Genomic DNA, 40,795 nt, shown 5'->3' with positions numbered 1-40,795 from the left:
ATGCAAGAAATTTTCAATAGTTTAATAAATAAGTAAATAAGGAGTATTGAGTATGGAGAATAAGGCTACAGTTGGTATAGATTTTATAAATATAATACCAAAGCAAATATTAAATAGCTTAATAGAGCAAAATTCACCTAATAATGGAGAAATAGAATTAGTTGTTTTATATGGAATTAACTTTTTAAGATTTAAAAATTCAGTAGATAAGATAGGTGCAAAAGTTGAGGATTTAGGATATGGATTTGGAATACTTATAATAAAGGTTAATGATTTAAATAGAATAATTGAGCTTGAGGGCCTACAATATATAGAATTGCCTAAAATTCTATATACATCAGCATATGATAGCAATAGAGCATCATGCATTCCAATTGTTTGGAATAATTATAATCTAACTGGAGAGGGGATATTAGTTGGATTTTTAGATACTGGGATTGATTACACTCATAATGCTTTTAAAGATGCCGATGGAAATACTAGAATAGAGTATATATATGATCTTGAAAATGGAATTGTATATGATAAGAATAAAATAAATGAAGCCTTAAAATCTGAAGATCCGTTTAGTATTGTACCTGAAGTTGATTTATCAGGACATGGAACACATGTTGCAGGAATTGCATGTGCTGGAGGAAAGATAAGCTATGATAATTATGGAGTTGCTTATAAAAGTAGCATAGCAATGGTAAAGATAACTGGTGAAAATAGTTTAAGGGCGGCATTAAGTACTCAGCTTATGAGAGGTTTAAAATTTTTAATAGATAAAAGCAATGAAATCGATAAACCTTTAGTTGTAAATATAAGTTTGAGTACAAATGATGGTTCTCATAATGGAAATAGTTTATTAGAAAAATATATTCAAACACTTACTCAATTACAAAAGGCAGTTATTGTAGTAGCTGCTGGGAATGAGGGTGATAGTGCTCATCATGTAGGTGGTAAGATAAAAAAAGAAGAGGATTTAGATTTGAATATAGGAAATGCAGAAAAAAGTATTAAATTAGATTTTTATAAGCCTGTATTAGTTGATGTATCAGTTGAAGTGATATCACCAACTGGAATAAGTACTGGACCAATTGAATTATCTGAATCTTACAAAGAAAGATTTGTTGGAAGGGAGAAAATAATTGTATATAGCACTGGGCCTAAGCCTTTTGATATACAAGGACAAACTACAATAAGTATTTTACCTTTAGGAGATGTAATAACAGATGGTGTTTGGAGAATTATAGTTAGAAAATTAAATGATTATGAAGGATATTTTGATATTTGGTTACCTATATCAGAAGGATTAAATGAAAAAACAAGATTTTTGCAACCAGATGTTTATAATACATTAGGAATACCTGCTACTGTAGAAGGAGTTATATCAGTTGGAAGTTATAATTTTTTAAATAACAATTTATCAGTTTTTTCTGGAAGAGGAGTTATTAGACCTGAGTGGTTAATTAAACCAGATTTGGTTGCACCAGGTGAAAATATATTATCCACTGTTGAGGAGCAAGGATTTGATACTAAGAATGGTACATCAATGGCTGCACCACAAGTTGCTGGAATATGTGCATTACTTTTTGAATGGGGCATTATAAAAAATAATGATCCTTTTTTATACGGAGAAAGAATTAAATATTATTTGATTAAGGGAGCAAAGAGGAGATTATTTGGTGAGGCATATCCAAATCCAGATTTAGGATATGGATTTGTATGTTTGGATAGAACTATGGAATTATTAATTAATAGGAGATAGTTATGGAATTTTTATCTAAAAAGGTTCGTCTATTAGTTGATTCTGAAAGTATAAGTTTTCTTGTTGAATATAGAGGCGATTTGGCATAGACTATTTAAATCCTGAATTTACTGATAGTAATGGAAAACTAGAATATTAAAAGTATGGGATCAATCATTAAAAACAAATAAGTATCCTAAAGACATGTTTTGTGGAACTGAGTATAATCAAGAAGAGATTAATCTATCAATAGAACTGAATAATAATTGTGGATATCCATATACAATAGTCCAATCTAAAGATGAATTAGGGCATGGAACAAAGATGGATTTTATAATAGAAGGGAGTGACAAGGAAAAAGCTTAACTGGAGTAGTTCTAGAATTTTATATTGCAATAGTAAAATTAGATAGAACATTTAAAAAATACACAGATTATTTCTTTGCAAAGGGTGATGATGTTAAGTATAGAAATGTAGACATACTTTTAGCAATGTTTTTAATAGTTTAAGAACTAATAGACTTTCTGGTAAGATACAGTAAAAAATAATTTTGAATATATTTTAAGTATAAATATCTATTAGCAAAATAGATATGAATTTCATAAACTATATGGTATTAATTTATAATTAGGAGAAATTATATGGCAGTAGGTGGATTAAAAGTTCAATGTTTTAGTGAACAAAGGAGATATATACCTATTGATAAATGTAAGGTTAAAATAACACCAACAGGGCAAGATGGTATAGCTATAGGAAATACTTTAGAATTATATACAGATGCAACTGGAAGTACTAAAACTATAGATTTAGATGCACCACCAGTAGAAAATTCTAATCAACCAGGTACTACTCCTTATAGTTTTGCAGAGGTTATTGTTGAAAGAGAAGGTTTTTCACCTGTAGCAGTAAATGGAGTACAAATTTATCCTTCAAGAATAGCTCTTCAAAATATTAATTTACCTGAAACTAGAGGATATTACAGACAAGAGGAAGTTATTGATATACAGCCTAATAGGTTAGTTGGTAATTTTCCACCAAAGATACCTGAAGCAGAGGAAAAGGAACTCCCACCACCAAAGGGAACAGTAGTTTTACTAGAGCCTGTAGTTCCAGAATATATAGTTGTTCATAATGGTAGACCAAATGATAATTCAGTAGCAAATTATAAGGTTAATTACAAAGACTATATAAAAAATGTTGCATGTTGCGAAATTTTTTCAACATGGTCTGAGAATACTATACGAGCTAATGTTTATGCTATAATATCATTTACTTTAAATAGAATATATACTGAATGGTATAGAGGAAAAGGTAAGAATTTTGATATAACTAATTCAACAGCTTTTGATCATGCTTTTAGTTATGGAAGAAATTTTTATGATAACATAAGTAGAATTGTAGATGAAATATTTGCAACATATATGAAAAGATTCAATTCTAAACAACCTCTCTTAGCTCAATATTGTGATGGAATAAATGTACAATGTCCAGGTTGGATGACTCAATGGGGAAGTAAATACTTAGGTGATGAAGGAAAAGTGCCTTATGATATTCTAACATCTTTTTATGGTGATAATTTAGAATTAAAGTCTGCTAAAAAAGTTAAAGGAAGTCCAAAATCATATCCTGGTTATACACTAAACTCTGGGGCTTCAGGAGAACCTGTTAGGGTTATACAAGAACAATTGAATGCTATTTCAAAAGCTTATCCTCTAATACCTAAGGTTGCTGTAGACGGAAAATATGGTGAGAAAACTAGAGAGTCTGTTAGAACTTTTCAAAAAGTATTTAATCTTCCTCAAACAGGAGAAGTAAATTACGCAACATGGTATAAAATATCAGATGTTTATGTTGCAGTAACAAAAATAGCAGAGCTTAGATCAAGTGTTGAGAAGAAGGTGTTTTATCCACCAACAATAATGGATAGGAGTGGAAATATACCAAAGATAGTTTATTAAATATTAAAGGGCGTGTATCAAAATAGCTTTTTATAAAATTTATAAACAGTATGAAGAGAAGATCTAGTAATTCTCTGAATATATTTGTTAGTTTTGTTGTTATATTTTGATACAGCCCTCTTTACTTTTTATGCCTATCTTTGTTTTTTCAATTTAAAAAAGTAGAAGTAAATACATTGAACTATAAATACTAAGCTTAAAACTCCAAACATTGGGTATAATGTGGAGATTAAGTTTGAAAATCCTATTAATGAAACTGGAAGTGCTACTATTAAAACTACAAATATAGCATGTTTATATTTTACTTTAAAGCTTTTTGTAAGTGTTTTACTTATGGAATATACGTCAGAAACCTCTGTAGAAAACATTTCAGCTAATATTATTATTAAGAGCATTATTTGAATAGGTTTTCCAAATCTATCAGCTATATAAAGTAGAGGAATTTCGTATTGGAATATTTGTGGCTGATTAACCATAAGCATTGAATTTATAAAAATACATATTATTGTTAGAAGAACGGAACCTAATAAAATACCCCATGTCATTATTTTTTTACTCTTCATTTCATTACTTAAAGGAACAATAACCCCACAGCAACAAAGAATATTGTAGCCGCAATAAAGTATCCCAGAAGTAAAAACTCCCTTAGAAAGTTTTGGAGTAGAATAAACAAGGGAATTTATAGTAATTGGATCATTAGCAAATGCAACATAAAGAATCATAAGTGTAGTTGTTACTATTATTAAAGATGGAACTATAATGGAATTTATTTCCACTAAACCGTTAGTTTCTCTCATAAGAATTAGTGAAGAAATAATAGCCATAAATATTGAACCTATAATTTTAGGAATTCCAAAATATTGATTCAATAAAGCTCCACTACCTGCAAGTATTATTGACGCACTAGATATTAGATAAAAAGTTGTTATGATTCCAGTGAGTTTTCCTAAAATATTAGGACTAACCGTATTTATGACTTCGCTATAGGAATTTAAGCTATGTTTAATACTTATTCTTGAAATTATGTTGCAGAGAATAATATAAAATAAGCCAGTCATTATAATAGTAAAAAAGCTTTTATATCCATACACTGTAAAGAAATTTGTTATTTCCTTTCCAGAGGCAAGTCCAGCTCCTACTATAGTTCCTATAAAAACAAAAGCTACTTGAAAAACTTTTATAATACTTTTCATTAAATCACCTCCCTAACTAAATATATAAGTTGTAAAGGGAGTTTATTCTTAAAATAAAAAAGTAAAAATTAAGTTTAGGATATTTATTATTTTATTAATACTTTTAAGCTATTTGGAAAACCTAAAATAGGACTTATTCTAAGGAAGGAATGATTATAAATGATTAAAAAGATTATGGCATCCTTGATTATTGGATCGTTATTTCTTTTCATAGGCTGTAATAGAATAAGTAATACGGTCGATGATAATAAGGAGCTAAAGGAAAGTATTGAGAGCATATATTTTAATAATAAGATATCAATATCAGTAGCAGAAGAATATATGGAGGCTCTTAAGAGTAATGATTTGGAAAAAATTAAAAGGTTATCTGATAAAGAAGTTGATAAGAATATAATAATTATCCCAAGTAAAGAGCTTGAAATAACAGGGATAAAGCAGGTTGGAGCAGCTCAATTGGGAAATAGATCTATGTTTAGATTCTATGTTACTAGAACTAAAAAAGGAGAGCCTAAGGCCGATTTAGAGCAATATTATTTAGAGGTTAGAAAAACTGAAGAGGGAGAATATAAGGTATCAGAACTTAAATCAACTCAACTTTATAGTATTTTTTTAGATAATGAAAAATTAAAGATTAGAAAAGATGATGATGTTGAAATTAATACATTAATAGATTTAAAAAGCATACCTGATAAAATTTATCCAAAGGTTAATGCTATAGATATAGCTAAGGTTTATGTGCCTAAGGATAATTTTTCAGCTGTAGAAATTTCATTTTCAGGAGATAAAGTAGCAATTTCAACATATAAGGGTGAAGATTCTTATATAGGAGTAGTTGATGTTGAGGATGCACAAGAGACAGCTACTAAAGAAGGGGAAGATGAAGGCGGAAAAGAAGATGAAAAGAAGGAAGATAAAACTTTAGGAAAAAAAATAACTTCATTAGATGTATTAAGTGGATGTAAAATTTCTAGCTTAAATTTTTCAGATGATGATGGATATGTTGTTGTAAATTATATTAAAGGTAATGGCACAAGATTTAAGGTCTATCAAAGTAATGGAAGTATAGTTTCCTTAGAATTAGATGATATATTTGCAGAAGAGGAATATAATCTTATTTATGAAAAAATACAGGATAATAATATAATTATGAATGTTACTCCAATAATAAAATCAAATAATACTAAAAGTGGCTTAATTGGAAGATATAAAATATCTTTAAAAGATTTTAAACTTGAAAAACTATAGTATAATATAAAATAAGTTAATCATAACTTTTAAATTTATGATTAACTTTTTTATTTTAAGTAAATTTTGATTTTAATGAAAAGGTGATATAAATGGAAAAAAGAAAAACATGGGGAGATAAGAGATATAATAATTTAAATATGTTTTTAAGAGAAAAATTTGGAGAAAAAGTATTTAAAATAAGTTTAGATGGTGGATTTACATGTCCTAATAGAGACGGAAAGGTTGCTAAGGGAGGATGTACTTTTTGTAGTTCACAAGGGTCAGGAGACTATGCTGGACGAAGAAATTTAAGTATTGGGAATCAGTTTGATAATGTTAAAGAGATGATGAATAAGAAATGGAAAAAAGGAAAATATATAGCTTATTTTCAAGCGTATACTAATACATATGCTCCAGTTGAAGAACTAAGAAGAAAATATGAGGAAGCAATTAATAAAGAAGGAGTAGTTGCTCTTGCTATAGGTACAAGACCAGATTGTATAAATGAAGAAGTTTTAGATTTATTAGAGGAAATGAACAAAAAGGTATATACTTGGATTGAATTAGGACTTCAAACAATTCATGAAGATACTGCTAGAAGTTTTAATAGAGGATATGACTTAGAAGTATTTGATAAGGCTATGGAAGGATTAAAAAGTAGAGGAATAGATACTGTAGTTCACTGTATATTAGGACTTCCTGGAGAAAGTAAAGAGCAAATGTTAGAAACCGTTGATTATGTTTCTAGATGTGGAGCACAAGGAATAAAACTACACTTACTTCATCTAATGGAAGGAACAAGAATGGTTAAGGACTATGAAGAAGGTAGATTAAAATTCTTAACTCAAGAAGAGTATGTCGATTTAATTTGCAAAGCAATAAGTATAATACCTCAAAATATGGTTATACATAGGCTAACAGGAGATGCTCCTAGACAACTTCTTATAGGTCCTATGTGGAGTTTGAAAAAATGGGAAGTTTTAAATGCTATTGATAAGGCACTTGAAGATAATGATATTTATCAAGGAAAGAATTTTGAAGAATAATTTTTAAATAAGGCGAGGTAAATATGAAAATTGATATTATAATTTCTGCTGATTATATAGATAGTGAAGCACTTAAAGGAAAGGTAGCTGTGGTTATAGATATGCTAAGGGCTACATCTGTAATTACAACAGCACTTTATAATGGAGCTAAAAAGGTTATACCAGTAGTAAGTGTTGAAGAGGCTTTTGAAAAAGCAAAAGAATTAAAATCTTTAGGTGAAGAAATTTTACTTGGAGGAGAGAGAAATGCTCTAAAAATAGATGGATTTGATTTCTCTAATTCTCCATTAGAGTACAAAAGTGAAATAGTAGAAGGAAAAAATGTAATAATGTCTACTACAAATGGAACTAGAGCGCTAAATTTATGTAATAAAGCGGATAAAGTCATAGTTGCTTCTGTATTAAATGGACGAGCAGTAGCTAAATATTTAGAAAATGAGGACAAAGAAGTAGTGTTTGTTAATTCTGGAACAAAAGGTGAGTTTTCAAGTGATGACTTTATGTGTTCAGGTTATATAATAAGTGAGTTATGCAAAAATAAAGATGCTGAGCTTACTGATATAGCTAAAATAGCTAAATATGTTTATGAAAGTAGTGGAGTAATAGAAGAATTTATAAAAGATGCTAAACACTATAATATTCTTAAAAGTTTAGGGTTAGAAGAAGATTTAAAGTATTGTTCTACAAAGAATTTAATAGATTTAGTTTTTGAGTTTAAAAATGGTGAAATAAAGACTATACAATAGTAAGTTAAAGTGACAAGATAATAAGTTTTGTGAATTATTTTTATAAAAGTAAATAAAATAATATAAATAAAAACTACTTTTAATGTAATGTTTTTAAAACAAAAAGAAATATCTTGATAAAATATATTAAAAAAGTTATTAAACTTTTAATATTAATACTTTATGTTTAATTTGTTGGTAAATAGTTAAAAAATTTAATTTGTTAATATGTATTTAAAAATATATTATGTGTATATAATTAGATATTTTATAAGGGGATGTTTTTAATGAAGAAAAAGTTATTAGTAGTTCTTATTTCTTCCATAATGGGATTACAATTAGTTGGATGCGGAAGTTCTAATAATTCATCTGATAAAAGTACTTATGGGAATAAGGCTGTTTCAACTACACATAATAAACTTAAAGTTATAAATAATGATCGTTTAACTAATAATGTATCAGAAGTTTATCTTCAGGTTAAAGAGGAATTTGAAGAGGTATTCCAAAATAAAGAAATTAATCAGTGGAATGATTGTAAGACAAAAGCTTTAGAAAATTTAAAAGAAATTAAAAAAATCACTCCAAAAAGTGATAAAAATATAAATCAATCTATAGAAGATATAGAACAATTAATAGATAACTATCAAAATATTTTAGATGGTAATTGTGCAGATCCAATAGCGATACAAAATTTAGAATCACAAATAGAACAATTATTATTTGATAAATAATGCAAAAAAGAGGGGATTAAAGTTAACATCCTCTTTTTTTATTTTATGGAAAGATTGTTAAATTTTTAATTTATTGAAAACAGTTTCAAGAGGTGTTAAAATAAATATTGTAAAAAACAACAAAAAATATATACGTATATGTTCAACTTGTGTAGGAGTATTTAGAGTTAAACACGAGAAAAATTTGATTTTTTTTGTTTAGCTCTTTTTTATTTTAAGCTTTTTTAAAATTAAATATATTAATTACTAGGTGGTGGAGAGTCATGGTAAATCAATTCTTGGCTGAACTTTTTGGAACTGCACTTTTGATATTATTAGGGGATGGAGTAGTTGCAAATATAGTTCTTAAGAAAACGAAGGGAAATGGAGCAGATCTTATTGTAGTCACTGTAGGATGGGCAATAGCAGTTGCAATTCCTGTCTATATATTTTCTAGGGTGAGTGGAGCTGTATTTAATCCAGCAGTAACTATTGCATTAGGTATAACTGGAGGATTGACATGGAATCAAGTTATAATCTTCTGTATAGCACAATTTATAGGAGCTTTTATAGGAGCTGTACTTGTTTATTTAACTTATTATACTCATTTTGAATCTACTGAAGATCATGATGCAAAGCTTGGTACATTTTGTACTATACCAGCTATTAGAAATTTTAAATGGAATTTTTTTGCTGAATTTATAGGTACTTTCGTTTTAATGTTTGGAATTCTAGGACTTGGTGATGCGAAAATGGCAGAAGGAATTATGCCTATAGCTGTTGGATTATTAATTTTAGTTATAGGAGTATCTTTAGGAGGACCAACTGGATATGCAATCAATCCAGCTAGAGATTTTTCACCTAGACTTGCACATTTCTTGCTTCCTATGAAAAATAAAGGAGGCTCAGATTGGGCTTATGCTTGGATTCCAATTGTAGGACCAATACTTGGAGCTATAGCAGGAGCAATCGTATATACAAGTATATTTTAATTAGATATTAATTTTTGGACAATTTTAAGGAGGCTATTTATAATGATTAATTTTAGAAGAATACTTGAGGACAACCCTATTGTGGCAGCTGTAAAGGATATGAATCAATTAGATAAGGCATTAGAAGCAGATGTAGATGTAATTTTTGTTTTATTCGGTAATATTATGGATATTATAGAAATTTCAAATAAAATATCAGAAAAAAATAAGGTTGGAATATTACACATAGATTTAGTTGATGGACTTACAAATAGAGAAATAGTTTTAGAATATTTGAAAGAGAAAACTAAGTTTGATGGAATAATAAGTACTAAGGCTCAAATAGTAAAAAGTGCAAAAAAAATAGGGTTAGTAGCTATTCAGAGAGTTTTCATTTTAGATAGTCTTTCTTTTCAAAGTACAAAAAATCACTTAGTTGATGAATGTGATGCAGTAGAAATGTTACCAGGGTTATTATTTAAGATTATTAAACAGTTATCAACAACGATACAAAAACCATTAATAGTAGGTGGCTTAATTTCAGATAAAGAAGATGTTATGGAAGCTTTGAAATCAGGAGCAACATGTATATCTACAACAAGAGAGGATATTTGGAAGATATAAAATTAAGAGGTGAGTTTTTATGAAAAAATATATAGTAGCATTAGATCAAGGAACAACAAGTTCTAGAGCAATAATTTTTGATAAAGAACAAAACATTATTGGAGTAAGCCAAAAGGAATTCAATCAAATTTATCCTAAAGAAGGATGGGTTGAACACGATCCAATGGAAATATGGGCAACTCAATATAGTGTACTTCAAGAGGTTATGGCTAAGTGTAATATAACTCAAGAAAATATAGCAGCCATTGGAATAACTAATCAGAGAGAAACTACTATAGTTTGGGATAAAAATACAGGAGTTCCAATATACAATGCTATTGTTTGGCAATGTAGAAGAACTGCTGATATATGTGATGAGTTAAAAGAAAAAGATGGACTTGTAGAATATATTAGGGAAAATACAGGACTTGTGCTTGATGCGTATTTTTCAGGAACAAAAATAAAATGGATATTAGATAATGTTGAAGGTGCAAGAGAAAAAGCTGAAAAAGGTGAACTTTTATTTGGTACTGTAGATACTTGGCTTGTTTGGAAGCTTACAAATGGGAAGATACATGTAACTGATTATACTAATGCATCTAGAACTATGATATTTAACATAAAGAGCCTTGATTGGGATGAGAAAATGTTAAAGGAATTAGGTATTCCTAGAAGTATGCTACCAGAGGTAAAAAATTCATCTGAAATTTATGGATATGCAAACCTTGGAGCAAAAGGTGGAATAAGGGTTCCTATAGCTGGTATAGCTGGGGATCAACAAGCTGCTTTGTTTGGACAAGCTGCTTTTAATAAAGGGGATGTAAAAAATACTTATGGAACAGGATGCTTCTTATTAATGAATACAGGAGAAGAACTTGTTCAAAGTAAGTCAGGACTTTTAACAACAATAGCTATTGGATTAAACGGAAAAGTTCAATATGCTTTAGAAGGATCAGTATTTGTTGGAGGGGCTGTTATTCAATGGCTTAGAGATGAATTAAGAATCATAAGTGATTCTAGTGATACTGAATATTTTGCTAAAAAGGTAGAAGATAATGGTGGAGTATATGTTGTTCCTGCCTTCGTTGGATTAGGAGCTCCTTATTGGGATATGTATGCTCGTGGAACAATAGTAGGATTAACACGTGGAACTAATAGAAACCATATAATAAGAGCAGCTCTTGAATCAATTGCATATCAAACAAGAGATGTCCTTGAAGCTATGATAAATGATGTTGGATATGATATAAATTGTATAAAAGTAGATGGAGGAGCTAGTAGAAATAACTTCTTAATGCAATTCCAATCTGATTTAGTTGGTAAAAAGGTAATTAAACCTATAATTACAGAAACAACAGCTTTAGGGGCTGCTTATCTTGCAGGGCTAGCAGTTGGTTACTGGAATGATAAAGAAGAAATAGCTAAGTTATGGTTTGCAAGTGAAGAATTTGAGCCAACTATTTCTGAGGAAAGAAGAAATAAATATTATAAGAAGTGGAAAAAGGCTGTTCAAAGATCAATGGATTGGGAAGTTGAAAATTAAAAAAAGTCTGGAAACATTTACAGAAATGTGATATAATTAGATAAAAGCTAATAAATAATTTTAATTTTGTGTATAAGAGAGAATAGAGCTAAACACAAAAAGGATATCTTTATGTCTTTTTTGAGTTTGGTTCTTTTTTATTTTTAAAAAAGGAGCGATATTTAATGATTTATGATGTAGCAATTATAGGATCTGGAGTAATAGGTGGAGCAATATTTAGAGAATTAACAAAATATAATTTAAAAGTTGTAGAATTAGAAAAAGAAAATGACGTTGCTATGGGAGCATCTAAAGCAAATTCAGCAATTGTCCATTCAGGATATGATCCAGAACCAGGAACATTAATGGCAAAATATAATGTTGAAGGAAACAAGATGTTTGATGAGCTTTGTAAAGACTTATCAGTTCCTTTTAAGAGAAATGGATCATTAATTATAGGTTTTGATGAAGATGACCAAAAAGAATTAGAGGTTTTATATAATAGAGGAATTAAAAATGGAGTAGAAGGTTTAAGACTTTTATCAAAAGAAGAAGTTTTAGAAATGGAACCAAACTTAAATAAAGATGTAAAGAGTGCTTTGTTCTGCCCAACAGGAGGAATTGTTGGAGCATATGAATTTACTATAGCTCTTTCAGAAAATGCTATCGACAATGGAGGAGAATTAAGACTAAATTCTAAAGTTGTTGGTATTGAAAAAGATGAAAATTTCAAAATAAAACTTGAAGATGGAGACATAGTAGAGGCTAGATTCATAGTAAATGCAGCAGGTATTTATGCAGATGAAATTCACAATATGGTTTGTAAGGAAGAATTTAAGATAATTCCTAGAAAAGGTGAATATTATGTTTTAGATAAGAGTCAAGGAATATTATTTGAAAAGACAATATTCCAATGTCCAACTAAACTTGGAAAAGGGGTTTTAGTTACTCCAACAGTTCATGGGAACTTATTAGTTGGCCCAGATGCTATTGATACTTGTGATAAAGATTCAGTTTCTACAGAGTATGATGGATTAGCTAAGGTTAGAGAAGTTTCTTTAAAAACAACTGACAAAGTTAATTTTAGAGAAAATATTAGAAATTTTTCAGGACTTCGTGCTATAGCTGATAAGCCTGATTTCATAATCGGAGAAGCTAAAGATGTAAAAGGATTCTTTGATGTAGCAGGAATAAAATCACCAGGTTTAAGTTCAGCACCAGCTATTGCAGTAGATGTAGTTAAAATGCTTGGTGAAAGTGGATTAGCTTTAGAGAAAAAAGATAATTTCAATGAAAAAAGAGAACAAGTACACTTTATAGAACTTTCTCCTGAAGAAAAGGCAAATTTAATTAAAAAAGATAGTAGATATGGAAGAATAATTTGTAGATGTGAAAATATAACTGAGGGAGAGATTGTTGATAGTATAAATAGAACTTTAGGAGCTAGAACTATTGATGGAGTTAAGAGAAGATGTCGTCCAGGTTGTGGAAGATGTCAAGGTGGTTTCTGTGGACCTAGAGTTCAAGAAATAATATCTCGTGAAACTGGAATGAATATAGAAGAAGTGCTTTTAGATAAAAATGGTTCATACATAATAAGTGGAAAAACAAAGTAGGAGGATTTAGTTATGAAATATGATTTAGTAGTTGTAGGTGGAGGCCCAGCAGGATTAGCAGCAGCTTATGAAGCTCATGAAAACGGAGTAGAAAAAATATTAATTATAGAAAGAGATAAAGAACTAGGTGGAATATTAAATCAATGTATTCATAACGGATTTGGTCTTCATACCTTTAAAGAAGAACTTACAGGACCTGAATATGCTGGAAGATTTATTGATATGGTAGAAGGAACTAACATAGAAGTTATGTTAGATACAATGGTTTTAGAAATAGAAGGAAAAACAATACATGCTATAAATACTGAAAAAGGATATTTAACAATAGAAGCTGAAGCTATAGTACTTGCCATGGGATGTCGTGAAAGAACAAGAGGAGCTATAAGTATTCCAGGAGATAGACCATCAGGAATATTTACAGCTGGAGCTGCTCAAAGATTTATTAATATGGAAGGTTATATGGTAGGTAAAAAAGTAGTTATCTTAGGATCTGGGGATATTGGTCTTATAATGGCTAGGAGAATGACTCTTGAAGGAGCTAAGGTAGAGGCTGTTGTTGAACTTATGCCTTATTCAAATGGATTAACTAGAAATATTGTTCAATGTTTAGAGGATTATGGAATTCCACTATACTTATCTCATACAGTTATTGACGTTAAAGGTGATGGAAGATTAGAAAAGGTTATTATAGCTAAGGTTGATGAAAATAGACAACCTATAAAAGGTACTGAGATAGAATTTGATGCTGATACACTATTATTATCAGTTGGATTAATACCAGAAAATGAGCTTTCAAAAAATGCAGGAGTTGAATTAGACTTTAGAACTAATGGACTTGTAGTTTCTGAAAGTATGGAAACAAATAGAGAAGGTATATTTGCCTGTGGTAATGTTGTCCATGTTCATGACTTAGTTGACTTTGTAACTGAGGAAGCTAAGAATGCAGGAAGAAATGCTGCTAAATATATTAAAGGTAAAAAGAGATTAAATAATTTCACTGAAATAAAAAATGGAGAAAATATAAGTTATACAGTTCCTCAAAAATTTGAAATTGAATCTTTAGATGGAAATTTAAATGTATTTATGAGAGTTAGAAATGTATTTGAAAATAAAAAAATAGTAGTTAGAGATGAAGAAGGAAATGTTATTCAAAGCTTTAAGAAATCTCATGTTGTTCCTGCAGAAATGGAGAGAATTACAATACTTAAAGATAAGCTTAAAAATGCTAAAGGAGCAATAACAATTTCATTAGAGGATGGTGAATAATAATGATAAAAGAATTAATATGTATAGTATGTCCTAGAGGATGTCATTTAACAGTAGATACAGAGTTAGAAAAGGTTACAGGAAACACATGTAAAAGAGGAGAAATTTATGGATTAAACGAGGTTAAAAATCCAACTAGAATAGTAACTTCAACTGTTAAAATAGATGGTTGTGATAATATGGTTATACCAGTTAAAACAGAGGAACCTATTCCAAAGGGAATGATATTTGATGTAATGAAAGAAATTAACAAGGCTTCTGTTAAACTTCCAATTAAGGTTGGAGATGTAATTATAGAAGATGTTTTAGGAACAGGCGTTAGTATAGTTTCTGCAAAAACAGTTTCATAAATAAAGTAAGAAAGGTATCTGAGTTTTCAGATACCTTTCTCTTTTAATACATCTAATATTATATGTACATTAATTAGGATAGAATAAACAGTCCTAACTATTGAGTAGCTTAAAATAGATATTTTTAAATATTTAAATTTATTATGACTATTTAATGAGTGTATGCCATTTTTGTAAAGCACCTCATAGTAATAATATATTTAATATTTAATTTATTTATTAATACTTAAATACAAATTTTAGAGTGTATGCCTATTTTGTAAGACACCTCTTTATCTATAATTTAAGATATTAAAATTATATCTTTTCTTGCTACACTATTATATTAACCAATTTAATTTTTAATATACATAAACTTAAAAATTTTTTTTAGAATACTTGGAATATAAAGAATTTTAAATAATATGATTCATCAGAGTTCCAAAGTATAGGGTGATCTGCACTTTGAGTTCTAACTTCTACTTGTCTTAAAGTTCTTCTAGCGTCATGAGCAGCCTCAGCTACAGTTTTCTTTAATTGCTCTTCGTCCATATAATGTGAACAAGAACATGTAGCGAAGTAACCACCTTCTTTAACCATTTTAATTCCTCTAAGGTTTATTTCTTTATATCCTCTTATTGCTTGCTTAACAGTATTTCTTGATTTTGTGAAAGCTGGTGGATCTAAAATAACAACATCAAATTGTTTTCCTTCTCTTGACCAATCTCCTAATACATCAAAGGCGTTATGCTTTTCAAATTTAACTCTATCTTGAAGGTTGTTAAGTTCAGCATTTCTAGTAGCACAGTCTACTGCATGTTGAGATACATCTATTCCTAAAACTGATTTAGCTCCTGCTATACCTGCATTTAAAGCAAAAGAGCCAGTATGAGTAAAGCAATCTAAAACATCCATATCTTTGCATATTCTATGCATTGCAGCTCTATTTTCTTTTTGATCTAAGAAGAAGCCAGTTTTTTGACCATTTTCTAAATCAACTATGTATTTAACTCCGTTTTCAACTATTTGTATATCTGTATCAAAGGGTTCAGTTAAGAATCCTTTTCTTTGCTCTAGACCTTCTATTTCCCTAGTTTTTATATCGCTTCTTTCATAGACACCTTTAGCGCCATATTCTTCAACTAGAATTTTAACGATTAGGTCTCTATATTTATCCATTCCAAGAGTTGATATTTGAATTACATAATAATCTTCAAATTTATCAACTGTTAGACCAGGAAGGAAATCGGCCTCTCCAAAGATGAATCTGCATGAAGATGTATCTATAATCTTCTTTCTATATTCCCATGCAGTCTTAAATCTTCTCTTGAAGAAATCCTCATCTATTTCTTCATCTATATTTTTAGTCATTATTCTTATAGTTATCTTACTTCTGTCATTTATATATCCTTTTCCTAGGAAATAACCTTTGTGATTGTAAACCTCAACTATATCTCCGTTTTCATAATCTCCATCATATTCGTTTATTTCATCAATATATATCCAAGGTCTACCTTGTTCAGCTTTTTTATTTTTACCTTTGTGTAAATAAAACTTACTCGCCATTTAAATAGCTCCTTCCAAAATAATTCTTATAAAATTATAACATATTCTAGGCTTTCCAATATATTTAAAATGCATTTAAGAAAAATAAATTGGTACTTTAGAATAATAATATAATATTTAATATATATTTCTAATAAGAGTAATTTTAAGGATTGAAAAAAATGATAAAAGCTATAGTCATTCCTATACCTAAAAGATTAAAGAAATACATAAGAGATACTGATTTTAAAAATAAGGCGAAATCTTTTGTTACTAAAGAGAGAGCTATTATATATGGAACTATAGGCACAGGCGTAACAATAATGTCACTAAATGATGTACCAGCTAAGCCCTTTGTTATAGGAAGCTTATTATATCATGGTGTTGCCTATGAAATTTTAGAAAAATGGTATGATGAGTATGGTAATGACGAAGAATTTAGAAAGATGATGATGCAAAGTAGAGATTATTGGAATAATTTTTACATGAGAATTTAAAATATAAATTTATAATTATAAAATACCTAGAATTTTTTAGGGAAAATATATATAATAATTATAGACTTTATAGCTAGGGGTGCTTTTAGCTGAGAGATAACATTTTGTTATTAACCCTTAAACCTGATCTGGATAATGCCAGCGTAGGAAAGCCAGTAGAAAGTTTATAATAGTATTTTATATGTTTAGAGTATTATAATCTTTTATAAATTAAGCTACATCCTACATGGATGTAGCTTTTATTTTTTATTAGACATATTATAAAAACTATGATTATAAACTAAAATATTGTATTAAGTTTTTAGTTAGAGTTTTATAAAACTTTGAGGCGATTCTTATTTGGGCTATTTGGTTTAATCATAAGATTAAAGGAGATATAGAATATGAGATTTACAGAAAAATTATTAAAAGAAGCAATGCCTATATGGGAGAAGTATTTAGAGCACCCATTTATAAAAGAAATTGGAGAAGGAACTCTTGATAAGAATAAATTTAGAGAATATTTAGTTCAAGATTACCTTTATTTAAAAGAGTATGCTAAAGTTTTTTGTGCTGGAGTAGTTAAAGCTAAAACTATGGAAGAAATGAAATTCTTTTATAATTCAACAAAGGGCACTATGGAGGATGAAACAGCAGTACATATAGAATATTTAAAAGGATTTGGTATATCAGAATTAGAAGCAGAGAAAAGAGAATATAAGAGTACTACTATAAGTTATACAAGCTATATGCAAGCAATAGCATTAACAGGAGATTTAGATGAGATTGCTATTGCAACTTTACCATGTACATGGAGTTATAGCTACATAGGAAAATATATTTCCAAAAAATATTCTAATAAATTACAGGGGAATTTCTTTAAAGCTTGGATTGATGAGTATGCTTGTGATGAGTTTTTAAAATTTACAGATGAGTGGTTAGCTTACGTAGATAAAAAATGTTCAAACTTATCTGAAGAAAAACAAAGAAGATTAATAGAGATATTTAAAAGAGCTAGTTTGTATGAACTTGATTTTTGGAACATGGCATATGATGAAGGTGAAAAATAATGGGTGTTTATTCAGTAGCTTTAATTGGAATTTTAATATTAGGATTATATATATTAGATTTAAGAAAGCATAAAATTACAACAAGAGAAATTGTAATGATTGGACTAAGTGTAGCTATTTCTTATATGCTTTATATTATACCTATAGTTAGATATCCTCAAGGTGGTGAAATAACTTTATTTTCTATGCTTCCAATAATGCTTTTATCATTAGTATATGGAAGAACTGTTGGAGTTACAGGAGGATTGATATTTGGGTTTTTAAAAATATTAAATGGAGCTTTTATAGTACATCCAGTACAATTTATGCTTGATTATATGCTATCAAATATGGCTTTAGGGCTAGCTGGATCATTTGGAATAGATAAGAAATATAAGATATTCCTTGGTTCACTTATGGCTGGAGGATTAAGTACTTTTGTAAGTATAATATCAGGAGTAATTTTCTTTGGTCAATTTGCTCCTCCAGGAATGAATTTATGGATTTATTCAATAATTTATAATGTAAGTAGTGCAGGAGTTGAGAGTTTATTAACAGCTATAGTAATAACAATAATGCCAATAAAAATGTTAGCTAAAAGAATGAAAAATATAAATAGCATATAGAAATTTTTAATAGAGAGTTGCATAATAATTAAGTTAAATTATTTTATGCAACTCTTATTTTAGTTTTGGAAGAAACTTGAGTTTATATTATAATGAAAATAAGATTTATTTTGAAAAGGATGGATAATCGATGAATTTAATAACTCTTGAAAATATAAGTAAGAGCTATTCAGAAAAAATTTTAGCTAATAATGTATCTTTAGGAATAAATGAAGGAGAGAAGATTGGGCTTATAGGAGTTAATGGAACAGGAAAATCTTCTTTCTTAAAAATAGTTGCTGGAGTTGAAGAACCAGATGAAGGAACTGTAACTAAGGGAAATAGAGTAAGAGTAGAGTATCTTGCTCAAACACCCAATTATGATGATAATGCTACTGTTTTAGAGCAAGTTTTTAAGGGTAACTCAGAGGAAATGAGAATATTAAGAGAATACGAAGAGTTACTTGAAAAAATAGATAAGGGAGAAGTTAAAGAAGATGGTTCTGAAAGGTTAATAAATATTCAAGGAAAAATAGATGCTTTAAACCTTTGGGATATGGAAAGTGAAGCAAAGAATGTTTTAACTAAGCTTGGAATAACTAATTTTGAAGAAAAAGTAGGAAATCTTTCTGGAGGACAAAAGAAGAGAATAATGCTAGCAGCTGCATTAATAACTCCTTGTGAATTATTAATATTAGATGAGCCTACTAACCATTTAGATAATGAAACTATAAGTTGGTTAGAAGAATATTTAAATAGTAGAAAAGGCGCTCTTTTAATGATTACTCATGATAGATACTTCCTAGATAGAGTAACAAACAGAATATTAGAATTAGATAGAGGTAGATTATTTAGCTATGATGGAAACTATTCTGTTTTCTTAGAAAAGAAGATTGAGAGAATAGCCGTAGAAAAAGCTAACGAAGAAAAAAGACAAAATCTTATGAGAAAAGAACTAGCTTGGGTAAGAAGAGGTGCAAAAGCTAGAACTACTAAGCAAAAAGCTAGACTTCAAAGGTTTGATGAATTAGTAAATCAAGAAGGATTTATTGAAAATGAAAATATAGAAATCTCTGTTATGGGAACAAGACTAGGAAAGAAAATAATAGAGATAGAACATCTAAACAAAAGTTTTGGTGATAAAAAGATTGTTGATGATTTTAACTATATAGTACTAAGAAGTGACAGGATAGGTATTGTAGGACCTAATGGAATTGGTAAATCAACACTTATGGGAATGATTGAAGGAAAGATAATACCAGATAGTGGAGAAATAATAAAAGGTGAGACTGTAAAAATAGCTTGTTTCTCACAAGAAGATACACATATGCATCCAGAGATGAGAGCTATAGATTACATAAAAGAGGCAGGAGAGTATTTGCAAACTGCTACAGGTGAAAGAATAACTGCATCACAAATGTGTGAAAAGTTTTTATTTGATGGAACACTTCAATGGACAATGATAGGTATGTTATCTGGAGGAGAAAGAAGAAGGCTTCATCTTTTAAGAATTTTAATGGAAGCTCCTAATGTGCTTTTATTAGATGAGCCTACAAATGATTTAGATATTGAAACTTTAAATAGATTAGAAGATTATTTAGACGATTTTGGTGGAGTTGTCATAACTGTATCACATGATAGATATTTCCTAGACAGAATTTGTAATAAGATATTTTCTTATGAAGGAAATGGGGAAATAGATATTTATACTGGAAACTATGGGGATTATCTTCTAAGCAAAGAAGAAGAGAATGTTAAAAATAAAGAAAAAGAAGTAGCTGTGGATAAAAATAAAAAAGATTCATCTGTGGATAAAAATAAAAATAAGGGTAAAGTATTAAAATTCTCATTTAAAGAGCAAAGAGAATTTGAAACTATAGATGAAGAAATAATGACTCTTGAAGAAAAAATAGAAGAATTAGATTCTTTAATGACAAAACATGCATCAGAGTATGGTAGACTCCAAGAGTTAATGGAAGAAAAGGCAAAAGTTGAAGAAGAATTATCCTTTAAATATGAGAGATGGGAATATCTTAATGAGTTAGCAGCACAAATAGAGGAAAACAAAAAGAATAAATAAAGTTTATATAAATTTGTAGAATTTCTAAAGATTCGATTATATACTAAACTAAATTTAGAATATACTTAATACTAATATATTAAGTATGAGGAACGAGAGTTGGTAAAAAGGGGAGCGCTTATGCAAAAGTATTGTAAGAATCAAAATAATATAAATATTTTATTAGATTATGAAAGTGGAAGAGAATTTAATGTTACTTTTACCATTAATGAAGAAGGAGAAAGTGATATATTAGTTATTACTAGAGCTCCAAAATCACATAATGCTGAAGATTTAAAAAAAGAATTAAATAAAGCTATAAAATATTTAATGAATAATGAGGATGAACTTGGAATAATAAAAGAAATAAGTTTTGTATTCTTATTTCCTATTATTGAATATAGCAAAGATGTTCTAGAAGAGGTTTATAATACTAAAGGCGAGTTATTCCTATGTGGAAATGATGGATTTATTTTGAATGGAGAATACTTAAAAAATGACTTAATAATATTTGAAAGTCTAATAAATAGTTCTCATATAATATTTGCTTGGGGAAAGCCAACATCTAAAGATATTAGAAATATATATGAAAGTAGATTACAGTATCTTTTAAAAGGATTTAAAGTTGTTAAAAATAACTGCTTTGATTTAAAGAAGTTTTTTTATGTAGGAGCACTTACAAATCAAGGATATCCTAGAAACTATAGTAGTTGGTCTAAAAATTTACAATTAAATGAATTTGAAATTTAAAGAAAGATGGTATGTGTCAAAATAATCTTAGATTTGATACATACCATCTTTCTTTTGGTAAGATTTAATATAAAATAAATATTATGTAAAAGTAAAAAAGAGTACCTAATGGTACTCTTTTAGGGAGATACAAAATTAAAACAGTAAATAAGTTTTGCTTAAAAGAATTATTGATTGTCTTCAATTAATTCTTCAATCTTGTCTCTGCATCTACGACCTCTACAACAACCTTTTGTTGCACCAGTTTTTTCAGCTACTGCTTCTACTGTATGTGCACCATCTTTGATAGCTTCTTTTATCTTTGCTTTTGAGATTGCTTTGCAGATACAAGTTTTAGTCATTTTATCAATTACTTGTTGATTTAAATTATTGTTATCATTCATACTATTCTCCTCCTAAATATATCAAAGTAAAACAGCACGATTAACAAAAGGGAATGGAATGTATTTGATGATTTAATTATAAGTTAATTGATAAGAAAAGTCAACATTAAACAATAAAAATTATTAATTAATTTTTATTGTTTGATATATAAGTATTAACTTATAATGTTAGATTATATAAAAATAGATTTTTTATTATAAAATTAAATTAAACAATTAATGAAAGCTTTCAAATATATGGATTTGTTTCGTTGACTTTTTAAAAGTGCTATTATATAATTTCTTTAAAGACTATGAACAGGGCAAGTACTTATATAGAACCTTATTCAGAGAGTAGTTGGTTGGTGTGAAACTATAGGTATATTTAAGGAAAATCACCTGGGAGTTGGAGACTGAAAGGAATATATTCTTATTAAGTTATCCCGTATATCTACGTTACAAGATGCGGGCATTAAATGTGCTTTTAATTACCTATCACAAAAATGTAAAATTTTAATATTTATAATTGAATTATATAGATAGGTTTTAACTTTAGGTGGTATAGCGAATATAACTTCGTCCTTTTAGGATGGAGTTTTTTTATTTTACTTAATTAAGTTTGGCTAAATAATCAATTATAAGTAAATAATTAAAATATTAAACAAGAGAAGGAAAGGAGTTTCAATATGTATAAAAAAGTTGAATTACCTAAGGGTTTTGTAGGCGTAGAAAAAGAAGTTTCAAACCTTTGGAAAGAAAAAAACATAATACAAAAAAACTTTGATATGAATCAAGATGGTGAATACTTTACTTTCTATGATGGACCTCCAACAGCTAATGGTAAGCCACACGTAGGTCATGTATTAACAAGAGTTATGAAAGATATAATCCCAAGATACAAAGTTATGAAGGGATATAAAGTTATAAGAAAAGCTGGATGGGATACTCATGGACTTCCAGTTGAGCTTGAAATAGAGAAGAAGTTAGGAATTTCAGGTAAACCTCAAATAGAGGATTACGGTGTTGAAAAATTCGTAACTGAATGTAAAGATAGTGTATTCACATATGTTAGCATGTGGGAAAAGATGACTGAGCAAATAGGTTATTGGGTAGATATGGAGAATCCATATGTTACTTATCATAATCCATACATAGAATCAGTATGGTGGGCTTTAAAACAAATGTGGGATAAAAAACTTTTATACAAAGGTTATAAAACAATGCCTTACTGCCCAAGATGTGGAACAAGTTTATCATCACACGAAGTTTCACAAGGATACAAGGATGTTAAGGACTTAACTGCTATAGCTAAGTTCAAAGTTAAAGGAGAAGATAACAAGTACTTCTTAGCTTGGACAACAACTCCTTGGACTTTACCTTCAAACGTTGCTTTATGCGTAAATAAAGCTTATGACTATGTAGAAGCTAAGCAAGCTGAAGGAGATGAAATATTTATCTTAGCTAAAGAATTAGCACCTAAGGTTTTAGGAGAAGGCTTTGAAATAGTTAGAGAATTCAAAGGTGAAGAGTTATTAGGTATGGAGTATGAGCAATTATTACCATTTGTAACTCCAACTGAAGGAAAAGCTTTCGTAGTTGTTCATGGTGACTATGTAACTTTATCAGATGGTACTGGTATAGTTCATATAGCTCCTGCTTATGGTGAGGATGATAACTTAATAGGAAAACAAAATGGATTAGCATTCTTAAACTTAGTTGACTTAAGTGGTAATTTTGTAGAAGAAGTAACTCCATGGGCTGGAAAATTCGTTAAGAAATGTGACCAACAAATTGTTGATTACTTAAAAGAACAAAATAAATTATTTAAAGCTGAAAAGCATACTCATTCATATCCACATTGTTGGAGATGTGACACACCACTTCTTTACTATCCAAAAGAAAGCTGGTTTGTTGCAATGACAACTTTAAGAGATAAACTTTTAGCTAACAATGAAAAAATAAATTGGTACCCAGATAACATAAAGCATGGTAGATTTGGTAAGTTCTTAGAGAATGTTATAGATTGGGGTATCTCAAGAGATAGATACTGGGGAACTCCACTTCCAATATGGGAATGTGAATGCGGACACAGAGAATGTATAGGAAGTATTGAAGAGTTAAAAACTAAAGGAATAAATGTTCCAGAAGATATAGAACTTCATAAACCATATATTGATAAAGTTCATTTAAATTGTCCTCATTGTAATAAAGAGATGAAGAGAACAGCTGAGGTTATAGACTGTTGGTTTGATTCAGGATCAATGCCATTTGCTCAACATCACTATCCATTTGAGAACAAAGAATTATTTGAAGCTAACTACCCAGCTCAATTTATATCAGAAGCTGTTGACCAAACAAGAGGATGGTTCTATACATTATTAGCAATATCAACTGCTATCTTTGATAGAAATCCATTTGAAAACTGTATAGTTTTAGGTCACGTTCTTGATAAGAAGGGCTTAAAGATGTCAAAATCTAAGGGTAATGTAGTTGATCCATTTGAAGTACTTGATTCACAAGGTGCTGATGCTACAAGATGGCATTTCTATACTGCAAGCGCTCCGTGGTTACCAACTAGATTCTCAATAGAAGATGTTGCTGAAACTCAAAGAAAATTCTTAAGCACATTATGGAATGTTTACTCATTCTATGTTTTATATGCAGAGTTAGACAACTTCAATCCATTAGACTATAAAGATTTCGTATCAGATAACGTAATGGACAAATGGATAATGTCAAAACTTAATACTTTAGTTAAGGATGTAGATGATCATTTAAATAACTATAGAATAACTCAAGCTGCTTTAGAAATAGAAGAGTTTACTGATGAGTTATCAAACTGGTATGTAAGAAGAAATAGAGCTAGATACTGGTCAGAAGAATTAACTGATGACAAGATAGGTGCATACACTACTTTATACAGAGTTTTAGTAACTTTATGTAAAGTTGCAGCTCCGTTTGTACCATTTATAACAGAAGAAATCTATCAAAACTTAGTAGTTAACTTAGATGAAAATGCTTTAGAAAGTATTCACTTAGGAGCATGGCCAGAAGTTGATGAAAAGGCTATAGATAAAAAGTTAGAAGAAAAAATGGATTTAGCTTATAAGATAGTTAAACTTGGAAGAAGTGCTAGAAATGGTGCTAACATCAAGAATAGACAGCCACTTTCAAAAATGCTTCTTTCAACTTCAGAGCTTCCAGAATATTATGGAGACATAATTAAGGATGAATTAAATATCAAGGAAGTAGAGTTAGGAGCTGACCTTTCTAAATATGTTAACTTTGAAATTAAGCCTAACTTACCTGTTTTAGGAAGAGCTTATGGTAAGTTAATACCAGCTATAAGAAAAGAAATAGCTTCAAGAAACCAAATGGAATTAGCTCAAAAAATCCAAAATGGTGGAGTAGAAGTTATCACTGTAGATGGAAATGAAATAGAATTAAATGCTGAAAACTTACTTGTAACAATGCAAGGATTAGAAGGATTCGCATTTGCTGGAGAGGGGTCAGTTGGTGTTGTTTTAGATACTACTATAACTGATGAATTAAGAGAAGAAGGTCATTTAAGAGAAATTATATCAAAAATTCAAAACATGAGAAAAGAAAGTGGATTTGAAGTTGCTGATAAAATAACTCTTTACGTAGCTGAAAATGATATGCTTTTAGATGTAATCAAGAAGTTTGAAGATGTTATAAAGAAAGAAACTTTAACAGAAGAAATTGTTTATAACGGAGATGCTGATTACTCAGAAGCTAAAGTAAATGGTGAAATATTAAAAATGGCTGTTTCAAAAAGAGTTTAATTAGAATAAAAAGAGAGCAAGTAATTGCTCTCTTTTTTTAAAAAATTATTTAGTCCAAAGTTCTTTAGGTCCTTCATTAACTAACTTTGAAAATCCTCCCATCATATTATAAAGTTCTGTAAAACCATTATCCTCTAAAATTTCACAAGCTTGCATACTTCTAGATCCTCTTCTACAGTAAATAAGTATTGGTGAATCTTCATATCCATCAAGCTCATCTAAAGAAAATAATAATCTCCCTAAAGGAATTAATTTGGCATTTTTAATATAGCCATCTTCCTTATATTCTTCTTCAGTTCTTACATCTAAAATTAGTAAATCTTTATTTTCATCTATTAATTTTATAGATTCTGTTATATCTATATCTTTATACATTAAAGTTCCTCCTAAGAATTCTCTTTTTGTTATTATAAATTTTTAAAAGTATGGTTAATATATGAACAAGTAATAATATATTTGATTATACAACATAATTCAAATATTTTATAAAAATTATAATATCTTATAATTTTTACATTGAATTAATATTTGAATTTTATTACAATTATTAATAAGAAAACGTTTTTCGGTTAAAAAAGTTAATAGGAATTTGATCAAATTGAACAAATATACATAAATTCCTTGTATAAATGTAAAGTTATCATTATAATATTGAAGTATTGATAAATAGATAGGTAATAAGTTAAAGTATAGGAGTTGAGTTAGATGGCTGCTTCAATTAAAGACGTTGCTAGAGAAGCTGGAGTATCAATAGCAACAGTTTCAAGAGTATTAAATGACATAGATGTTGTAAACGAAGAAACTAAGAAGAAAGTTTTAGAAGCTATAAAAAAATTAGGATATAGACCTAATATAGTTGCAAGAAGTTTAAAAACACATAGAACAAGAACTGTAGGTATATTAGTGCCTGATATATCAAATCAAATATATCCTGAAATAGTTAGAGGTGCTGAGGACGTAGCTAACATATATAAATATAATGTAATGTTATGTAATTCAGACTTAGATTTAGAAAAAGAAAAAGAATATTTAAGAGTTCTTAAGGAAAAAATGGTTGATGGTGTTCTTTACATGAGTTCATCATTAGGAGAAGAAACTTTAAATTTAATAAATGAATTAGATTTAAAAACAGTTTTAGTTGAAAATGATGAGAAAAATGGTAAATTTCCAAGTGTAACTATAGATAATGAAAAAGCTACATATGAAGCTACTAATCATTTAATTGATAAAGGTATGAAAAATATCGCTTTCATAGGTGTAGAAGGTGATTTAAATAATGCTTGGGGCAAAAGATACAAAGGATACCAAGCTGCATTAAAAGATGCTAGAATAGAGATGAAAGAAGAATTAACTTACTTTAAAAATTTAAAAGTTAAGACTGGATATGATGCTATTTTAGCAATGTTTGAAAATGGTCAAAAAATAGACGGAATAATTTGTGCTTCAGATGAAATAGCTATGGGTGCTATAAATGCTTTAAGAGATAAGGGAATAAAAGTTCCTGAAGAAGTTAGCGTTATAGGATTTAATGATATAGATTTAGCGCATGTATTCTATCCAAAATTAACTACTGTATCACAACCTATGTATGATATGGGATCAATAGCTATGAGAATGTTAATTAAAATAATAAATAATAAATCTCTAGATCAAGATCATTTTGTATTAGATTATGATTTAATAGAAAGAGATAGTTGTAAGTAATTAATGCATAAAAATGTATAATAATTAGGTAACATAAGTTTAAATTATGTTACCTTTTTTTATGGGAAAATTAAACTTTATTAGGGTATGAGTTGGAGGTTGAAAATAAGAGAGTAACAGTTTAAGATTTTTAGACTATACTAAAAATCAGATTTATTAATGTATAGATAGTTAAATTTATAGAGAAAAAGTTTGATTTTCTGTATAGTTTTTTAATTTAAAAATTTCACTGACTAAAAAATTAAAATTAATGTATAATAGAAAAGTTAGTATATATTTAAGAAATATAGATTGAAGGAGGAGAGGCTTATGAAAGATCAAAAATTATTAGGGGAAGAATCAGAATTAAAGCTTTTGATCAAGTATTCAGTACCAGCTATTATAGGTATGCTTGTAAATGCACTTTATAATATTGTTGATAGAATATTTATTGGGCATATTCCTGGCGTTGGACCAATGGCTATTACTGGAGTTGGGATAACTATGCCAATTATGTCTATATTACTTGGGTTTGGAATGCTTATAGGGATTGGGGCTACTGCAAACATCTCTATAAAATTTGGGCAAAATAAGAGAAAAGATGCAGAGAAAATATTAGGAAACTCTGTGGTATTAATAACTATAATATCTTTAGTATTAACTATTATTGGAATTGTCTTTGCAAACAGTATTCTAAATTTATTTGGAGCAAGTGAGGCTACAATTTTTTATGCAAAGGAATATATAAATGTAATACTTTTAGGAACTGTATTTAATTTAATGTCATTTTCTTTATACAGTACAATTAGAGCTGATGGAAATCCAAAAATGTCAGCTGCAGTAATGGTACTTGGATGTATTATAAATGTAATATTAGATGCAGTGTTTATATTTGTATTTAACTTAGGTATAAAAGGAGCAGCTTTAGCTACAGTAATTTCTCAAATAGTTACTACAGCAATAATGCTTTATTACTATACATTGGGAGGATCAAACTTAAAATTAAAATTTGAAACTCTTAAATTAGATTGGAGATTAGTTAAGATAGTTTTAGCTATAGGTGTAGCTCCGTTTTCAATGCAGATGGCTGCAAGTGTAGTTCAAGTAATAGCTAACAATGCATTGAGGATGTATGGAGGAGACTTAGCCATAGGGGCTATGGCTGCAATTTCTTCAATAGCAATGATATTTTTAATGCCTATATTTGGTATAAACCAAGGTTCACAGCCTATAATTGGATATAATTATGGAGCTAAGAAGTATGAAAGAGCTAAAAAAACAGTTAAATTAGCTATGATAGCAGCTACAATAATACTTGTTTTAGGAGGAATATTAATTCAAACATTCCCAGCCTTAGTAATAAGTATGTTTAATTCAGACCCTAAGCTTTTAGAAATAGGAGTTCCAGGATTAAGAATATATTTATTTATGATGCCTATAATAGGTATATCAATAATAGGATCTAACTATTTCCAATCAATAGGTAAAGCTAAGTTAGCAACATTCTTAAGTTTATTAAGACAGGTTATACTTTTAATTCCTCTAACATTAGTATTACCTAAGATTGCAGGATTAGGGTTAACAGGAGTTTGGTTAGCTGGTACAGTTTCAGATTTCTTATCTACAATAATAACTGGATTCTTTATAATTAAGGAGTTTAAAAAAGAAGATAGTATAGAGGAAGAAAAATCAATTTAAAAAAGCTGAGTTTAGAAGTTTCTAAACTCAGCTTTTTTATATAATACCTTCATCTTTTAACAAATCTTCAAGTTTTTTTACTTTTTCTGTTAGAGTAACGAATTTTTGCTTTAAATCATCTTTACTTAAATCATCTATTTGAACTTCAAGTTCTTCCACAGTTTTTAAAACTTCATCTATATCTTGTTGAGCTAATTTTAAATTTTTTTCGTTCATATGAAAAATTCTCCTTTGAAGTAAATTCGTTATTTATAGTTTTATGGTAACACTACTATTCTAACTATGCAAGGCATATATTATACAGAAATTACTTATAATTTAGGAGGAGAGATGATTAATTATATATGGTTTGCAATTATAGCTTTAGGATTGATTTTTAGCATAATGACAGGCCAGGGAGAGTTGATTACAACTGGCTTAACAGAATCTTCAGAAGGTGCTGTGAAATTTATAATTTCCTTAGTTGGTATTATGTGTTTTTGGTGTGGAGTAATGAAAATAGCAGAAAAAAGTGGGTTAACATCTAAGGTTGCAAAATTATTAAATCCTATATTAAAAAAAATATTTAAGGAAAGTTCTCATAGTGATGAGGCTATGGGAGCAATAGTTATGAACTTAACTGCTAATATGTTTGGATTATCTAATGCAGCTACTCCGCTTGGAATTAAGGCTATGACTGAATTAAGTAATATAAATAAAGAAAAGGATGGGAGAGCATCAAATGACATGGCATTATTTTTGGTAATAAATGCAGCTTGTATTCAATTAATTCCATCTACAGTTATATCAATTAGAGCAGCTGCTGGCTCTAGTGAACCTGCTAGTATAATAATTCCTGCTATTATATGTACATTTACTGCATGTTTTGTAGGAATTATATGCTGTAAAATATTGCAGAGATATTTTTAGGAGGGATACTTTTGATTACAAGTAACATAATTCCAATAATATTTCTTTTAATAGTAGTTTATGGAATGGTTAAAGGAAGAAAAGTTTATGAATGGTTTTTAGAAGGTGCAAAAGAAGGACTAATGGTATGTGTTAAGATATTTCCTTCTATATTAGCTATGATGATTGCCATAAGAATATTTAAAGATGCTAATTTACTTAATTATTTAAATAATCTTTTAGAACCAATAGTTTCTTTAATAGGATTACCAAAGGATATTGTTCCACTAGTACTAATTAAACCTCTATCTGGGAGTGGAGCTTTAGGAGTATATACAGAATTAATAAATACGTTAGGTCCAGATACAAGAGAAGGATTAATTTCTTCTGTAATAATGGGAGGAACAGAAACAATATTTTATACTATAACTGTTTATTTTGGAGCTGTTGGAATAAAGAAAATAAGACATACATTTTGGGCAGCTTTAATGGCTGATATAACGGCTATTATAATGGCTGTATTAGTAGTAAGTATGTTTTTTGGACTTTAAATGAATAAAATAATCAAAAAAATAGCAATATAATATTAATAAAATAAAAAGAACAAAAGATGATTTAATTTAAATATGAAAGTAATTCAGAAATGAACCAAAATATTACAGAAATCGTTTAACTAAAATATAGATATTTAAGGTTGATAAAAAAATAACAAAATAGTTAAAAAAATAACGATTTTTTTCAGATATAATGTAAAAAATGTAAAAAAAAGTCTGGAATTTAGTTTTGAAAGGTGATATTATAAACTCGTAAGGTTGGTAAAAACTTTGCAGAGAGGCTAAAAAGTTTAAAAAATAAAAAAAATATGAAAAAAAGTTCTTAAATGGAATAATATAAAAGTTAAAAACTTAACTATATGCTTTTAATTAATTTTTACATATATTATGAAAATAAGAAACTAATCTATAATGAGGTGGGTATCATGAAAGTAACAAATGTAGATGAATTAATGATTAGATTAGAGAAAGTTAGAGCAGCTCAAAAAGAGTTCTCAAAATTCTCTCAAGAGCAAGTAGATGAAATATTTAGACAAGCAGCAGTAGCAGCTAATAATGAAAGAATTAGATTAGCAAAAATGGCAGTTGAAGAATCAGGAATGGGTATAGTTGAAGATAAAGTTATAAAAAACCATTTTGCTGCAGAATATATATATAATAAATATAAAGATGAAAAAACTTGTGGAGTTATAGAAAAAGATGAATCATTTGGTATTACTAAAATAGCTGAGCCAATAGGAGTTGTAGCAGCAATCGTTCCTACTACAAACCCAACATCAACAGCTATATTCAAAGCTTTAATATCATTAAAGACTAGAAACGCTGTATTCTTTTCACCACATCCAAGAGCTAAAAACTCAACAATAGAGGCAGCTAGAGTTGTTTTAGAGGCAGCTGTTAAAGCTGGAGCTCCAAAAGATATAATCGGATGGATAGATGAGCCATCAGTTGAAATGTCACAAGTTTTAATGGCAGAAGCTGATATCATACTAGCTACTGGTGGTCCAGGAATGGTTAAAGCTGCTTATTCATCAGGAAAACCAGCTATTGGGGTTGGAGCAGGTAATACACCAGCAATCATAGATGAGACAGCTCACTTAAAAATGGCTGTAAACTCAATATTATTATCAAAAACTTTTGATAACGGAGTTATCTGTGCATCAGAGCAAACTGTATTAGTTGTTGATGAAGTCTATGATAAAGTAAGAAAAGAGTTCGCTGATAGAGGAGCTTACTTCTTAAAAGATAAAGAAATAGATAAAGTAAGAAAAACAATTTTAATAAATGGTAACTTAAATGCTAACATAGTTGGTCAATCAGCATGGAAAATAGCTGATATGGCAGGAGTTAAAGTTCCAAAAGATACTAAAGTTTTAATTGGTGAAGTTGAGTCAGTTGAATTAGAAGAACCATTCTCACACGAAAAATTATCACCAGTATTAGGAATGTATAGAGTAGCTAACTTTGAAGAAGCTTTAGTTAAAGCTGAAAGACTAGTTGAACTTGGTGGATTCGGACATACTTCAGTTTTATACACTGATACAATAAAATCACAAGATAGAGTTCAAAAATTTGGTGCAACTATGAAAACTGGTAGAACAATAATAAACATGCCATCAACTCAAGGAGCTATAGGAGACATATACAACTTCAAACTAGCACCATCATTAACATTAGGATGTGGATCATGGGGTGGAAACTCAGTTTCAGAAAACGTTGGTCCTAAACACTTAATAAATGTTAAGAGTGTAGCTGAAAGGAGAGAAAATATGCTTTGGTTCAGAGTTCCAGAAAAAGTTTACTTCAAATATGGTGCTTTAGGAGTTGCTCTTAGAGAATTAAAAGATTTAAACAAGAAAAAAGTATTTATAGTAACAGATAACGTACTAGCTAGTCTAGGATATGTTGATAAAATAACAAGTGTTTTAGAAGAAATAGGTATAGATTTTAGAGTATTCTCAGAAGTTACTCCAGACCCAACTTTAGCATGTGCTAAGAAAGGTGCTGAAGCAATGAGAAGCTATCAACCAGATGTAATCATAGCTCTTGGTGGAGGTTCACCAATGGACGCTGCTAAGATTATGTGGGTAATGTATGAGCATCCAGAAGTTGCTTTCGAAGATTTAGCAATGAGATTTATGGATATAAGAAAGAGAGTTTACCCATTCCCAACTATGGGTCAAAAAGCTATGATGATTTCAGTTCCAACATCAGCTGGTACTGGTTCAGAAGTAACACCATTCGCAGTTATAACTGATGAAGAATCAGGAGTAAAATATCCTTTAGCAGATTACGAATTAACTCCAGATATGGCTATCATAGATGCTGAACTTATGATGAACATGCCAAAAGGATTAACTGCTGCATCAGGTATAGATGCATTAACTCATGCTTTAGAAGCTTATGTTTCAGTTTTAGCATCAGAGTATACTAATGGATTAGCTTTAGAAGCTATAAGATTAATATTCAAATACTTACCACAAGCTTACGCTGAAGGCACTACAAACGTAAAAGCAAGAGAAAAAATGGCTCATGCCTCAACAATGGCTGGTATGGCATTCGCTAACGCATTCTTAGGAGTATGTCACTCAATGGCACACAAATTAGGATCAGAACACCATATAGCTCATGGAGTTGCTAACGGAATATTAATAGACCATGTAATAAGATTTAATGCTGTTGACAATCCAAGAAAACAAGCTGCATTCCCACAATATAAATATCCAAATGCTAAATGGAGATATGCAGTAATAGCTGACTACTTAGGATTAGGTGGAAAGAACGAAGAAGAAAAAGTTAATAACTTAATTAAAGCTATAGATAACCTTAAGAAAACAGTTGGAATCCCTGCAACAATAGCTGACTGTGGAGTTTCAAAAGAAGCATTCTACGCTACATTAGAAAAAATGAGTGAAGATGCATTTGATGACCAATGTACAGGTGCTAACCCAAGATACCCATTAATAAGTGAAATCAAGCAAATGTACATCAATGCTTTTGAAGGTAAAAAAGACAGAGTTTAATAGTTTTGGAATGAGATAAGGATAAATACTCACTAGATTTTCTAGTGAGTATTTTTATATAAAAATATATAAAGATGTACCATATATAAGATTTTAAATCTTATATATGGTAAAATTTAATAAATAAGAATTGGAGGGATTAAGATGAAAAGTTTAGTTTTTACTAAAAATAGAGAGAATTTATTAAAGAAGCTAGAAGACAATTCATTATTAGTTTTATTTGCAGGAGAAGCCAAAAGAAAAACAGCAGATGAATATTTTCCATTTACTCCAAACAGAAATTTTTATTATTTAACGGGAGTAGATGAAGAAAAGCATATACTACTTATAAAGAAAATAAATGGTGTGGTTGATGAAGTTCTTTATATACTAAAACCAAATTTAGAGCAAGAAAGATGGACTGGAAAAACTATAAGAGATTATGAAGCTAGAGAAGTTTCTGGTATAGAGAATATAAAATATTTAGAAGAATTTAAAAGTGATTTAAATATGATTTTTACTAATGGAATTGTAGAAAATCTTTATTTAGATTTAGAAAGAGTTTCATTTGATGAAGAAATGAGTAAAAGTCAAAGTTTTGCAAAGGAAATTAAAGAAAGATATCCTCAAGTAAATATAAAAGATGTTTATGGAGATATAGCTATTTTAAGACAAATTAAATGTAAAGAAGAAGTAGAGGAAATAAAGAAAGCTGCTCATATAACAGCTAAAGGCGTAGAACTTTTAATGAAGCAATGTAAACCTGGAATGAAGGAGTATGAATTAGAAGCATATTTTGATTTTTATTTAAAACAAAGTGGAGTTAAGGACTATGCTTTTAAAACTATAGCAGCTGCTGGTGTAAATGCGGCCACTTTACATTATGTTGATAATAACAGTGAAATAAAAGATGGAGATTTAATTCTTTTTGATTTAGGAGCTCAAGTAAATTATTATAATGGAGATATTTCAAGGACATTCCCAGCTAATGGAAAGTTTACTAATAGACAAAAAGAAGTTTATGAAGAAGTTTTAAAAGTAAATGAAGAGATAATAAATTCTATAAGACCAGGAGTTGGATTCTATGAATTAAATAATAAAGCAAATAATCTTTTAGCTGAAGCTTGTGTAAGATTAGGTCTTATAGAAGATAAAAAGGATTATAGAAAGTATTATTTTCACTCAATAGGACATAGTTTAGGTCTTGATACTCATGATGTTGGTAAGAGAAACATCATTCTTGAAGAAGGAATGGTTTATACTGTAGAGCCAGGATTATATATTGAAGAAGAATCTATTGGAATAAGAATAGAAGATGATGTTTTGGTTACTAAAGATGGCTGTGAAGTTCTAACAAAAGAATGTATTAAGTCTGTAGAAGATATAGAAAAGTTCATGAGAAATAGATAATTTTATAATTAATATTATTTTAAGAATAATAAACTTTAAATTTGAAAAAATTAATAGTAAAATATAATAAAAATTTAAACAGTAAATTATGGTTTAGGAGATGATTTCATGATGAATGAATTAAAAAAAGTTATATTAGCTGGAATTGGAACGGCAGCTAATGCTTATGAAAAAACAGATTCTTTTATACAAGATATGGTTTCTAAAGGAAAGATAACTGTTGAAGATGGCAAAGTTTTATCAGAAGAGTTAAAAAGAGATGTGGAAGAAAAAACTACACAAGCAACTAGTGAAATAATGACTAAGTTAGACAATATGAAACCTTTCACAAAAGCAGATTTTAAAGCTATGTTTGATGAAGCTAACAAAGCGACTTTAGAAGAAATAAATAAATTAAAAGAAAGAATAGCCGTATTAGAAGCTAAATTAAATGAAGAAGAAATTTAGTCTATAAAATAATAGAAAACTCTACAAGATATATGAAGGGTAGAATTTATAGCTATGTAAATAGCTAGGAAGACTAAGCTTTTCAATGGTTTGTAGAGTTTTTATAATTTAGGATTTTATTGTCTTATAGGAGGTGAATTTATGAGTAAGGGACAGAGTGCAAAAAGATTAAAAGAGATAGTTAGGGTATTTACTTACTATGGTTTTGACTTTTTAATTTCATCAAAGGTACCTAACAGTAAAAAGATTGAACCTAGACCAAAAGCTTTTAGAAAGGCTTTAGAAGAGTTAGGGGCAACCTTTGTTAAAATTGGACAAATATTAAGTACAAGACCAGATTTACTTCCTAAAGCTTATATTGAAGAGTTAGAAAAATTACAAGATAATAATGAAATAACAGATTTTGATAAGGTAAAGGAAATATTTTATGAATCTTTTGGGACTGATATAAATACATATTTCTTAGAGTTTAGTGAAACGCCATTAGCTTCAGCGTCAATTGCACAAGTTCATAGAGCTAAATTAATAGATGGAAGAGATGTAGTAGTTAAGGTTCAACATTATAAAATTGATGAAAAAATGAAACTTGATCTAAGTATATTAAGAAGACTAAGTAAATTAACATCTAATCATATATCGAATACATTAATTAATCCTGTTGAAGCATTTAAGGAAATTGAAAGTGCTACATTAAGTGAACTTGATTTTGAAAAGGAAGCAAAAAATGCTGAAAAGTTCAGAGAATTAAATAAAAATGTAGTTTGTGTTGGTGTACCAAAAGTTATTGATAGAATTACTTCTAAAAAAATTCTTACTATGGAATATATAAATGGTTGTAAAATAACAGATTTTAATATTTTAGAAGAAGAAGGATATGATTTAGAAGATATATCAAACAAATTAGCAAATTCCTTTTTTAAACAAGTATTTGAAGATGGATTTTTTCATGGTGATCCTCATCCAGGAAATTTATTTGTAAAGGAAGGAAAAATTTATTTTATAGACTTTGGTTTAGTTGGAAATTTAGAAGCCAATTTAAGAAATTGGCTTAATAAGGCAATAACTGCTATGGTTTTAGGTGATATTGATACCTTAGTTGATTTTGTAAATGCTATAGGTATAAAAAAAGGAAAAGTTGAATATTCAGTATTATATGATGATTTGAAAAATATAGTTTCAAAATATATAAATGCATCCTTAAAGACGATAAAAATATCAGAGTTGTTTAAAGAAATATTTGATATAGCAGAACGAAACAATATTCAGTTTCCAAAGGAGTTAGTTACTTTAGTAAGATCAATAGTTATATTAGAAGGTGTTATAGCTAAAATAGATCCAGATTTAGAAATTATGGAATGTATATATCCTTATGTAAAGGAAAGAAATAAAGAAGAGATACTAAAAAATTTAAACAAGGATAAACTTATGACTGAAGCTTATAAATTTGCTACTAAAAGCATAGAAATTCCTACTAAATTTTCAGAACTTGTGGATAGTTTAACTAAAGGAAGAGCTAAGCTACAATTTGAAATGAAAGGTTTAGATAAACCACTTACGGATTTGAATAAAATGGTAAATAGGATAGCATTCTCTTTAATCGTTGGATGTATGATAATAGGATCCTCATTAATAGTTAATGCTAAAACTGGACCTACTTTTCAAGGAGTTCCTATTTTAGGATTAATAGGCTTTATTGTATCGGGAATTTTTGGATTGTGGTTATTGATTTCTATAATAAAATCGGGTTTTTTTTAATAAATGATTAATAAAGTTAATAAATGCTTGAAAAGAATAAATTTATATTGTATAAATGTATATAATATAATAATTAAAAGTGAATAATTTAAGAAGAGGTAGAGGCGCGAGAATCAAGATTACTAAAATGGAGTTAAGTAGCGTAGAAGTTTTAGGAAAGGGATTATCGCCGAAGTTTTTAGCTAATACTTTAAGGCTAAATGCTGGGGTTGTATAGAATATATACAACACTGTCACAAAATGTGGAGGGCTATCATCTTAAGGAATTAAATAAAATTTTATTTGTAAAAGTAATTTTATTTGCAAAAGTAATTTTATTTGCAAAAGTAATTTTATTAAGTATTAAGACCTTAGGTTGATTAAGCCTAAGGTCTTTTTTCATAAATTTTATAATAGAAAAAATAAGAAAATACCTCTATAAATTAATTCACTAGATATTTAAGGAGGGATTTATAATGAGAAACAAAACAAGATTTAAAGTTTTTTTAACGATTTTTGCTATGACAATGTTATGCTCAACATTAGTCTTTGCTGCTGAGGATGCTGCGGCGGTAAATTCAGTTAAATTTGGAATGTGGACAATTTTGCCACCATTAGTTTCAATTGTATTAGCTTTTTTAACTAAGAACGTTATAGTTTCTTTATTTATAGGAACAATTACAGGATGTATAATGCTTAAGCTAAATGGGTTTAATATATTTACAGCTTTAACTCAAGGGTTTATTGATTTTACTTATAGAGCTTTAAATTCCTTAGCAGATCCTTGGAATGCGGGGATAATTCTTCAAGTTTTAGTTATTGGAGGAGTAATTCATTTAGTAGCTAAAATGGGAGGGGCAAAGGCTATAGCTGAGGCTTTAGCAAGAAAGGCTAAGACAGTTAAGAGTGCACAGATTACAACTTGGCTTTTAGGTTTAGCAGTTTTCTTTGATGATTATGCTAATTCATTGATTGTAGGACCAATAATGAGACCAGTTACAGATAAATTAGGTGTTTCAAGAGAAAAATTAGCCTTTGTTATAGATGCAACAGCAGCTCCAATTGCAGGATTAGCTATAATATCAACTTGGATAGGATTAGAGGTTGGATTAATTGGAGATGCTTTAAAAAGTGTAGGAATACAGAGAGATGGTTTTGGAGTATTTTTAGAAACAATACCATATAGATTTTATAATATATTAATTTTAGCTTTTGTTTTAATATCAGCATTAACTTTAAGAGAATTTGGACCTATGCTTAAAGCTGAGAGAAGAGCTAGAAGAGGAGAAGTTTTGTCTAGTACAGAAATTTCGTCAGATAGTGAAGATTTAGAACCTATAGAGGGAATTAAATTAAGTATTTGGAATGCAATAATTCCAATTGGAGTTTTAATAGTATCATCTTTAGTAGGATTTTATTATAGTGGATGGATAACTATAATGGGTGGAGAAGATTTAGCCATAATGGAGCTTATTAATAATACACCTTTTAGTTTCGCTGGAATACAAGCAGCATTCTCAAAAGCAGATGCTTCAGTGGTTTTATTCCAATCAGCCTTATTAGCAACTATAGTGGCTCTTATATTAGGAGTTTGCAAAAAAATATTTACTATTTCAGAAGGAATAGGAATTTGGGTTGAAGGAATGAAAGGACTTTTAATAACAGGAGTAATTCTTATATTAGCTTGGTCTTTAAGTTCTGTAATTAAAGAGTTAGGAACAGCTTCATATTTGGTAGGAGTACTATCAGATTCAATACCAGCATTTTTATTGCCAGCAATAATATTTACTTTAGGTTCAATAATAGCTTTTGCAACAGGTACAGCTTATGGAACAATGGGAATATTAATGCCACTTGCAATTCCACTAGCATTTGCAATAAATCCAGAGTGGAATTTTATTGTAATAAGTACATCGGCAGTATTAACAGGTGCTATCTTCGGAGATCATTGTTCACCTATTTCTGATACAACAATACTTTCTTCAACAGGTGCAGGATGCGATCATATAGAGCATGTGAGAACTCAAATATGGTATGCAGTATTTGTAGGATTAGTAGCTGTATTATTTGGATATATTCCAGCTGGTTTAGGATTAAGTATTTTCATAGTATTACCTTTATCCTTAGTAGCTTTATTCATATTAACAATGATATTTGGTAAAAAAGTAGATGACAAAAGTAGGTAGAAATTAAAAAATAAATATCGTTTTTATTATATTGTCTACTTTTTGTTGGTTATATATAAGAAACAAATATTGATGGACAACACATGTAACATAATTTATAATAAATCTTAAAAATATTAATTAAAATTTATCAGAAAATTTAACTTTTTATGATAAATTTTATATATAAAAATCACATTCTTAGGTTTTATTTAAGGGAATTTTATAAGTTAACTTGTTTTAAATGTAGATTTTTAAATATAGTAGATAAATCTTATTTTAAATATTTGATAGGGAGTGAAAATGTGAAAAAAGATAAAATAATAATTTTAAGTTTAGCAACTTTAATTGGAACAAGTTCAATATTAAATGGAGTATCATACACTGTATTTGCACAGGAAAATACAAATGTTGTTATGAAAAATTCATCTGAAAATGAGAATAAAAAAATAGGAACAGAAAACAATAAGAAAAATGTCTCTAGTTCTGATATAGAAAGTAAAAAATCAAAAACAATATATGTTAAAACAGCAGCTAGCTCTTCAGGAAATGGGACAGAGAATAACCCATATAATGATTTTAAAACAGCATATAGTATAGCAAATGAAGGGGATACAATAGTATTATTAAATACCGTAACTATTCAAAATGATGATAATAGTTCAGATGCAGGAGTATTTACATTTAAGAAGTCTATTAAAATTACTGGTATAGGATCACAAAGTTGTCTTACTAGTAGAGTACCTATTCAGTTAGAATCAAATGTTACATTAGAAAATACAGAACTTTCTACTCCAAAGATATATCTAAATGGATATGAACTTAACATGAATAATGTAAAGAGAAATATGAATAATCGTGAAAAACCAACAGTGTATGGTGGTTCACATCAAGGAACAAAAAAAACTGGTGCAAAGTCTAGTTTGATTGTTACTGGATCTGTTCAGAATCCATTTGAGTTTAAGGCAATTTATGCAGGTTCTGATACAGGAGAATCTAATGTTGGAGTTAGTATACAATTAAATTCTGGTGTGAAAGTAGAACAGGGAGTTAATGCTAGTGGTTCTACTGGAAAGGTAAATGCAAATGTAGAATTTGTTATTGGAAATGTAAATGTTAATAAGTTTGAAAATACATATAATACAGCAAATACAAACATAGATTTTAAAGGTTATACAAATACAAATGGACCTTTTATTGAAGGATATAAGGATGTAAAATTAGAAAATTCAAATATCACAGTAGATGCAGATAAAGAATTTACAGGTTTAAGTGGAAAGTTAGAATTAACAGGAAATAGTAAGCTAGATATTAGCAAGAATAATAGTACATTTTCTATACAAGAGTTAGTGGCTAATAATGGATCTATAATTGTATTAAACAAAGACAATGGGATACTTGATGTAAAAAGTGGATTTACTGGGAATATTGAGTTTAGAACGCCTGGAAGTGCGGATCAATCAACATCAGGTCCTGTAAAGCTAGATTGGTCTTATATAAAAGCAGATAAGACATCTACAGGTAAAGTCACTTTTAAACCTAATAATACTCAACCCAATGTAGTAATAACTACTGATGAAACTTCAAATTTAAAAGAGTGGAAAGTTATAGAAAAAAAGATTACAAACCCAATAGCTACATTAGAAGTTGAAGGAAGTAAAAAAGTT

At 28.9% G+C, this 40,795-nt stretch carries 34 protein-coding genes, 2 riboswitches and 1 other annotated feature; of the genes, 29 read left to right on the top strand and 5 right to left on the bottom strand.

The features are described 5' to 3' along the window. The first annotated feature begins 52 nt into the window (after positions 1–52). The 3 genes from Q1J60_RS05105 (at position 53) to Q1J60_RS05095 (ending at position 3,687) form a co-directional block, all read left to right on the top strand. Positions 53–1,750, top strand: coding sequence for a S8 family peptidase (locus Q1J60_RS05105; protein ID WP_300259245.1), 1,698 nt, complete (start codon positions 53–55; stop codon positions 1,748–1,750). 183 nt (positions 1,751–1,933) lie between these two features. Beyond that, positions 1,934–2,095 carry a hypothetical protein gene (locus tag Q1J60_RS05100; RefSeq protein ID WP_300259244.1) on the top strand — a complete coding sequence of 54 codons (162 nt, stop codon included), beginning with the start codon at positions 1,934–1,936 and terminating at the stop codon, positions 2,093–2,095. A gap of 275 nt (positions 2,096–2,370) precedes the next feature. After that, a complete protein-coding gene (locus tag Q1J60_RS05095; RefSeq protein ID WP_300259242.1) occupies positions 2,371–3,687 on the top strand; it encodes a peptidoglycan-binding domain-containing protein in 1,317 nt (438 codons plus the stop codon). Between the two features lie 134 nt (positions 3,688–3,821). On the opposite strand, the gene Q1J60_RS05090 is transcribed toward Q1J60_RS05095, so the two are convergent. After that, positions 3,822–4,880: a YkvI family membrane protein gene (locus Q1J60_RS05090; protein WP_300259240.1), complete on the bottom strand. Its 1,059-nt coding sequence runs from the start codon at positions 4,878–4,880 to the stop codon at positions 3,822–3,824. 159 nt (positions 4,881–5,039) lie between these two features. Here Q1J60_RS05090 and Q1J60_RS05085 point away from each other — a divergent pair, with 159 nt between their 5' ends. The 10 genes from Q1J60_RS05085 (at position 5,040) to Q1J60_RS05040 (ending at position 14,916) form a co-directional block, all read left to right on the top strand. Then, on the top strand, positions 5,040–6,125 hold the full coding sequence (locus tag Q1J60_RS05085; protein ID WP_300259238.1) for a hypothetical protein: 1,086 nt from the start codon (positions 5,040–5,042) through the stop codon (positions 6,123–6,125). Positions 6,126–6,217: 92 nt separating this feature from the next. Further along, positions 6,218–7,153, top strand: coding sequence for a tRNA modification radical SAM protein MnmL/YtqA (gene mnmL / locus Q1J60_RS05080; RefSeq protein ID WP_300259237.1), 936 nt, complete (start codon positions 6,218–6,220; stop codon positions 7,151–7,153). A 23-nt stretch (positions 7,154–7,176) separates the two neighbouring features. Then, complete coding sequence (locus Q1J60_RS05075; RefSeq protein ID WP_300259235.1) at positions 7,177–7,899, top strand: 2-phosphosulfolactate phosphatase family protein; 723 nt, start codon at positions 7,177–7,179, stop codon at positions 7,897–7,899. 266 nt (positions 7,900–8,165) lie between these two features. Next, complete coding sequence (locus Q1J60_RS05070) at positions 8,166–8,609, top strand: hypothetical protein (protein ID WP_300259233.1); 444 nt, start codon at positions 8,166–8,168, stop codon at positions 8,607–8,609. A gap of 263 nt (positions 8,610–8,872) precedes the next feature. Continuing rightward, the gene (locus Q1J60_RS05065) at positions 8,873–9,580 is read left to right on the top strand and encodes an MIP/aquaporin family protein (RefSeq protein WP_300259231.1); all 708 of its coding nucleotides are present in this window, start codon (positions 8,873–8,875) and stop codon (positions 9,578–9,580) included. A 42-nt stretch (positions 9,581–9,622) separates the two neighbouring features. Further along, positions 9,623–10,183: a glycerol-3-phosphate responsive antiterminator gene (locus tag Q1J60_RS05060; protein ID WP_300259229.1), complete on the top strand. Its 561-nt coding sequence runs from the start codon at positions 9,623–9,625 to the stop codon at positions 10,181–10,183. Positions 10,184–10,202: 19 nt separating this feature from the next. After that, the gene (glpK, locus tag Q1J60_RS05055; protein WP_300259227.1) at positions 10,203–11,705 is read left to right on the top strand and encodes a glycerol kinase GlpK; all 1,503 of its coding nucleotides are present in this window, start codon (positions 10,203–10,205) and stop codon (positions 11,703–11,705) included. A gap of 164 nt (positions 11,706–11,869) precedes the next feature. Next, positions 11,870–13,300 carry an NAD(P)/FAD-dependent oxidoreductase gene (locus Q1J60_RS05050; RefSeq protein WP_300259225.1) on the top strand — a complete coding sequence of 477 codons (1,431 nt, stop codon included), beginning with the start codon at positions 11,870–11,872 and terminating at the stop codon, positions 13,298–13,300. Between the two features lie 12 nt (positions 13,301–13,312). Next, positions 13,313–14,566 (top strand): FAD-dependent oxidoreductase, encoded by a 1,254-nt coding sequence (locus Q1J60_RS05045; protein WP_300259223.1) that lies wholly within the window; start codon positions 13,313–13,315, stop codon positions 14,564–14,566. A 2-nt stretch (positions 14,567–14,568) separates the two neighbouring features. Continuing rightward, on the top strand, positions 14,569–14,916 hold the full coding sequence (locus tag Q1J60_RS05040) for a DUF1667 domain-containing protein (RefSeq protein ID WP_300259221.1): 348 nt from the start codon (positions 14,569–14,571) through the stop codon (positions 14,914–14,916). A gap of 369 nt (positions 14,917–15,285) precedes the next feature. Here Q1J60_RS05040 and Q1J60_RS05035 read toward each other — a convergent pair whose 3' ends face one another. Further along, entirely contained in the window at positions 15,286–16,461 is a 1,176-nt protein-coding gene (locus Q1J60_RS05035) for a class I SAM-dependent rRNA methyltransferase (RefSeq protein WP_300259219.1), read from the bottom strand. A gap of 161 nt (positions 16,462–16,622) precedes the next feature. On the opposite strand from Q1J60_RS05035, the gene Q1J60_RS05030 reads away from it, so the two are divergent. The 5 genes from Q1J60_RS05030 to Q1J60_RS05010 all read left to right on the top strand — a co-directional run bounded on the left by Q1J60_RS05030 (position 16,623) and on the right by Q1J60_RS05010 (position 21,379). After that, positions 16,623–16,937: a hypothetical protein gene (locus Q1J60_RS05030; RefSeq protein ID WP_300259217.1), complete on the top strand. Its 315-nt coding sequence runs from the start codon at positions 16,623–16,625 to the stop codon at positions 16,935–16,937. A 65-nt stretch (positions 16,938–17,002) separates the two neighbouring features. Continuing rightward, positions 17,003–17,104, top strand: a riboswitch (TPP riboswitch). Positions 17,105–17,320: 216 nt separating this feature from the next. Beyond that, positions 17,321–17,986: a thiaminase II gene (gene tenA, locus Q1J60_RS05025; RefSeq protein WP_300259215.1), complete on the top strand. Its 666-nt coding sequence runs from the start codon at positions 17,321–17,323 to the stop codon at positions 17,984–17,986. Further along, complete coding sequence (gene thiT / locus Q1J60_RS05020) at positions 17,986–18,591, top strand: energy-coupled thiamine transporter ThiT (RefSeq protein WP_300259213.1); 606 nt, start codon at positions 17,986–17,988, stop codon at positions 18,589–18,591. Before tenA ends, thiT begins: the two co-directional genes overlap by 1 nt. Positions 18,592–18,721: 130 nt before the next feature. Beyond that, positions 18,722–20,650, top strand: a complete 1,929-nt coding sequence (locus tag Q1J60_RS05015) for an ABC-F family ATP-binding cassette domain-containing protein (protein WP_300259211.1) — start codon at positions 18,722–18,724, stop codon at positions 20,648–20,650. Positions 20,651–20,770: 120 nt separating this feature from the next. Then, on the top strand, positions 20,771–21,379 hold the full coding sequence (locus tag Q1J60_RS05010; protein ID WP_300259210.1) for a DUF1643 domain-containing protein: 609 nt from the start codon (positions 20,771–20,773) through the stop codon (positions 21,377–21,379). A gap of 167 nt (positions 21,380–21,546) precedes the next feature. Here Q1J60_RS05010 and Q1J60_RS05005 read toward each other — a convergent pair whose 3' ends face one another. Continuing rightward, positions 21,547–21,762 carry a (2Fe-2S)-binding protein gene (locus Q1J60_RS05005; protein ID WP_300259208.1) on the bottom strand — a complete coding sequence of 72 codons (216 nt, stop codon included), beginning with the start codon at positions 21,760–21,762 and terminating at the stop codon, positions 21,547–21,549. 284 nt (positions 21,763–22,046) lie between these two features. After that, positions 22,047–22,328 (top strand) — a binding site (T-box leader). A 99-nt stretch (positions 22,329–22,427) separates the two neighbouring features. Here Q1J60_RS05005 and ileS point away from each other — a divergent pair. Beyond that, positions 22,428–25,547: an isoleucine--tRNA ligase gene (ileS, locus tag Q1J60_RS05000; RefSeq protein ID WP_300259206.1), complete on the top strand. Its 3,120-nt coding sequence runs from the start codon at positions 22,428–22,430 to the stop codon at positions 25,545–25,547. A gap of 45 nt (positions 25,548–25,592) precedes the next feature. Here ileS and Q1J60_RS04995 read toward each other — a convergent pair whose 3' ends face one another. Further along, a complete protein-coding gene (locus Q1J60_RS04995) occupies positions 25,593–25,922 on the bottom strand; it encodes a rhodanese-like domain-containing protein (protein ID WP_300259205.1) in 330 nt (109 codons plus the stop codon). A gap of 330 nt (positions 25,923–26,252) precedes the next feature. Here Q1J60_RS04995 and Q1J60_RS04990 point away from each other — a divergent pair, with 330 nt between their 5' ends. Next, entirely contained in the window at positions 26,253–27,251 is a 999-nt protein-coding gene (locus Q1J60_RS04990) for a LacI family DNA-binding transcriptional regulator (RefSeq protein WP_300259203.1), read from the top strand. Positions 27,252–27,560: 309 nt separating this feature from the next. Next, positions 27,561–28,928 (top strand): MATE family efflux transporter, encoded by a 1,368-nt coding sequence (locus tag Q1J60_RS04985; protein WP_300259201.1) that lies wholly within the window; start codon positions 27,561–27,563, stop codon positions 28,926–28,928. A 36-nt stretch (positions 28,929–28,964) separates the two neighbouring features. On the opposite strand, the gene Q1J60_RS04980 is transcribed toward Q1J60_RS04985, so the two are convergent. Next, positions 28,965–29,144: a hypothetical protein gene (locus Q1J60_RS04980; RefSeq protein ID WP_300259199.1), complete on the bottom strand. Its 180-nt coding sequence runs from the start codon at positions 29,142–29,144 to the stop codon at positions 28,965–28,967. A gap of 114 nt (positions 29,145–29,258) precedes the next feature. On the opposite strand from Q1J60_RS04980, the gene Q1J60_RS04975 reads away from it, so the two are divergent. The 8 genes from Q1J60_RS04975 to Q1J60_RS04940 all read left to right on the top strand — a co-directional run. Next, positions 29,259–29,837: a nucleoside recognition domain-containing protein gene (locus Q1J60_RS04975; protein ID WP_300259197.1), complete on the top strand. Its 579-nt coding sequence runs from the start codon at positions 29,259–29,261 to the stop codon at positions 29,835–29,837. Between the two features lie 11 nt (positions 29,838–29,848). After that, positions 29,849–30,367, top strand: a complete 519-nt coding sequence (locus tag Q1J60_RS04970) for a spore maturation protein (RefSeq protein WP_300259196.1) — start codon at positions 29,849–29,851, stop codon at positions 30,365–30,367. Positions 30,368–30,795: 428 nt separating this feature from the next. Continuing rightward, a complete protein-coding gene (adhE, locus tag Q1J60_RS04965) occupies positions 30,796–33,393 on the top strand; it encodes a bifunctional acetaldehyde-CoA/alcohol dehydrogenase (protein WP_300259194.1) in 2,598 nt (865 codons plus the stop codon). Positions 33,394–33,537: 144 nt separating this feature from the next. Continuing rightward, positions 33,538–34,782, top strand: coding sequence for an aminopeptidase P family protein (locus Q1J60_RS04960; RefSeq protein WP_300259192.1), 1,245 nt, complete (start codon positions 33,538–33,540; stop codon positions 34,780–34,782). 108 nt (positions 34,783–34,890) lie between these two features. Then, positions 34,891–35,229: a phasin family protein gene (locus tag Q1J60_RS04955; protein ID WP_300259190.1), complete on the top strand. Its 339-nt coding sequence runs from the start codon at positions 34,891–34,893 to the stop codon at positions 35,227–35,229. A 141-nt stretch (positions 35,230–35,370) separates the two neighbouring features. After that, positions 35,371–36,984 carry an ABC1 kinase family protein gene (locus Q1J60_RS04950; RefSeq protein ID WP_300259188.1) on the top strand — a complete coding sequence of 538 codons (1,614 nt, stop codon included), beginning with the start codon at positions 35,371–35,373 and terminating at the stop codon, positions 36,982–36,984. 91 nt (positions 36,985–37,075) lie between these two features. After that, positions 37,076–37,245: riboswitch (Lysine riboswitch) on the top strand. A gap of 194 nt (positions 37,246–37,439) precedes the next feature. Further along, entirely contained in the window at positions 37,440–39,149 is a 1,710-nt protein-coding gene (locus Q1J60_RS04945; protein WP_300259186.1) for a Na+/H+ antiporter NhaC family protein, read from the top strand. A 284-nt stretch (positions 39,150–39,433) separates the two neighbouring features. Further along, positions 39,434–40,795, top strand: a 1,362-nt coding sequence (locus tag Q1J60_RS04940) for a hypothetical protein (protein ID WP_300259184.1), incomplete at its 3' end; no start/stop codon positions are given.

The organism is Clostridium sp. (assembly GCF_029258205.1).
In the GTDB taxonomy this organism is placed as follows: Bacteria; Bacillota; Clostridia; order Clostridiales; family Clostridiaceae; genus Sarcina.
Note: the sequence above shows the minus strand (reverse complement) of the source record. Positions and strands in the feature narration are given on the sequence as shown.

Bases quoted from the DNA above. Each gene is read 5' to 3' on its own strand.
- Q1J60_RS05105 (WP_300259245.1), top strand. From the start codon at position 53: ATGGAGAATAAGGCTACAGTTGGTATAGATTTTATAAATATAATACCA.
- Q1J60_RS05100 (WP_300259244.1), top strand. From the start codon at position 1,934: ATGTTTTGTGGAACTGAGTATAATCAAGAAGAGATTAATCTATCAATA.
- Q1J60_RS05095 (WP_300259242.1), top strand. From the start codon at position 2,371: ATGGCAGTAGGTGGATTAAAAGTTCAATGTTTTAGTGAACAAAGGAGA.
- Q1J60_RS05090 (WP_300259240.1), bottom strand. From the start codon at position 4,880: ATGAAAAGTATTATAAAAGTTTTTCAAGTAGCTTTTGTTTTTATAGGA.
- Q1J60_RS05085 (WP_300259238.1), top strand. From the start codon at position 5,040: ATGATTAAAAAGATTATGGCATCCTTGATTATTGGATCGTTATTTCTT.
- mnmL (WP_300259237.1), top strand. From the start codon at position 6,218: ATGGAAAAAAGAAAAACATGGGGAGATAAGAGATATAATAATTTAAAT.
- Q1J60_RS05075 (WP_300259235.1), top strand. From the start codon at position 7,177: ATGAAAATTGATATTATAATTTCTGCTGATTATATAGATAGTGAAGCA.
- Q1J60_RS05070 (WP_300259233.1), top strand. From the start codon at position 8,166: ATGAAGAAAAAGTTATTAGTAGTTCTTATTTCTTCCATAATGGGATTA.
- Q1J60_RS05065 (WP_300259231.1), top strand. From the start codon at position 8,873: ATGGTAAATCAATTCTTGGCTGAACTTTTTGGAACTGCACTTTTGATA.
- Q1J60_RS05060 (WP_300259229.1), top strand. From the start codon at position 9,623: ATGATTAATTTTAGAAGAATACTTGAGGACAACCCTATTGTGGCAGCT.
- glpK (WP_300259227.1), top strand. From the start codon at position 10,203: ATGAAAAAATATATAGTAGCATTAGATCAAGGAACAACAAGTTCTAGA.
- Q1J60_RS05050 (WP_300259225.1), top strand. From the start codon at position 11,870: ATGATTTATGATGTAGCAATTATAGGATCTGGAGTAATAGGTGGAGCA.
- Q1J60_RS05045 (WP_300259223.1), top strand. From the start codon at position 13,313: ATGAAATATGATTTAGTAGTTGTAGGTGGAGGCCCAGCAGGATTAGCA.
- Q1J60_RS05040 (WP_300259221.1), top strand. From the start codon at position 14,569: ATGATAAAAGAATTAATATGTATAGTATGTCCTAGAGGATGTCATTTA.
- Q1J60_RS05035 (WP_300259219.1), bottom strand. From the start codon at position 16,461: ATGGCGAGTAAGTTTTATTTACACAAAGGTAAAAATAAAAAAGCTGAA.
- Q1J60_RS05030 (WP_300259217.1), top strand. From the start codon at position 16,623: ATGATAAAAGCTATAGTCATTCCTATACCTAAAAGATTAAAGAAATAC.
- tenA (WP_300259215.1), top strand. From the start codon at position 17,321: ATGAGATTTACAGAAAAATTATTAAAAGAAGCAATGCCTATATGGGAG.
- thiT (WP_300259213.1), top strand. From the start codon at position 17,986: ATGGGTGTTTATTCAGTAGCTTTAATTGGAATTTTAATATTAGGATTA.
- Q1J60_RS05015 (WP_300259211.1), top strand. From the start codon at position 18,722: ATGAATTTAATAACTCTTGAAAATATAAGTAAGAGCTATTCAGAAAAA.
- Q1J60_RS05010 (WP_300259210.1), top strand. From the start codon at position 20,771: ATGCAAAAGTATTGTAAGAATCAAAATAATATAAATATTTTATTAGAT.
- Q1J60_RS05005 (WP_300259208.1), bottom strand. From the start codon at position 21,762: ATGAATGATAACAATAATTTAAATCAACAAGTAATTGATAAAATGACT.
- ileS (WP_300259206.1), top strand. From the start codon at position 22,428: ATGTATAAAAAAGTTGAATTACCTAAGGGTTTTGTAGGCGTAGAAAAA.
- Q1J60_RS04995 (WP_300259205.1), bottom strand. From the start codon at position 25,922: ATGTATAAAGATATAGATATAACAGAATCTATAAAATTAATAGATGAA.
- Q1J60_RS04990 (WP_300259203.1), top strand. From the start codon at position 26,253: ATGGCTGCTTCAATTAAAGACGTTGCTAGAGAAGCTGGAGTATCAATA.
- Q1J60_RS04985 (WP_300259201.1), top strand. From the start codon at position 27,561: ATGAAAGATCAAAAATTATTAGGGGAAGAATCAGAATTAAAGCTTTTG.
- Q1J60_RS04980 (WP_300259199.1), bottom strand. From the start codon at position 29,144: ATGAACGAAAAAAATTTAAAATTAGCTCAACAAGATATAGATGAAGTT.
- Q1J60_RS04975 (WP_300259197.1), top strand. From the start codon at position 29,259: ATGATTAATTATATATGGTTTGCAATTATAGCTTTAGGATTGATTTTT.
- adhE (WP_300259194.1), top strand. From the start codon at position 30,796: ATGAAAGTAACAAATGTAGATGAATTAATGATTAGATTAGAGAAAGTT.
- Q1J60_RS04960 (WP_300259192.1), top strand. From the start codon at position 33,538: ATGAAAAGTTTAGTTTTTACTAAAAATAGAGAGAATTTATTAAAGAAG.
- Q1J60_RS04955 (WP_300259190.1), top strand. From the start codon at position 34,891: ATGATGAATGAATTAAAAAAAGTTATATTAGCTGGAATTGGAACGGCA.
- Q1J60_RS04950 (WP_300259188.1), top strand. From the start codon at position 35,371: ATGAGTAAGGGACAGAGTGCAAAAAGATTAAAAGAGATAGTTAGGGTA.
- Q1J60_RS04945 (WP_300259186.1), top strand. From the start codon at position 37,440: ATGAGAAACAAAACAAGATTTAAAGTTTTTTTAACGATTTTTGCTATG.